39 protein-coding genes (1 of these 39 only partly in view) are annotated in these 57,671 nt (G+C 70.0%); 22 read left to right on the top strand and 17 right to left on the bottom strand.

Translation table 11 applies throughout. The annotated features are described in order from the left end of the window. Positions 1–414: 414 nt before the first annotated feature. The gene (locus LR394_RS18630; RefSeq protein WP_231443639.1) at positions 415–1,878 is read left to right on the top strand and encodes a hypothetical protein; all 1,464 of its coding nucleotides are present in this window, start codon (positions 415–417) and stop codon (positions 1,876–1,878) included. On the opposite strand, the gene LR394_RS18635 is transcribed toward LR394_RS18630, so the two are convergent. Further along, positions 1,854–2,912, bottom strand: a complete 1,059-nt coding sequence (locus LR394_RS18635; RefSeq protein WP_231443641.1) for an ArsR/SmtB family transcription factor — start codon at positions 2,910–2,912, stop codon at positions 1,854–1,856. The genes LR394_RS18630 and LR394_RS18635 overlap by 25 nt on opposite strands. Here LR394_RS18635 and LR394_RS18640 point away from each other — a divergent pair. After that, on the top strand, positions 2,911–4,122 hold the full coding sequence (locus LR394_RS18640; protein ID WP_231443644.1) for an MFS transporter: 1,212 nt from the start codon (positions 2,911–2,913) through the stop codon (positions 4,120–4,122). The two genes, LR394_RS18635 and LR394_RS18640, sit on opposite strands and share 2 nt — an antisense overlap. A gap of 4 nt (positions 4,123–4,126) precedes the next feature. Here LR394_RS18640 and LR394_RS18645 read toward each other — a convergent pair whose 3' ends face one another. Further along, positions 4,127–5,416, bottom strand: coding sequence for an MFS transporter (locus tag LR394_RS18645; protein WP_231443646.1), 1,290 nt, complete (start codon positions 5,414–5,416; stop codon positions 4,127–4,129). A gap of 51 nt (positions 5,417–5,467) precedes the next feature. Between LR394_RS18645 and LR394_RS18650 the strand changes: the two genes are divergently transcribed. Beyond that, entirely contained in the window at positions 5,468–6,604 is a 1,137-nt protein-coding gene (locus tag LR394_RS18650) for an ROK family transcriptional regulator (RefSeq protein WP_231443647.1), read from the top strand. Positions 6,605–6,607: 3 nt separating this feature from the next. Here LR394_RS18650 and LR394_RS18655 read toward each other — a convergent pair whose 3' ends face one another. After that, a complete protein-coding gene (locus tag LR394_RS18655) occupies positions 6,608–6,988 on the bottom strand; it encodes a VOC family protein (RefSeq protein ID WP_231443649.1) in 381 nt (126 codons plus the stop codon). Positions 6,989–7,011: 23 nt separating this feature from the next. Between LR394_RS18655 and LR394_RS18660 the strand changes: the two genes are divergently transcribed. Next, positions 7,012–7,986 (top strand): threo-3-hydroxy-L-aspartate ammonia-lyase, encoded by a 975-nt coding sequence (locus LR394_RS18660; RefSeq protein ID WP_231443651.1) that lies wholly within the window; start codon positions 7,012–7,014, stop codon positions 7,984–7,986. A 5-nt stretch (positions 7,987–7,991) separates the two neighbouring features. Here LR394_RS18660 and LR394_RS18665 read toward each other — a convergent pair whose 3' ends face one another. Then, positions 7,992–10,052 carry a putative bifunctional diguanylate cyclase/phosphodiesterase gene (locus tag LR394_RS18665; protein ID WP_231443653.1) on the bottom strand — a complete coding sequence of 687 codons (2,061 nt, stop codon included), beginning with the start codon at positions 10,050–10,052 and terminating at the stop codon, positions 7,992–7,994. Between the two features lie 410 nt (positions 10,053–10,462). Here LR394_RS18665 and LR394_RS18670 point away from each other — a divergent pair, with 410 nt between their 5' ends. The 3 genes from LR394_RS18670 to LR394_RS18680 all read left to right on the top strand — a co-directional run bounded on the left by LR394_RS18670 (position 10,463) and on the right by LR394_RS18680 (position 16,301). After that, positions 10,463–10,735: a hypothetical protein gene (locus LR394_RS18670; protein ID WP_231443655.1), complete on the top strand. Its 273-nt coding sequence runs from the start codon at positions 10,463–10,465 to the stop codon at positions 10,733–10,735. Further along, positions 10,732–14,955, top strand: a complete 4,224-nt coding sequence (locus tag LR394_RS18675; RefSeq protein WP_231443657.1) for a hypothetical protein — start codon at positions 10,732–10,734, stop codon at positions 14,953–14,955. The genes LR394_RS18670 and LR394_RS18675 overlap by 4 nt, the downstream gene beginning before the upstream one ends. Before the next feature lie 464 nt (positions 14,956–15,419). Beyond that, a complete protein-coding gene (locus LR394_RS18680; RefSeq protein ID WP_231443659.1) occupies positions 15,420–16,301 on the top strand; it encodes a hypothetical protein in 882 nt (293 codons plus the stop codon). Here the strand turns inward: LR394_RS18680 and LR394_RS18685 are convergent. Continuing rightward, positions 16,295–17,740 carry a sugar transferase gene (locus LR394_RS18685; RefSeq protein ID WP_231443661.1) on the bottom strand — a complete coding sequence of 482 codons (1,446 nt, stop codon included), beginning with the start codon at positions 17,738–17,740 and terminating at the stop codon, positions 16,295–16,297. The genes LR394_RS18680 and LR394_RS18685 overlap by 7 nt on opposite strands. A 549-nt stretch (positions 17,741–18,289) precedes the next feature. On the opposite strand from LR394_RS18685, the gene LR394_RS18690 reads away from it, so the two are divergent. From LR394_RS18690 to LR394_RS18710, 5 genes are all read left to right on the top strand, one after another. Continuing rightward, a complete protein-coding gene (locus LR394_RS18690; RefSeq protein ID WP_231443663.1) occupies positions 18,290–19,876 on the top strand; it encodes a hypothetical protein in 1,587 nt (528 codons plus the stop codon). Between the two features lie 84 nt (positions 19,877–19,960). Next, the gene (locus LR394_RS18695) at positions 19,961–21,874 is read left to right on the top strand and encodes an ArnT family glycosyltransferase (RefSeq protein WP_231443665.1); all 1,914 of its coding nucleotides are present in this window, start codon (positions 19,961–19,963) and stop codon (positions 21,872–21,874) included. A gap of 99 nt (positions 21,875–21,973) precedes the next feature. Next, entirely contained in the window at positions 21,974–22,600 is a 627-nt protein-coding gene (locus tag LR394_RS18700) for a hypothetical protein (RefSeq protein ID WP_231443667.1), read from the top strand. 70 nt (positions 22,601–22,670) lie between these two features. Beyond that, the gene (locus LR394_RS18705) at positions 22,671–23,627 is read left to right on the top strand and encodes a methylenetetrahydrofolate reductase (RefSeq protein WP_407937077.1); all 957 of its coding nucleotides are present in this window, start codon (positions 22,671–22,673) and stop codon (positions 23,625–23,627) included. 116 nt (positions 23,628–23,743) lie between these two features. After that, the gene (locus tag LR394_RS18710) at positions 23,744–24,373 is read left to right on the top strand and encodes a class I SAM-dependent methyltransferase (protein WP_269329414.1); all 630 of its coding nucleotides are present in this window, start codon (positions 23,744–23,746) and stop codon (positions 24,371–24,373) included. Here LR394_RS18710 and LR394_RS18715 read toward each other — a convergent pair. After that, positions 24,370–25,353, bottom strand: coding sequence for an LLM class flavin-dependent oxidoreductase (locus LR394_RS18715; RefSeq protein ID WP_231443671.1), 984 nt, complete (start codon positions 25,351–25,353; stop codon positions 24,370–24,372). The two genes, LR394_RS18710 and LR394_RS18715, sit on opposite strands and share 4 nt — an antisense overlap. Before the next feature lie 103 nt (positions 25,354–25,456). After that, complete coding sequence (gene ctaD / locus LR394_RS18720) at positions 25,457–27,157, bottom strand: aa3-type cytochrome oxidase subunit I (RefSeq protein WP_231443674.1); 1,701 nt, start codon at positions 27,155–27,157, stop codon at positions 25,457–25,459. Positions 27,158–27,376: 219 nt separating this feature from the next. Between ctaD and LR394_RS18725 the strand changes: the two genes are divergently transcribed. Further along, the gene (locus tag LR394_RS18725) at positions 27,377–28,000 is read left to right on the top strand and encodes a class I SAM-dependent methyltransferase (RefSeq protein ID WP_231443676.1); all 624 of its coding nucleotides are present in this window, start codon (positions 27,377–27,379) and stop codon (positions 27,998–28,000) included. On the opposite strand, the gene LR394_RS18730 is transcribed toward LR394_RS18725, so the two are convergent. Next, complete coding sequence (locus LR394_RS18730; RefSeq protein ID WP_231443678.1) at positions 28,001–29,956, bottom strand: M48 family metallopeptidase; 1,956 nt, start codon at positions 29,954–29,956, stop codon at positions 28,001–28,003. It abuts the gene before it with no gap. A 125-nt stretch (positions 29,957–30,081) separates the two neighbouring features. Beyond that, the gene (locus LR394_RS18735) at positions 30,082–33,936 is read right to left on the bottom strand and encodes a PAS domain S-box protein (protein WP_231443680.1); all 3,855 of its coding nucleotides are present in this window, start codon (positions 33,934–33,936) and stop codon (positions 30,082–30,084) included. A 152-nt stretch (positions 33,937–34,088) separates the two neighbouring features. Here LR394_RS18735 and LR394_RS18740 point away from each other — a divergent pair, with 152 nt between their 5' ends. Both LR394_RS18740 and LR394_RS18745 read left to right on the top strand, forming a co-directional pair. Next, positions 34,089–34,586 carry a hypothetical protein gene (locus LR394_RS18740; protein ID WP_231443682.1) on the top strand — a complete coding sequence of 166 codons (498 nt, stop codon included), beginning with the start codon at positions 34,089–34,091 and terminating at the stop codon, positions 34,584–34,586. 169 nt (positions 34,587–34,755) lie between these two features. Next, positions 34,756–35,175: a hypothetical protein gene (locus LR394_RS18745; protein WP_231443684.1), complete on the top strand. Its 420-nt coding sequence runs from the start codon at positions 34,756–34,758 to the stop codon at positions 35,173–35,175. On the opposite strand, the gene LR394_RS18750 is transcribed toward LR394_RS18745, so the two are convergent. Together LR394_RS18750 and LR394_RS18755 are read right to left on the bottom strand one after the other, a co-directional pair. After that, positions 35,176–36,300 carry an acyltransferase family protein gene (locus LR394_RS18750; protein WP_231443686.1) on the bottom strand — a complete coding sequence of 375 codons (1,125 nt, stop codon included), beginning with the start codon at positions 36,298–36,300 and terminating at the stop codon, positions 35,176–35,178. A 114-nt stretch (positions 36,301–36,414) separates the two neighbouring features. Beyond that, positions 36,415–37,395, bottom strand: coding sequence for a helix-turn-helix transcriptional regulator (locus LR394_RS18755; protein WP_231443688.1), 981 nt, complete (start codon positions 37,393–37,395; stop codon positions 36,415–36,417). Positions 37,396–37,600: 205 nt separating this feature from the next. Here LR394_RS18755 and LR394_RS18760 point away from each other — a divergent pair, with 205 nt between their 5' ends. Then, the gene (locus LR394_RS18760) at positions 37,601–38,863 is read left to right on the top strand and encodes a GNAT family N-acetyltransferase (protein ID WP_231443690.1); all 1,263 of its coding nucleotides are present in this window, start codon (positions 37,601–37,603) and stop codon (positions 38,861–38,863) included. A gap of 60 nt (positions 38,864–38,923) precedes the next feature. Here LR394_RS18760 and hutH read toward each other — a convergent pair whose 3' ends face one another. Next, a complete protein-coding gene (hutH, locus tag LR394_RS18765) occupies positions 38,924–40,468 on the bottom strand; it encodes a histidine ammonia-lyase (protein WP_331283082.1) in 1,545 nt (514 codons plus the stop codon). 159 nt (positions 40,469–40,627) lie between these two features. On the opposite strand from hutH, the gene LR394_RS18770 reads away from it, so the two are divergent. Then, complete coding sequence (locus LR394_RS18770; RefSeq protein ID WP_231443694.1) at positions 40,628–41,350, top strand: copper resistance CopC family protein; 723 nt, start codon at positions 40,628–40,630, stop codon at positions 41,348–41,350. Here the strand turns inward: LR394_RS18770 and LR394_RS18775 are convergent. Beyond that, on the bottom strand, positions 41,338–42,369 hold the full coding sequence (locus tag LR394_RS18775; RefSeq protein WP_231443696.1) for a hypothetical protein: 1,032 nt from the start codon (positions 42,367–42,369) through the stop codon (positions 41,338–41,340). The two genes, LR394_RS18770 and LR394_RS18775, sit on opposite strands and share 13 nt — an antisense overlap. 1,295 nt (positions 42,370–43,664) lie before the next feature. Between LR394_RS18775 and LR394_RS18780 the strand changes: the two genes are divergently transcribed. The 3 genes from LR394_RS18780 to LR394_RS18790 all read left to right on the top strand — a co-directional run bounded on the left by LR394_RS18780 (position 43,665) and on the right by LR394_RS18790 (position 46,929). Then, positions 43,665–44,339, top strand: coding sequence for a hypothetical protein (locus LR394_RS18780; protein WP_231443698.1), 675 nt, complete (start codon positions 43,665–43,667; stop codon positions 44,337–44,339). 1,210 nt (positions 44,340–45,549) lie between these two features. Then, positions 45,550–46,296 (top strand): YcnI family copper-binding membrane protein, encoded by a 747-nt coding sequence (locus tag LR394_RS18785; protein ID WP_231443700.1) that lies wholly within the window; start codon positions 45,550–45,552, stop codon positions 46,294–46,296. A 12-nt stretch (positions 46,297–46,308) separates the two neighbouring features. Then, positions 46,309–46,929, top strand: coding sequence for a copper resistance CopC family protein (locus LR394_RS18790; RefSeq protein WP_231443702.1), 621 nt, complete (start codon positions 46,309–46,311; stop codon positions 46,927–46,929). A 39-nt stretch (positions 46,930–46,968) separates the two neighbouring features. Here LR394_RS18790 and LR394_RS41785 read toward each other — a convergent pair whose 3' ends face one another. From LR394_RS41785 to LR394_RS18810, 4 genes are all read right to left on the bottom strand, one after another. Then, on the bottom strand, positions 46,969–48,204 hold the full coding sequence (locus tag LR394_RS41785) for an OmpA family protein (RefSeq protein WP_269329419.1): 1,236 nt from the start codon (positions 48,202–48,204) through the stop codon (positions 46,969–46,971). 253 nt (positions 48,205–48,457) lie between these two features. After that, positions 48,458–49,981 carry a maltokinase N-terminal cap-like domain-containing protein gene (locus LR394_RS18800; RefSeq protein ID WP_231443704.1) on the bottom strand — a complete coding sequence of 508 codons (1,524 nt, stop codon included), beginning with the start codon at positions 49,979–49,981 and terminating at the stop codon, positions 48,458–48,460. Between the two features lie 16 nt (positions 49,982–49,997). Next, positions 49,998–51,791 carry a maltose alpha-D-glucosyltransferase gene (treS, locus tag LR394_RS18805; RefSeq protein WP_269329370.1) on the bottom strand — a complete coding sequence of 598 codons (1,794 nt, stop codon included), beginning with the start codon at positions 51,789–51,791 and terminating at the stop codon, positions 49,998–50,000. Beyond that, positions 51,775–53,901, bottom strand: a complete 2,127-nt coding sequence (locus LR394_RS18810; RefSeq protein ID WP_231443709.1) for an alpha-1,4-glucan--maltose-1-phosphate maltosyltransferase — start codon at positions 53,899–53,901, stop codon at positions 51,775–51,777. The genes treS and LR394_RS18810 overlap by 17 nt, the downstream gene beginning before the upstream one ends. Before the next feature lie 478 nt (positions 53,902–54,379). On the opposite strand from LR394_RS18810, the gene glgP reads away from it, so the two are divergent. Both glgP and LR394_RS18820 read left to right on the top strand, forming a co-directional pair. Beyond that, positions 54,380–56,971, top strand: a complete 2,592-nt coding sequence (gene glgP / locus LR394_RS18815) for an alpha-glucan family phosphorylase (RefSeq protein ID WP_231443711.1) — start codon at positions 54,380–54,382, stop codon at positions 56,969–56,971. Positions 56,972–57,236: 265 nt separating this feature from the next. Further along, positions 57,237–57,671, top strand: the 5' end (the start) of a protein-coding gene (locus LR394_RS18820) for a hypothetical protein (RefSeq protein WP_231443713.1). Its footprint extends 549 nt past the window's final position; only the first 435 of its 984 coding nucleotides appear in the window; it begins with the start codon at positions 57,237–57,239; the stop codon falls past the right edge of the window.

Genomic DNA, 57,671 nt, shown 5'->3' on the forward strand with positions numbered 1-57,671 from the left:
CCCGCACCGCCCGGCCGAGCCGAGAATTCGCCGATCGGCCGATGGTGCGGGAAATGGCCACCCGGGCCAATTCGGGCATTCGCCCCGGCTGACTCACCGGGCATCACCGAAAGGCAAAAGAAATGCAGAAGAAAGGCCTTCGGTGTGTGCCCGCCGACGACGGCCTCGTTGCCCTGCGCCCACGGGATCCGGCGATCTGCCGTCGCCGTCCCTGGCGTGGCTGGTTGCTCAGTGTTGCTCGATCACTTTCTGCGATCAGAACCGTACACCACGTGAAGCCGTCATGTGGCACTCGGGTATTGACGGGTTGCATTGGGTGATTGATGGTGATTTGACCGGCTGGTAGGGCGTGGGTGCGGCACACCCGCGCGCGGGCGGTGGAGCTTCTACCCTCAGATGCTCAGGGAGCGACGTGTGACTGTGAACGAGACCACCGGGAGAGCAGGATCGTCCGCGGCGGGCCGGCATCTGGCGGAGCCGAGCCCATCCTCCGCACCCCCCGACGACCTGGTCACCCGACTGCTGTGCGCGGCCTGTTACCTGCACGACGACATCGCCGACTTCGCCCACGCCTCACTGCTTTTCCCCAGCCGCCGGGCGTTCAGCCCGAACTGGCAGGTGGACGTGGTGGCGCTGGCCCGGCACGCGAGCCGGGCGAAAGAGCTGCGGACCGGCCGGGACCGCTGGCTGAACCGCGCCGTCTGGTACGTCGGGGCCGGCCTGATCGGCGCCTTCGTGCTGCTGGTGGCCGGTGTGCTGAACCTGTTCCAGCTGGTCCTGGCGGTGATGTTCCTGCTGTTCTGGGCCTACGTGATCGCGGTCGGGATCGTGTTCAACCAGCTGCGCACGGCCCGGCGGGCGGCGGTCGACGTGGTGCTCGACCCGGCTGCCGACCCGCCCCCGCCGCTGGCCAGCCGCTCGGCCGAGGAGGCCCTGCACGACCTGAACCGCTGCAACGCGGTGCTCTACCGGGGCGACGGCGCACCCTTCGTCGGTTCCGGGGTCAAGCTGGACTCCTGGCAGATCACCATCGACATCAGCAAGCGCACCGAACCGGAGTTCGAGCCGGTCACCGGGGCCGAGCTGCAGGCGGCGCTGCTGGAGCTGCTGCCCGGCAAGATCTCGCCCCGGCCGATCGGGGCGCATCGGCTGTACGTGCGCGGCGGGGCCAGCGCGTTGTCGGTGGATCTGTACCGGGTCGGGCCGCTGGAACGGGATCTGACCGAGCAGCTGAACTTCCGCCGCCCGGTCACCGTGGTGCCGACCGCACAGCTGCGGCCCTACTTCGACCGGCGGGACGAATCGGCCCGGGTCTACACCTGTTTCCAGCTGTCGTCCTGGGGCGGGCAGGTGATCGTCTCGCTGTTCGTGCGGGCCCACGTGGCCAACCAGACGCTGTTCATCGAGGGGCAGGTGTACGCGCTGCGCCCGCTGCACCCGGAGCTGTACGAGGCCCGTTCGCTGCCGGTGGGCACGGCCACGGAGCTGCAGACGCTGGGCCCGATCGCCCTCGCCACCGCCACTTCCCTGCTGGTGAACGCGCCCTCGACGATGCTGAAGAACATCCGGACGGCGCGGCTGGACGTGGCCAACGCGGCCGAGGCCGACTCCGAGATCGCCAGCCGGCGGGACGTGGACTTCGGCGCGGTGAAGAGCGTGCGCGAGGAGGTCACCAACTTCGATCTGGGCGAGCACTTCGCCGCGGCCGACGAGGAGCTGTACTACCAGGTCTTCGTGCGGCGGACGATGGAGTGCATCGACACGTTCCTGACCACGCGCGGGGTGGACACCACCGAGTTCTCCGGGCAGAGCGCCGAGATCATCTCCCAGACCACCACCAACGCCCGGACGATCTACGGGGCGGCGACCGACGGCTGAACGCCCGACGCCTGAGCGCCCGATGCGGCCAGCAACTGCTCGGCCAGGTCGGATCGCCGGTAGAGCACCGAGCGGCCGTGCCGGACTGCCACCAGCAGTCCGGCCGCCCGCAGGGCCCGCAGGTGCTGGTTGACCGCGGTGGGGGTGACGCCCAGACCGAGAGCCAGTTCGGTCGAGGACGCGGGGGCGGCCAGGCGCTGCAGCAGCGCGGCCCGGTGTGATCCGAGGACGCCGGCCAGGGCCTCGGAGGTGGGCAGCGGGGCCGATTCCCAGAGGGTTGCCCGGCCTCGGGGCAGGTAGATGATCGTGGGCGGTTCGTCGGGGGAGACCGGTACGCAGGCGGCACTGGTCCACAGGCTCGGTACCAGGGTGAGGCCCTGGTCCGCCGGCCGGATCCAGTCCGGCCCGGCGCCGGATTGCACTTCGACGGTGTCGCCGTCCATCCGTACACGGTCGGACAGGTCCGCGAACATGGTGGCCAGGCCGTGCTGGGCGATCTGGCGGCCTCGATAGGTGACGTCCGCCTCCAGTACCGCTCTCATGCGCGGCCAGTCCGGAGCGAAGCACAACTGCCAGTACTCCTCCAGTGCGCTGATCATCCGCCGGAGCGCGTTGCGACCCTGCAGCACCTCGGGCACTGGCTCGTCGCCGGGGTAGGTCGCCGCCACGTCCCGGCGGACCGTGGCGGCGGGGACCGACTCCAGCCGGGCCAGCTCCTCCTCGAACCGGGTCAGCGGTGAGGAGGGCTGCCGCGTAAGGAAATCCGGCACCCAGCGCCGGGACGAGACCAGTGCCTGCAGCATCTCGGTGTCCAGTTGCCCGTGCAGCGGCCGGGTCCGGCGGATCCACGGCAGGTGCAGCGGATACCGGCCCGGCTCACGCCAGCTGCGCAGCGACAGCACCAGCTCGTTGAGCGGCGAGATGCCGAACCGCACGTCGGCCAGTGCGGTGCCGGTCAATGCGTAGCGCACCACCATGAAGCAGAACGCTACATCGATCGCGGTCGGCGGCCGAGCGGGCTGCACTGTGCGCATGCCCACTGCACCGCACCGGCGAGATCCGGTTCTGCAAGCGCTGTACCTTTCTTCGGCCGCGACGGCCACGACGCTCGGCCTGCTCTTCAGTCTCAGCGCGCTGTACCTGACCCGGGTGGCCGGCCTCGGTGCGCGGACGGTCGGAGCCGGTCTGACCATCGCCGGGATCTTCGCCATCGCAACGACTTTTCTGGCCGGCCGGCTCTGCGACCGGTACGGCACCCGAACGGTCATGGCCGCGGCGGCGGTGATCCAAGCTGCCGCGCTGACCGGATACTGCCTGCTGCAGGGCAACGTCGCGCTCTTCGTCCTGCTGGCCTGCGCCCTGCTGGGAGCTCAGGGGGTTCAGGGCACGGCCAAGGTCACGCTCGTCGCCCTGGTCTTCGCCGGAAGCGGCCGGACCGCAGCCCGGGCCAAGATGCGAGTGATCACAAACATTTTCGTGGCGGTGGGCTCCGGACTGGGGGCTCTGACGCTCGCCATCGGCACGGCTTCGGCCTGTCGGAGCGCCCTGATCGCCGCTGCGGTCCTGATGCTGTGCTCGCCGCTGCCGCTGGCCCGGCTGACCTTACCCAGCGCCCCGCCGCCCACGCCCGGCGCTCCAGCACCGCTGCGCGACCGCCGATACCTGGCCCTGGCCGCCCTGAACGGGGTGATCTACGTCCAGTTCGAGGTGCTCACCCTGGGCCTGCCGTTGTGGGTGGCCACCCGGACCGAGGCCTCGGACGCCCTGATCGGGATCTTCATCGTGCTCAACACCGCCGTGGTGACGGCCTTGCAGGTTCCGGCCACCCGCCTGGTCAACGGGGTGCCGGCGGCCGGCCGTACGGTCTTCGGCGCCACCGGACTGCTGGCCCTGGCCTGTGTGCTCTATCCGGTCGCGGCCTGGTTCGATGCCCTGGTGGCCAGCATCGTCCTGGTGTTCGCCGTCCTGGTGCACTCCTGCGGCGAGGTGCTGTCCGAGGCGGGTGGCTGGGAACTGGCCTTCGAGCTGGCCGATCCCGCCCGTCCCGGCGCCTATCAGGGAGTCAGCCAGACCGGTGCTGCCGTAGGGGCGGCGCTGGCGCCGGTGGTGATCACCTCCAGCGCCCTCGCCTACGGTTTACCCGGCTGGTTGTTCCTGGGCGGGGCCTTCGTTGCGGCCGGTGCCGGCACCCGGATGCTGAGCGCCACCACTACGAAACCGGCGCCGGCAACCGTCCCTCAATGAGATCTCAGTGCATCGCGTCCACGTGGGCCACCGGACGGCTGGGGAAGGTCTCCTTGGCCCGCATCACCAGCAGCAGCGCCACCGCGGTGAGCACCGCGCCGATCACCGGCAGGAGCACCAGATGGCCGTTGTGGAAAAGCCGTTCGCCCAGCAGGGCGCCGCTGCCGATGCCGATCTGGAAGGCCACCACCTGCACCGAGGCGGCCGCGTCCTTGGTGGTCGGGGCCCGGCGGATCACCGCGGCCTGCAACGCCATCGACAACGGGGAGGAGGCGTAACCCCAGAGGATCACGATCACCGCGGTGATCACCAGGCCCGGGGTGGTGACCAGCACCGCCATCGACAGCGACATCAGGCCCAGGATGGTCATCGTCACCAGGTCGGGCCGACGGTCGATGAACCGCCCGGCGGTGAGGTTGCCGAGCACCCCGGCGATGCCGAAACCGAGCAGAAGCAGGGCCAGTGAGCTGCCGGTGATGCCCCCACCGCGCTCGGCCAGGGGCGCCACGTAGGTGTAGGCGGTGAACTGCCCGAGCACCGCGATCACCGTGATGGCGCAGCCGGGAACGGTTGCCTTGGAGACGATCTGGCGCCCTGCACTGGCGAACAGGCCGCCCAGGCTGGCTGCCGCGTCCTTCGGCAGGACCGGCAGGACGGGCACCACCAGCAGGATGCCGACCAGGCTGAGCGCACCCACCGCGGCCACGCTGACCACCGCGATCCGCCAGCTGCTGGCCTGACCGATCACGGTGGCCAGGGGAGCACCCATCACCATCGCCAGGGCCGAGCCGGTGAACACCAGGCCCATCGCCTTGCCCGCCATCTGCGGCGGGGCCAGCCGGGAGGCGATCGGCGCGACGATCGCCCAGAACACGCCGTGGGCCGCGGCCGAGAACACCCGGGCCAGGGTGAGAACCAGGAACGAGGGGGCGAACGCGGCCATCAGCTGCGCCACCACGAACACCAGCAGCGTGGCCGCGAGCAGCCGGTGCCGGGGGAAACGCATGGTCAGGGCGGTCATCGGGATGGTGGTGACCGCGGCCACGGCGGCGTACGAGGTCAGCAGCAGACCGACCTGCGCCTGGGTGACGTCCAGGCCGGCGCTGATCTCCGGCAGCAGGCCGACCGGCATCATCTCGGCGGTGACGAAGATGAACGAACATGTCGCCAGGACGATCAAGGCGGCATAGTTGGGCCTGTCCGGCAGGCGGAACGCACTTGCCGGGGGCTGCTTGACCGGGGCCACCGGGTCAGGGAGAAGGGCATGGGTCTGGCTCAGGTCGGGGCTGGACACACGCTCGATATTAAACTCTGTTGTCGAGCAAAAACAGGGAGTGCTTCGGTCGTGATCGGGACGAGGGCGTCCGAATTGCTCCGGGTGGTACACGAAAACCCCGACGTGACCCGCGCCGATGCGGCCCGTCTGGTCGGGATCGGCACCGGTGCGGCCACCGAGCTGGTGGCGCGGCTCACAGCCGCCGAGCTGATCAGCGAGCGTCCCGCCGAGCCCTCCGGCCGCGGCCGGCCGACCACCGTTCTGCAGCCGCACCCCAAGGGGCCGCTGGTGCTGGCGGTGGCCTTCACGCACGAGTCCTGGCGGGCCGAGGTGGTTCAGCTGGGCGGTGCGGTGGTGGCCTGCGACGGCGACGAGGAGATGGCGCACGCCTACGGCGAGGGCGACCGGATCCTGGTCGAGGTGAAGGACCGGCTGACCCGCCTGCGGCGGCGGTTCCGGGGACGGATCCGGGGCATGGGCGTCTCGGTGCCCGGCCTGGTGGCGATGGACCGGCTGGTGGAGGCGAGCACGCTGGGCTGGTCGGGGGTGAACCTGGCCACGCTGTGGCCGAATGCGCCGGTGACGGCGGTCGGGAACGACGCCACCTTCGCCGGGGCGGCCGAATCCCGGCGGGGCGCGGCGGTCGGGGCGGCCGTGGCCCTGCACATCCGGGTGGACGCGGGGCTGGGCGGGGCGCTGGTCGAGAACGGGCGGGTGCTGACCGGGGCGGTGGGGCTGGGCGGGGAGTTCGGGCACATCCCGTTCGGCGCAGACGACGTGGAGTGCCCGTGCGGGGCGCGGGGCTGCTGGGGGCCGAGTCTGGACGGGCACGCCCTGGCCCGGCTGCTGGACCATCCCGACCCCAAAGACCCGGTGGCCTATGCCCGGCGGGTGCTGGCGGCGGCCGCGACCGAGGCGGGGGAGCGGGAACGTCAGGCGGTCGAGGTGGTCGCCGCCCGCCTGGGCCGGGGCATTGCCGGGCTGGTCAATGCGATCGATCCGGACCTGGTGTCGGTCGGCGGGCTGGGGGTGGACTACCTGGCGGCTGCCTCGCGCTCGCTGGACGATGCCTATCTGGCCGGGCTCATGGCTTTTCGCCGGTCGGACCCGCCACCGGTGGTGGCGGCGGAGCTTCTCGAGGGCGGTCCGGTGGCGGGTGCGGCCGAGGAGGCCTGGGCCCGGCTCTGGCCCCTGCTGCCTACCTGATCTTCAGGCCCCGGGCAGGTACAGGCAGAACGGGTGGCCGGACGGGTCCTGCAGCACCCGCACGTCGTCCTGCGGCTGGAAGGTGGCCAGGGTGGCGCCGCACTCCAGTGCCCAGGCCACGGCCGGTTCCAGTTCCTGCACCAGGATGTCGAGATGGACCTGCATCCGGACCTGCCCGTCAGCGGCCGGCCAGGCCGGGCGCACGTGCTCCTGCTCCAGTTGGAACGACAGCCCGGCACCGGTCGGGGCCTTGATCTTGCGCCAGTCGGGCAGCTCGTCCTGGTCCAGTTCCCAGCCCAGAAGCCTGAGGTAGAACTCCGAGAGCCCCTTCACGTCGTCGGTGTCGAGCACTGTGCTGGTCAGCGTCAGCGATGGTCTCGTCATGGGCCCAGTTTAGAATGCGGGGCATGTCGGACGCTCCCGCAGTCACTTACGCAGATGTCGAGGCCGCCGCCGCCCGGATCCAAGGGTTCGTGCACCGCACCCCGATCGTCACCAGCCGCCGGATCGACGCCGCCGCCGGGGCCCAGATCTTCTTCAAGTGTGAGAACCTGCAGCGGATCGGGGCTTTCAAGATCCGCGGCGCGTACAACGCGATCGCCCGGCTGAGTCCTGAGCAGCAACGGAAGGGTGTGGTCGCGTTCTCGTCCGGCAACCACGCGCAGGCCGTCGCCCTGGCCGCGCGGGCGCTCGGCGTTTCCGCCACGATCGTGATGCCGCACGACAGCCCGGCTTCAAAGCTGGCCGCCACCAAGGAGTACGGCGCCCAGGTCGTCGGCTACGACCGTTACACCGAAGACCGGCTGGCCATCGCGGCGAAGCTGGCCGAGGAGAAGGGCCTGAGTCTGGTGCCGCCGTTCGATCACCCGGATGTGATCGCCGGAGCGGGCACAGCGGCCAAAGAGCTGATTGAGGACGTCTCTGGGCTCGATGCGCTCTTCGTTCCGTTGGGCGGTGGTGGGCTTCTGTCCGGAACCGCGCTCAGTGCAAGGGCTCTGGCGCCGGGGATCGAGCTGTACGGGGTGGAGCCGGAGGCCGGGGACGACGGGGTGCAGTCGTTGCGGGCGGGCCGGATCGTCACCATCCCCACCCCGCAGACCATTGCCGACGGCGCCCAGACCACCTCGCTGGGACAGCACACCTTCCCGATCATCCGCGACCTGGTCGACGACGTGTTCACCGCTTCGGACGCCGAACTGGCCTCAGCCATGCGGCTTCTCGCGGTCAACGCCAAGCTCGTGGTGGAGCCCACCGGAGTGCTCGGCCTGGCCGCCGCGCTGCGCCGGGCCCCGGGTGACCTGGCGGGCGCGCGCATCGGCGTGGTGCTGACCGGCGGCAACGTCGACCTGGACCGCTACGCCCAGCTGCTCACCAGCGTCTGAGATCGCTACGGGCGCCGCAGGTATTCGTTGCAGTCGGCCACCGGCATCGGCACGCTGTAGAACGAGCCCTGCGCGTGGTCGGCGCCCAGCGACGTGACCAGCTCCTGATCCGCCGCCGTCTCCACCCCTTCCACCGTGACCTGCATGCCCAGCCGGTGGGCGAGGGCGATGGTGGAGGCCAGCACGTCCCGCCGGCCCGAACCCGGGGCCGGCGGCTGCTGGCGCCCCGACCCGAACAACCGGCTGGCCCGGCGGACGGGTGCGGCGTCGGCCGGGCTCGGCAGCGGACGCTCGGCGGCCAGGAAGTCACCGGCCAGCTTCAGCGTGCGCACCCCCAGCCCGGGCAGCTCGGCCAGCCGGGCCAGGTGCGCCCGCCCGGTGCCGAAGTCGTCCAGGGCCAGGCTCACTCCGACGTGCGCCAGATCGCGGATCACCGCCTGGGCCGACGGATCGCCCAGCGCCGCGTGCTCGGTGATCTCCAGCTGCAGCTGGTGCGGCGGTAGACCGGTGCTCTCCAGCACGGTGACCACGTGCCGCACCGTGGCCTGCTCGGTGAGCTGCTGCGGATCCAGGTTGACCGAAACCGCCGGGCCCCGCCCCAGCGACCGGTCCCAGGCCCGGGCCTGCCGGCAGGCCCGCTCCAGCACGCTGCGCCCGAGCTCCTCGATCAGCCCGGCCCGCTGGGCCAGCGGGATGAACGAGTCCGGCTCGAGCAGGCCCAGCCGCTCGTGTTCCCACCGGGCCAGCGCCTCGACCATCTCCACCCGGCCCGAGCGCAACCCGACGATCGGCTGGTAGTGCGCCAGCAGCCGTCCGGACGTGATCGCCCGGGGCAGCTCGGCGGCCAGCGTCAGCCCGGCGACCTGCTTGGCCGCCCGCTCGACCTCGAACAACGCGATCGAGCCGGTACCGCGCTCGCGGGCCCAGGCACCGGCCAGGCCCACGTCGCGCAGCACGGTCTCCGGATCGGCCGAGGCGGTCGGCCGGGACACCACGCCCACCGAGGGGGAGAGCACCATCGCCTGCTCGCCCAGGGCGATCGGGGCGCGGACCGCGTTCTGCGCCCCGGCCACCCGCTCGGCGACGCCCTCAGCGCTCGTGGTGTCGCCCGTCCGTTGCTGGTTGTGTCCCATCGACTGCACGCCGATCGCCGCGACGATGAACTCGTCGCGCCCGACCCGGCCGATCAGCTCCTGCTGGCCGGGGAACCGGGTCTGCAGACGCTCGGCCACGGTCCGCAGCAGCTGGTCGCCGACCGCCGGGCCGAACCCGCGGTCGAGCGGCTCGAACCCGCCCAGGGTGAGCAGGCAGACCCCGAGCACACCCGGCGGAGAGGTGGCCAGCAGCTCGGTCAGCGCGGCGGTGAAGCCCTTGCGGTTGAGCAGGCCGGTCAGCGGGTCGCGCAGCTCGGCCCGGCGCTGGTCGTCCCGCACCCGCTCCAGCGCCAGCAGCGCCGAGCTGCGGATCGCGTCCTGCTCCTCGAGCGTCTTGTCGCGCACCGCCCGCACGAAGCCGGCGCTGATCGCGGAGATCACCTCGGCGACCCGCTGCTGCAGCTCCTCGTCGTCGCCGCCGAGGAAGCGGCGGATGATCAGCGCGGTGGTGCGGCCCAGGGCGTCGGGGGCGCCGAAGCCCATCTGCACCAGCGCCTGGCCCAGTTCGGAAGCCGGGCCGGGGTCGAACTCCACGGCCCGCAGCGTCTCGATCAGCCGGATCGTCCAGCGGCGCAGGTCGGCCACCACCACCGTGCGGTCGGCCGCCACGAAGCCGGTGCCGGCCATCAGCCGGGCCCACTCCCAGGCGAACAGGGCGGTGTTGACCGAGGTGCCGTCCAGGGCGAGGACGTCCCGCTCGGCCGGGACCGGCGCCGCGGACGTGCCGTTGCCGGACCCGTTGCTCTTGCCGTTCCCGTTGCCGCCGTCGGCCCCGACGGTCGGTGTGCTCTGGCTCATGCTGGCTCCGCCGTCCCTGATCGAGCGCGTGCCGTTCGCCCGGGATCTGATCCGCACCAGGTGTTGGGGTGTGCTCTGCGGGAACGCTCCGGCCTTCTCGGGCGTGGTGTTCACCGGATTCCCTCCACAACTGCGGACCGCGGCCGGTGGTCGGTGGGATGGTGCGTGGATGACGGACCACCCGGCAGCGGTCTCGGCCGTCACCCGAGCCTAATGGGTTGTTTTGCACATAAGTAGCTGAACCGGGCATCTGCCGGTGAGGTGCCGCTGACCTGCTTCGATGGCGCGGAAAAGGGATGAGCGGAGAGGCCCGGCCGGGACTTGACCGACGATGTCGGTGCAGCAGGAGTGCCATAACTCGGTTCGGACACGCTGAAGCTTTAACTCACAGTTGATGTCCACTACAGTGAGCGACGCCAGCTCGGATGGCAGGTGGAAACCCGGACGCGCCGCAGGGATCGCGACGCCGAGCTTCGGACCTGGGACCGGCGGGGTCCCCAGAACTGGTTGAGAGGGGCTTCTGCGTGCCGGGGGACCTTTCGCAGATCGATCTGTCGGGTGCTGCCCTGGGCGGCGCCGGAGTCCTTCTCGTCGTGCTCGGGTGTGTCGTGGTGCTTCTGGCCGCCCGCTACCGCCGGGAGAACGCCCAGCTGAGAGCGAGAAACACCGAGTTGTCGATGGAGAACGACCGCTGGCACGAGGATTTCGCCGCGGCGACCGGTGAGCTGACCGCCCTGCGTGAGGGCCTGCACGAGAACTGCGCCTACCGCCCGGCGCCACGAGCGGAGGCATCATGAGTGACTGGTCGGCGCGGGCCGGGGATTTCGCCGGCCGGATGTGGTCCGAGGCGGCCGATTCCGCCGGGCGGACCCGTGAGCAGATGGAGCAGCACCCGGAACTGACCGTGGCGGCCCTCGTCGTGTCGGGGTTCCTGCTGGTGCTGATCGGGCTGGTGGTCCGGGCGGGGCGGCGCAGTTCCCGCCGGCACCAGGCCGCGCAGCTGCGGGACGACCTGGTCGATGCCGTGCGGATGGGCGAGATCGACGTCGAGGACTTCCGGGTCTTCGCCATGATCGACTTCTGCGACCGGGCCGCCAAGGACGGCCGCGCACCCGAGTCCGGCCGGCACGCCAGCACCCGCCCGGTGCTGGACAGCGCCCTGGCCGGCAGCCTGATCAGTGCGGTGGGCCCGGGCAGTCTGCTGCCGCCGGGCGGGCCGTTCTGGCCCTACGCCTCGCCCGAGCCGGGTGAGGTCGAGGTCAGCGACGTCTGGGTGCGCGCCGTGAGTTTCCAGCGCCAGCTGATGGGTCGGCGCCGCAGCCGTACCGACGAGGCGATCGAGCCCGTCCCCACACCCGGATCAGGGCCGAGGCCACGGCGTTTGGTCTCGGTGCCCACCGGCGAGCTGCCGCTCGTGGGTGCTGGGGAGGCGGCCGGCGGACCTCTGTCGGCCGAGTCCGCCGCCGACTTCGCCCTGCTTGAGCAGGACGAGGCCGCCCGGGCCGAGCTCGAGGCGGTGCGGGCGCTCGAGGTCGTGCCCGAGCTGGAGAACTGGGAGGACACCGGCCCGACGCCGGTTGTTGACGAGACAGCAGAGGACGCGGGGGAGCCGGACCTGCACACGACGAACGTTCTCGGGGTGGACGGGTTCGAACGGCCCGGCTCCGAGACGTTCGAGCGGGTTTCTGAGCAGGCTGCGCAGCGCGCGGCCGAGGAGGTTTCCGAGTGGGCACGGCCCGCTGAAGAACTTGCTCCCACTGAGGAGCCTGCTCCTGCGCCGGTTGCGGAGATCCCTTCGGAATGGGTTCCGCCGGCTGAGGCGGCCGTGGCTGTGCTCAACTCGGCCTGGGCCTCGAGCCGCTCGGGCCGCTCTGACAGCTCGGGCCGCGAGGATCTGGATGGTCCGGTCGATGCGCCGATTGCGGATGATGCACCGGTCGATGGGCAGGCGTCCGAACGTTTCTGGATGAGCGACCCGGTGGTGTTCTCCGCGGCTGATGCGGATGAGGAAAGTGACGCTGGGCAAGAGGTCTTGGCGGTCTTGGGTGAGGTTCGGTTCAGCGCTGAGGCCGCCGCGTCCGAGGCCACTCCGATCGCCGACTCCATCGTTGCGGGGGAGCGGGAGGACGAGGCGCCGGCAGAGAACCCGGCCGAGAATCTGGTCGAGGTTGGTCGCTCGGATGCCGGCGAACCTGCTGGCGCTGTGAACCTGGTCGAAGCTGACCCGACGGTGGCCGGGGAGTCCGGAGGCGTCGCGGGTCCGATCGAGGAACTGGTCCGCAAGGCTGTGGCGACCGGCTTCGGTGCCTCCGAGATCGACATTCGCGGGGCCGAGGTTCACGAGGCTGATGTCTACGAGGCCGGTATGCACGAGGCCGGTTCTCGCGAGGTTGATGTCCGCCGGGCCGATGCCGTTGCGGGCGATGCCGGTGCAGTCGATGTTCATGCAGTCGAGGTTCGGGCGGCCGACGTTCGTGCGGGCCAGACTCGTGCGGACCAGACTCGTGCCGACCAGACTCGGGAAGAGCAGACGCGGGAGGGCGAGGCGCGGGAGGATCATGTCCGCGGGGTTGAGCGTCGCCCGGCTGACACAGCGGATGCCGCCGCCCAGGGCGTTGAGACTTCGACGGCGAACGCCCGCGAGATCGACCTTCGCGAAGTTGACGTTCGCCGGGCCGAGGCCGACAGCGACGAAGCGGATGCTCGCCCCGCCGACGTCCCCTCGATCGAGTCTCCCGTTCCGGCCGGCGTTCGCCCTGAGGCACTGCCCACGGGCCGACCTTCGTCTGACGCGCAGTCATCGGCAGATCTGCAGTCGAGACCCAACCGGACGCCGAACTCGCATTCCGGCGCTCGGCAGTCGGCGAAGTTGTCGCCGGGGAGCCAGGCCCGCAAGGACCAAACGCCGACGAGCCCACGCGGTGCCATGTCCGGTCATCATTCCGGTGGACCGGCCCAGCGCGGCTTCGATCCTCTGGTCGACCCGCTGAACATCCCGGTCTTCGCTTCTGGGGACGCCCCTTCCGAGGAACTGGAGCCCGTCTTCCTGGCCGCGGCCGCCGCTCAGAAGGCCGCGGACAAGGCGAACCAGGAGAAGGCCCAGCAGGAAAAACTGATGCAGGAACGGGTGGCCCGGCGCTGGGCGGCCCTCACCCAGGTGGCCAAGGAACGAGCTGCCGAGCAGGCCGCGGTCACCGCACTGCAGGACAAGACGTTCCGCCAGAACAAGCAGACCCCCGAACCCGTTTCAGCGGATGCCGGGGCCGGGCTCGTCGAGGCTGCCGCCGAAGTCAGGGCCGGAGCCGTCGCCGGAACCGACGTGGCCGAGACGCGTTCCATCGACCTGCGCCCGCTCGAAGCGCCGCAGCAGATCGACCTCACCGCGATCGAGCGACGGGCCGACCAGGGCGCTACCCGCAAGATCGGGCGGACTGCCGGGCCGGTGCTGCAGCAGTCGATGATGGCTCCGGTGGCGCCGTCGCCCGCTGGTTCGGGGACGGCTCACCGTTCGGTGACCGAGCGGGTCACCGGACCGATCCCGATCGCCCCGCTCGCGTACGCGGCCAACGCCGAGCCCACCGATCGCTCCGGCCCCGGCAGCCAGGTTGGCCACGGCAGCGGGGTTGGTCATGGCACCGGGGTTGGTGGCGATGACCAGGTTGGTCATGGCAACGGGGTTGGTCACGGCAGCCGGGTTGGTGACGACGACCACCCAGGCCACGACGACCACCCAGGCCACGACGACCACCCAGGCGACGGCGACCGGGCTGGCTCCGACGACCGGGCTGGCGACGCCGATCGGAGCACCTTCGCCGAGGATGGCCGGGCAGTTCAGAACGACCCTGGCAACGACGCCGCTGAGGTAGTTCACCCTGATCCGGCCGTTCACGCTGAGCAGGCACCACCCGAGATCCCACTCGGCCACGACGGCCGGTCGGGCCGCACCGAACGGTCAGGGCGCACCGGACTGTCGGGCCACACCGGCCACCTGGACTTGCCCGGCCATGACGAGCGGGCCGGTCAGGTTGAGGAGGCCGGCTTCGAATGCGACGCGGATCGGCTTGGTCACGTCGCGGCGCTGGAGCTGGACGCCGAAACCACCTCGGGTCTTGGGCCGGACGTCGATGCCCTTGGGCCGCGAGACGTCAGTCCCTACGCACCGGCAGCGCACCCCGGGATGGACGACTTGCGGCCGCAGGACGTCTACATCCAGCCCTTGCCTGCCCCGGACTCGTACCCGCAGGGCACCGACGTTCTGGCGCCGACGCCGCGTGAGCACCCGAGTCCCACTCCTGCCCAGCCCGAGGACCAGGGCCTGGCCGCGCGGGTCAAGAGCGTGGTCTCGGGGCCGATCGATCTGCCGATCCTGCTGCCGGTGAACATGCCGGCCCAGGCACCACTGACCCGGCGCGAGCTGCGTCGTCCACGGACGAGTGCCGCCCGGGCTGAGATCGACAGGGCTGAGATCGACAGGGCTGAGATCGACGGGGCTGGAGAGACCCCGGGGACCGGGACCGAAGCGTCTGTCGGTGGAGAAGGTGGGGGGAGCGCGAGCGAGCCCACTTCGGTGACTGGGCCGGACGCGTCCGTTGGTAATGAGCCGGCCCCGCCGACCAACCCGATCCCGATCCCCCTCCCGACCGCTCAAGAGGCTGACGAAGAGGACGGGGTAGAGGCCTTCGAGGAAGAGGAGGCCGAAAGGCCTCGCCCTCGCTGGATGAGCCCAGGGACGGTTTCTTCCGGACGGGTGGGCGGAGTGATCGAGCCGGTTGGCGTAGGTAAGCGGATGCAGGACGAGGACGGGGTAGAGGGTGACCCGGTACCCCGCTCCGGTTTCTGGAATCGCCGCGGGCCGCGTCGCGGGCGTGGTCCGGTGGTGGAGGTAACCGGGCACGGCAAACCGCCGGGTGCTCTGGTCCCCTTCACCGATCAGGTGCCCCTGCAGGCGAGTGCTCCCGAGGCGGAGAGCACCGACGTCCAGGAGAGCGAGAAAGTGGGGGACGAAGCCGTCCGTTGATCCGGCTCGTCACCCTTGGCAATCGAGCGTGTTCAGGTTCGCCTGACGCGCTCGATTGCTTTTGGTTCGGGAATGCTTACCGAATCGATTGATGTACCCCTGCACTACCCGGAAATTGCATCACAAGATGTCCTGAATTGACCCGGCGGCGGACCGGTTGCCGAGGGGTGCCGGCGTCCATCGTTGCCCGATGAGGCGGTATCCACCCGCACAGGGGTCGGGTGGATACCCGTCCCTGACGCTTGTCGCCCAGTGGTGCAGCCCGCCCCAGATGCCTCGCGTAGCAGTACCTTTGCAGCCCGGCGGCGACTTGGATGCCATGGCGCTGCACCGGCCGGGGGTGGCAGGATCGTTCAGATCACACGCGGATACCACTTTCTTTCCGTCGTCAATGGGCTGTTCGTGCCGTACCTTGCGGTGACCGGTGACAGATCCGGGCGAATGAGCGAAAGTGGAGGTCTTGTGTGCGGGGCGCGGACATCCCGGAAGGGACTGCGCGGATGGGGCAGATGGGCATGACCCAGCAGGTGCCGAGTGGCGCGATGAGCCAGCCACCGTTCGGTGATGTACAGCCGCCGGCCGCGGTGCTCTTCTCGGTCGCGGAAGGGAACACGCGGCGTGCGGTCCCGCCTGGCCAGGAGGTCACGGTCGGCCGCAGCCGCACGTGCGACCTGCGCATCGCCCACGAACCGGAGGACGACTACGTCTCCCGGCACACCGCCACGCTCCGGGTCCTGGCCGACTGCGTCCTGATCCGCAACGTCTCCTCTTCGAAACTGCTCACGCTGCGCCCGCATACGGGTGCGGCGCGTACGGTCGAGCCCGGCGCCGCCACCACCTCGCTGCCCTGGCGCCAGTTCGACGTGGTGGTCACCGGGCGCTTCGGCCGCGACTACGTGGTCCAGGTGGACGCCCGAGGCCTTCCGCCCTCGCACAACGAGCGGGAGGACGAGACGGACTCCTCGCCCACCGTGGTGGTGCCCCCGATCATGCTCACCCCGGCCCAGCGCCGGCTGCTCACCGCGTTGTGCGAGCCCCTACTCACCCGCTCCGGCCCGGAGGCCAGCGCCGCCACCTACCGGCAGGTGGCCGAGCGGGTCGGCCGGCGGCCGGGTTACGTGCGCAACGTGTTCAAGCAGGTGCGCGAGAAGCTGGACAGCCACGGCGTGCCCGGCCTGGTCTCCCGGGAGCGGCCCGACGCGGCCGAGGACTTCCGGATGCCGCTGGCCATGTGGGCGATCCGCAGCGGCACGATCACCCGGGCCGACCTGGCCCAGGCCCAGACCTGGTTCGCGGTGGCCGCCGCCAACCCGCAGGAGCCGCACGAGGACGACGAGACTCAGTAGGCGCCCTCGCCCCGGACCACGGCGCGCACCGTGCGCCAGAGGATGCTCAGGTCCAGGGTCATCGACCAGTTGTCCACGTAGCGCAGGTCCAGCAGCAGCGACTGCTCCCAGCTGAGGTCGGAGCGGCCGGAGACCTGCCAGAGCCCGGTCATGCCCGGGCGCACCCGCAGCCGGCGCACCGCGTCGCTGGAGTAGCCGGCCACCTCACGGGGCAGCGGCGGGCGCGGGCCGACCAGCGACATGTCACCCTTGGCCACGTTGATCAGCTGCGGCAGCTCGTCCAGCGAGTAGCGGCGCAGGAAGGCCCCGATCGGGGTGATCCGGGGGTCGGCCCGCATCTTGAACAGCACCCCGTTGCCCTCGTCCTGCTCGGACAGCTCGCGCAGCCGGGCCTCGGCGTCGGTGACCATCGAGCGGAACTTGTAGATCGAGAACTCCCGGCCGCCGACCCCGACCCGGGTCTGCCGGAACAGCGCCGGGCCCGGGCTGGTGGTCCGCACGGCGACGGCGATGACGATCAGCAGGGGCGAGAGCACGAGCAGGACGGCGGTGCCGAGCAGCCGGTCGAAGGCGGCCTTCAGCAACAGGTCCCCGCCGGTGGCCGTGGGCTGTTCCAGGTGCAGCAGGGAGAGCCCGGCCAGCGGGCGGATCGAGAGCCGGGGCCCGGCGACCTCGACGATGCCGGGGGAGACCACGAGCTCCACGTCCATGTCCTCCAGCGCCCAGGCCAGCTCCCGCAGCGGGTGGCCCCATAGATCGGGGTGCGAGACCACGGCCACTACATGCGCACCGGTGGCCTCTACGGCGGCCAGGACGTCTTCCGGTCCGCCCATCACCGGCACGCCGTCCACGTCGCTGGGGGTGACCGGGCTGGCGGCCAGGCAGATGCCGACCGGAACCATGCCCCGGTACGAGGTGCTGCGCAGCAGATGCACCAGTTCCACGGCGCCCTCGGCGTCGCCCAGGACGATGGTCCGCTCCAGGCCGATGCCGGCCGCCCGGGCGTGGTGCAGCCGCACCCGCAGGACCTTGCGCGCGGCCAGGGCCCCGAGGACGGTGACCGGCACGGCGAAGATCACCACCGAACGCGAGACGTTGGTGTGGGAGAAGTAGCTGGTCATCGCGATGGCCGCGAACAGCACCACGCCCGAGCGCAGCACCCGCTGAAACTCCTCGGTGCCGGCCCCCAGGAAGCGCCGCTCGTAGACCCGGTCCAGGCCGGCGATGCCGATCCAGATCACCGGCAGGACCACCGGGATCCAAGTCCAGAAGCCGTGTGCCTCACCGTCGAAGCGGAGCATGATCGCCAGCACGGCGGCCGCGCTCGCGCTCAGCGCATCGGCGAGCAGGACGTTGCGGCGGTACTGGTTCAGCGCGGCCCGGGCGTCGATGTCGGCGTGCCGGGGCAGGCCCCGCGGGCCCGTCGACGACGCTGGCACTGCACCCGCACTGCCCGCCACCCCCGGTGCATCCGCAGGGCCCGGATCAATGGTTCCGGTGGGACCGGCGGGGCCATTGATCCGGTTGTGCGGGCCGGGTTCGCCGGTTTGCTTCTTACCCCGCGGGCCTACTCGCCGGGACATCGGGACAAACCCCCACAATGCGCCAGTCTGGTCATCTACCTGAGCCCGGGCGGAAGGCGGTCAGGCCGCCGTACCGGTTCTGGGCGGTCTCACCCTAGGGCCATTCATCACTGCCTGAGGTCGCTTATTCACAACTGGTGACATTGACATCGTTGCTGGTCAGGGTCGCGTCCTTAATGTGGGGAATTGACACGGAATTGAGGACGATGTTGGGTTCGGCTCTGGTATCGCTGAGCCGACCGGAAGCACCGCGGGGCGGGAAAGATGAGGGGACTCGCCCCGTCCTGTCGCTCTTGCGGTATTGCTCGGTGCATCATCTAGGTCGGGATAAGCACCGTGGCTGCACCGGACGGGTGAACTACTCTCGTCCGTGACCCCACGAAGTGATCGACGCAGGGAGTCTGAATGCCGCCCTCGAAGACTTCGCGACACCGCGGAGCAGGCCGGACCACTGTCGAGTCCGGATCGCGGCTGGTTCCCCGCCCGTCCCCGGAAGAGCGGGTCCGGCGGGCCCTGCAGTTCCCGCTGGGGGCGGTCCGGCGCGAAGCGGCGCCGCCCGGCGGCGAGGGCGGCGGCCGGAGCTGGAACGGCAGCCCCCGGCCGGCGTTCACCCCGGCCGGTGACGGCATCACCCGGCAGCTGTGCTCGGCCATCCATCTGAACGCCTCGTTCGGCGGCGAGGTCCTCAACGACCTGGTCTACCCGGACTGGAAGGCGATGGCGCCGAACTGGCACATCGACGGGGTCGCCCTGGCCCGGCACGCGGCCCAGGCCAAGGAGCGCCGGGAGCGGCGTGACCTGTGGCTGCTGGTGGTCACCGCCGCGGTGGCGATCATCGCCGAGGTGGCGCTGGTCTCGATCTTCACCGGCGGCCTGGGCCCGGGCGGCCTGCTGGCGCTGATGTTCTTCGCCGTCGTCGGCGCCTACCTGGCCGGGTTCGCCATCGTCTGGGTGCACTACCGAGCGGTGCACGACTCGGCCCTGTCCTCGATCGGGATCCGCGGGCTGAACGCGGTCGAGCCGCCGCCGCTGCCGGACGACGTGGAGCAGGCGATCCGCAGCTCGATGCGGGCCAACGTGATCGTCTTCGCCGGCAAGACCCCGTTCAACGGCTCCGGTGAGCAGATCGACCGCTGGAGCTTCACCGTCGACACCCGGGTCGGCACGCTGGACGCCGCGCTCGGCAAGCGCACCGAGCCGCGCGAGTTCGAGGCGGTCGACCTGCACCGCTACCTGATCGAGCAGATCCCGCTGACCCTGGAGAACAAGCCCAAGGTCGGCCAGCGGCTGTACGTGATCGGGGGGCACGCCCGGGCCGTGGGCGGGCTGTTCCGGCACGGCCCGGTGCTCGACGACCCGGACTACGAGCTGCGTTTCCGCCGCCCGGTCAGCGAGGTCAAGCGGGAGCGGATCGAGCAGTCGCTGCGTAACCAGCACCGCTCGGCCCGGCCCTACACCTTCTTCGAGGTCACCGGCTGGGACGGCCAGGTCGTGGTCACCCTGTTCGTCCGGGTGGAGAAGCGCGGGCCGATGCTCGAGGTGGAGCTGGCGGTCTGCGCGCTGCGCCCGCTCAAGCCGGACTACGGCGACGTGGTGAAGATCCCGCTGGGCCCGGGGGCGCACCGGCTGCCGCTGCTGCGCACCGTGTTCCCGATGGTCTGGCCGCTGCTGTGGGGCAGCCCCTCGCGGGCGATCCGCAAGATCCGGATGGACCGGCAGGAGGCCGCCGACCGGGTCGACCTGGACCAGCAGCTGGAGGAGCGCAACGACCTGAGCTGGGCGGCGGCGCCCGGCCTGCGCGACCGGACGGCGGCCGCGGCCAACGGCAACCACTTCGGCGCGGCGGACGAGAAGATCTACCACAACGCCTTCAAGCGCCGTTCGATCGACGTGCTGCGGGCCTTCCTGGTGGAGCAGGACGTGGACGTGAAGGAGTTCGACCTGGCCGCCTCGTTCATGGTGCCGGGAGTGGCCCCGAACAACGCCGGCTGAGCCGGACCGGAGAGATCGCGGTTCACAGCTGAGCCACAAGTAGCGGTCGGCGATCGGTCAGGCGCCGGGTGAAGAGTCGTCACCATGACGACGACCTCGCCCGGCCTCGACGCCGTCCCCCGGGTAGCCACGACCGACGACGGCGTGAAAGGTGGGCAAGGCGACCCGCGGTGGGCCCGCCCGGCCCTGATCGTGCTGCTCCTGGCCACCGCGGTGCTGTACATCCAGAATGTGGCGGTCTCCGGCAACGGCAACGACTTCTACGCCGCCGCCGTGCAGGCCGCCTCGAAGAGCTGGAAGGCCTGGTTCTTCGGCTCCTTCGACGCGGCCAACTTCATCACCGTGGACAAGCCCCCGGCCTCGACCTGGGTGATGGGCCTGTCGGCGCGGATCTTCGGCTACAGCAGCTGGAGCATGCTGGTGCCGCAGGCGCTGGAGGCAGTGGCCGCGGTGGCCCTGCTGTACGCGGCGGTGAAGCGCTGGTTCGGCCCGGCCGCCGGTCTGTTCGCCGGGGCGGTACTGGCCCTGACCCCGGCCGCGGCGCTGATCTTCCGCTTCAACAACCCGGACGCGCTGCTGGTGCTGCTGATGACGGCGGCCGCGTACTGCATGGTCCGGGCCCTGGAGAACGCCTCGACCAAGTGGATGCTGCTGGTCGGCACCGCCCTGGGCTTCGCCTTCCTGACCAAGATGCTGCAGGGCTGGCTGATCGTGCCCGCCCTCGGCCTGGCCTATCTGGTGTGCGCGCCGACCTCGGTGCCGCGCCGGATCCTGCAGCTGCTGGCCGGCCTGGGCGCGATGATCGTCTCCTGCGGCTGGTGGATCGCCATCGTCTCGCTCTGGCCGGCCGACTCCCGCCCGTACGCCGGTGGCTCGGAGAACAACTCGGTGCTGGAACTGGTCTTCGGCTACAACGGCCTGGGCCGGATCTTCGGCGGCTCCGGCAACGGCGGGGGCGGCGGAATGGGCGGCGGTGGTGGCATGCAGGGCGGCGTGGCCGGTTCGTCGTTCGGCGGCCCGACCGGCCTGAACCGGCTGTTCGGCTCGGAGATGGGCAACCAGATCTCCTGGCTGCTGCCGGCCGCGCTGATCGCCCTGGTGGCCGCGCTGATCATCACCTGGCGCCGGCCGCGCACCGACCGCACCCGGGCCGCGCTGATCATCTGGGGCGGCTGGTTGCTCACCATCTGGCTGATCTTCAGCTACATGAAGGGCACCATCCACCCTTACTACACGGTGGCGATGGCCCCGGCCGTGGCCGCGGTGATCGCGGTGGCCGGCAAGACCTTCTGGGACGCCCGCGACCTCTGGCGGGCCCGTCTCGCCCTGGCCGCGATGATCCTGGCCAGCGGCTGGTGGTCGTACACCCTGCTGGCCCGCAACGCCGACTGGCACCCGGAACTGCGCTACCTCGTCCTCGTGGTGACCGTGATCGCCGGGATCGGCCTGATCATCCCGCTGCGCCTGGCCACCCGGGCCCTGGCCGCGCTGGTCCTGGCCGGTCTGCTCGGCGGGGTGGCGGGTAGCGCGGCCTACGCCGTGGCCACCACCGCCAACTCGCACACCGGATCCATTCCCTCGGTCGGCCCGTCCACCTCCAGCGAGTTCGGCGGAGGCATGGGTGGCGGAGGCATGGGAGGTGGCGGCATGGGCGGTGGGTCCAGCGTGAGCCAGGACCTGGTCGAGTTGCTGCAGAATGCCGGCACCAAGTGGGCGGCCGCCACGGTCAGCTCGAACTCGGCCGCACCGCTGCAGTTGGCCAGCGACCAGCCGGTGATGGCCATCGGCGGTTTCTCGGGTAGCGATCCGGCTCCCACGCTGGAAGAGTTCCAGGACTACGTCTCCGCCGGTGAGGTGCGGTACTTCATCTCCGGCGGGATGGGCGGCGGCCGTGGCGGTGGGCCCGGCGGCAACAGCGAGATCGCCGAATGGGTTGCGGCGAACTACACCGCGACTACCGTAGGAGAGCAGACGGTCTACGACCTCCAGGCGTCGTAGACAGCCCAGGAACTGGTGCGGCGGTGCTGCGGACCCCCTCCCGTAGTGCTGCCGCACCCTCTGCCGTCGCAGCAAGGGTGCTGAGCGGGGGTGGGACCGGTGGAGACGCTCGATCTGGAGCCGGGCAACGACGGGTCGTTCGAGGACCCGCCTTCCTCACCGCTGCGCCTGCTGCTCTATACCGTCGGCGCCGTCCTGGTTCTGCTGCTCGGCATGCTGGTGGTCGGGACCACCCCGGAGCGCCGGACCGGCCTGGAACCGGAGCCCCGGCCGGTGATCACCACCGTGATCGCCCCCTACCCGATCTCCCCGTTCGGCCTGCTCGACACCTGCGACGTGCGCACCGATCACCGCAACTACCTGATCGTGTCGTTCTGGCTGAACAACCTCACCACGCAGCCGGTTCTGCTGGCCGAGGTGACGGGCCCACCGCAGATCGGGGGCGGCGTGCGTGCGCAGGGCCCGGTGTACTCGGGCGGCACCTGCCGGCGGCCGGCCAAGGGAACCGGCCAGGTGGTCCTCGACTCGGCCAGATCCCGGCTCTACACGGTGCGGTGGCTGCTGCCCGACACCTGCCCCGAGTCGTCCCCGCTGGAGGTCTCGGTGCTCTACCAGCTGCCCGGGGAGACGAAACTACGATCCGATCTGGTCACCGTTGCGGTGGATCTGGGTGGAATCGGCTTCCGGCAGTGCCCCAAGATCGTCGCCACCGAGTTCCCCAAGTGAAAATGCGGTCAAGGCAACCCGGTTGGAGACTCTTCGGGTGGCCCTCCTGGAGCAGCAGTGCCCGAAACGCATGGTCTACGGCCCGTGTGGGGGAGTACGGCCGGATCTGAGCTGTGAAATGGCCAGCCGGCCGTGTCCGTTCGCGACGTCCGGTGAGGCGGTCTCGTGGCTGGGGCCGCCGGCCGAGAAGCGTCCGTTGCTCGGTTCCTCGAAACCCCTGGTGCTCACCGACTTCACGGTTCGCCCGTTCGACCTGTCATCGGTGGACGCGGTGGCCACCGCCCTGCACGGATCGTGCGACGGGGTGCTGGTCGGGGAGCATCACAACCGGCCGGATTTTCCGCCGACCTTGATGACCAGCCTGCTCGCGGCGGCTGGATTACCCGCCTGGATCACGCTGACCTGCAGAGATCGCAATCGGGTGGTGCTGGAACAGGAACTGGCAGGGCTGCTGGCAGCGGGCGCGGCGGGCGTGCTGTGCGTAACTGGAGACGGCCGTGGGCACGATGTCCGGCCCGATGTGACACAGGTTTTCGACATTGACAGCACTCGCCTGGCGGCGCTGGCGGCGAGCCTGGGGCTGATGGTTGCGGTTGCTGAGGCGCCGGATGCTCCGCCGATTGATCTGCGGCCCAAGCGGCTTCGGGAGAAGCAGCGGGCCGGTGCCCAGGTCTGTCTGCTGAACCATGTTGCCTCGCCGGCCCGGGTGGCCGAATTCATCGGTCAGGCGCAGGCGAACGGGGCGAGTCTGCCGATCATCGCCGGGGTTGCGGTGTTCACCGACGAGCGGTCGGCCCGGGCCTTGAGTCTGCCGGGTCTGGGTCTGGATCCGGTTGTGGTGGAACGGGTTCTGTCCGCGAAGGATCCGGTGGCGGCGGGGATCGAGGCGGCGGTCACCGAGGCCCAAGAGCTACTGGCAACGGACGGCGTGGTCGGGGTGAACCTGTCGGGTCTGGCTTCCGGGCGGGGAGAGGTCTTCGCGGCCGGGATCAAGGCCGAAGTAGGGCGGGAGGTGCTCGGGCGGTGAGCGATGCCATGGAATCCGAATTCGGAGCGGTCGCCGCGTGGACTGCCGACGCAGTACGAATTCTCGGCCCGGAGTACGCCGTTCCGGCGGCTTGTCAGGGCAGCGCCGATCCGCTCATGCTCGAATGGCTCGCCCGGGAATGCCGTTTAGCCCAAAGAACAGTGCTTTTGGACGTCGGCGGAGGGATGGGTGGGCCGGCCACCTTTGCGGCGCGGGAGTACGGGGCTCGTCCGGTTGTGCTCGAGCCCATGATTGCGGCCTGCCGGGCGGCTGCGGATCTGTTCGGCTTGAAAGCTCTGGCGTGCGAAGGATCGCGCCTGCCGGTGGCCGACGAAAGTGCCGATGCGGTGTGGTGTCTGGGTGTTCTCTGCACCACGCCGGACAAGACCGAGCTGCTCGAGGAGATCGCCCGGGTGATGAAACCGGCTGCGCGCCTGGGCCTGTTGGCGTTCGTCAGTGATCAGCCTCGGCCGCCGGGAGCTCCAGAGGGCAACGACTTCCCGTCCGAGACAGAACTGCCCGGGCTGCTGGAGAAGACCGGGCTGGAAGTGACAGCGCTGGTCGATCCGCCGGAGAGCGCCGACCACGCCTGGCAGCGCCGGGCGGACGAGGCCACTGCGCTCATTGGGCAACTGCACGCTGGGGACCCGCGCCTGGACGAGGCGCGGGACCAGCAGCAGCGGATCAAAAAGCTGATCGGGGACGGGGTCGTGCGGGCGAAACTGCTCAGCGCCCGACGGTTCTAGGCCTGGCCGGTGACCTCGGCCGTGAGCTGGAGCGAGCGCAGCCGGCCCTCGGTCTCGGTGTGCGCGAACGCCACGATCAGCTCGTCCGCGTCGGCGAGCTTCTTGAAGTCGTCCAGGTAGTCCTTGACCTCGCCGGGCGTGCCCGCCGCGGTGTACTTGGTCATCTCCTCCAGCTGCACGGCCTCGCCGGAGTCGACGATCTGCGCGGCCTCGGCCTCGGTGATCGTGCGGCCCCGGCCGTAGAGCAGGCCCACTCGCTGGATCTTCACCCGGCGCAGTTCGGCCTGGGCCTGCTCGGTGGTGTCGGTGGCGATCACGTTCAGCGCGGCCAGCACGTGCGGGCGCTCCAGCTGGGCCGAGGGCTTGAAGTCCCGGCGGTAGATGGCCACCGCGTCGTGCAGGGCGGACGGGGCGAAGTGCGAGGCGAAGGCGTAGGGCAGGCCGAGCGCGGCGGCCAGCTGGGCCCCGAACAGCGACGAGCCGAGGATGTACAGCGGCACGTTGGTGCCCTTGCCGGGGATCGCCTGCACACCCCGGACCTTGGACTCACCGGCCAGGAAGCCCTGCAGTTCGACCACGTCCTGCGGGAAGTGCTCGGCGGTGGCCGGGTCGCGGCGCAGCGCGTAGGTGGTGGCCTGGTCGGAGCCGGGAGCCCGGCCCAGACCCAGCTCGATCCGGCCCGGGTGCACCTCGGCCAGCGTGCCGAACTGCTCGGCGATCACCAGCGGGGAGTGGTTCGGCAGCATCACGCCACCGGCGCCGAGCTTGATCGTCCGGGTGTTCGCGGCCACGTGGGCGATCAGCACGCTGGTGGCCGAGGAGGCGATCGCGGCCATGTTGTGGTGCTCGGCGTACCAGACCCGCTCGTACCCGGTCTGCTCGGCGGTCTGGGCCAGGGCCACGCTCGCGGCGATCGCCTCGCCGGCGGTCTGGCCCTTCGCCACGGGAGCGAGGTCGAGGATCGACAGGGGTGTGGCCACGGGTTGCTGCCCTTCGTTGCGGGAATCGGTCCTACCAACGGGTGCCAACCACGGACGTCCGTGGTCTAGTCCCGATTCCCGCCACCTGTTTGATCGGGATCGATCAGTTCTGCTCGAGGTCCGGGGTGTCGGCCAGCTTGGCCTGGACCGGCGTGTGGTCCAGGGCCGCCACCTCGGGGTGGTTCAGGTCGAAGGCCGGGCGCTCGGAGCGGATCCGCGGCAGCCGGTTGAAGTTGTGCCGCGGCGGCGGGCTGGAGGTGGCCCATTCCAGCGAAGCGGCGTGACCCCACGGGTCGTCCGGCAGCTGCACGAAGGGCTTGCGGGCCGTCAGGTAGACGTTCAGCAGGAACGGCAGCACCGACACGGCCAGCAGCACCGAGCCCACCGTGGAGATCTGGTTGTACAGCTGGAAGCCGTCTTCCGGCAGGTAGTCGGCGTAGCGGCGGGGCATGCCCTCCACCCCGAGCCAGTGCTGGATCAGGAAGGTGAGCTGGAAACCCACGAAGGTGAGCCAGAAGTGCACCTGGCCGAGCCGCTCGTTCAGCATCCGGCCGGTGAGTTTCGGCCACCAGAAGTGGAATCCGGCGAACATCCCGAACACCACCGTGCCGAACACCACGTAGTGGAAGTGCGCCACCACGAAATACGTGTCGGAAAGGTGGAAGTCCAGCGGCGGGGTGCTCAGGATCACCCCGGTCAGGCCACCGAACAGGAAGGTCACCAGGAACCCGATCGACCAGACCATCGGCATCTCGAAGGTGATCGAGCCACCCCACATGGTGCCGACCCAGTTGAAGAACTTCACCCCGGTGGGCACCGCGATCAGCATCGTCATGAACGCGAAGAACGGCAGCGCGACCTGGCCCGTGGTGTACATGTGGTGGGCCCAGACCGAGACCGACAGGGCGGCGATCGCGATCGTGGCGAAGACCAGGGTCTTGTAACCGAAGATCGGCTTGCGGCTGAAGACCGGCAGGATCTCGCTGATGATGCCGAAGAACGGCAGCGCCAGGATGTAGACCTCGGGGTGGCCGAAGAACCAGAACAGGTGCTGCCACAGCAGCGCGCCGCCGTTCTCCGGGTCGAAGATCGTTGCCCCGAAACGCCGGTCGGCGCCCAGCGCCAGCAGTGCGGCGGCCAGCGGCGGGAAGGCCATGATCACCAGGATCGAGGTGATCAGGATGTTCCAGGTGAAGATCGGCATCCGGAACATGGTCATGCCGGGGGCGCGCATGCAGATGATCGTGGTGATGAAGTTGACCGCACCGAGGATGGTGCCCAGACCGCCCAGGGCCAGGCCGAACACCCACAGATCACCGCCGACGCCGGGGGAGTAGACCGCGTTCGACAGCGGCGCGTAGGCGAACCAGCCGAACGAGGCCGCGCCCTGCGGGGTGAGGAAACCGGCCGCGGCGACCAGCCCACCGAAGAGGTACAGCCAGTACGACAGCATGTTCAGCCGCGGAAAGGCCACGTCGGGCGCGCCGATCTGCAGCGGCATGATCGCGTTGGCGAAGCCGGCGAACAGCGGGGTGGCGAACAGCAGCAGCATCACCGTGCCGTGCATGGTGAAGATCTGGTTGTACGACTCCTTGCTGCCGACCACCTGCAGGCCCGGGCTCCACAGCTCCAGCCGGATCACCATCGCCATCAGGCCGGCCAGCAGGAAGAAGAAGAAAGAGGTGACCAGGTAGAGGTTTCCGATCACCTTGTGGTCGGTGCTGGTCAGCCAGCGGACGATCGAGGACCCCTTTTTGCGGGGCACCGGGCGGGCGATCGCCGCCGGTTCGGTCTGGAGCGTCATCGAAGAAAGGCCTCACCCGTCGTGTGGATCCCGGGTTTGGTCTGATGCCTCTGCGCCGGGTGCAAGTGCTGTTGCGCACTCCAGTTTGTCCACCAATGACTGATTCACCAGGGACCTAAGCCCTGCCACCCTCGGGACCCTGGACAACGGGTGTCTCGCAGTCCGGGAGACGGTAACGTTCTGTTGGCCATCTGTGGACGATCGGGTGAACGAGGTCGCATGAGCATCGCCTTCGCCAGAGACGCGGGTACCGCTGCGTACTACGACAAGCGGGCGCGCGAGTACGACGACTGGTACACCGGTGAGGGCCGCTTCGCCTCGCGCGAGCGTCCGGGCTGGCGCGAGGAGGTGATCCGGCTGGTCGAGTTCGTGGCCGCGCTGCCGGCCGCCCGCACCCTCGACATCGCCTGCGGCAGCGGATTTCTCACCCGGCACCTGGCCGGCCTGGTGGTCGCCCTGGACCAGAGCCCGGCGATGGTCGCGCTGACCCAGTCGCGGCTGCCCGAGGGAGTGGCGATGACCGGTGACGCGCTGAACCTGCCGTTCCCCGGCGGGGCGTTCAACCGGGTGATCACCGGGGACTTCTACGGGCACCTGCCCGAGGACGAGCGCGAGCACTTCCTGGCCGAGGCCCGCCGGGTGGCCCCCGAGCTGATCGTGATCGACTCGGCGCTGCGGCCCGGGCTGCCCGCCTCGCGCACCGAGGAACGGGTGCTGAACGACGGCTCCCGGCACCACGTGTACAAGCGGTTCCTCTCGCCCACCCAGCTGGCGGCCGAGATCGGCGGCGAGGTGCTGTTCACCGGGACCTGGTTCGTGGTGGCCCGGTCGGTACAGGTCTGATCAGCTGATCGCCCGGGCGATCACCCGGTCCGGGTCGTTCAGCCAGAGCCCGGCGTTGGCCGTCTCGATCTTCACCTCGGAGCCGTCCCGCAGCTGGAGTTTCAGCACCTGACCACCGCTGGTGGCCCAGGAGGTACGGTGCTGGGCGTCGGCGATCTCGCGGAAACTCAGCCAGAGCGCGTCGTTCGCCTCGGCCCAGGCCTGTGGCTCCTCGCCCACCTCGGCGGTGAGGTCGGCCAGCCGCTGAGCCACCTGGTCCTGGTAGTGGCTGCGCGGGGTGAACACGAACTTCATTGCCCGGGCCGGGTTCATCCGGCCCTCGGGCGGGGTGCGGGCGGCCAGGATGCCCTCGTCGAACACCAGCACGTCCTGCCCGCCGCGGGGTTTCAGGCGGTGCCGGGCCGGGCCCTTCACGACCACCCGGGCCCAGCCGATCGCCGCCACCGCGATCGCCTCGGCCAGCTGCTGCGGCGCCGCCACCGGCAGGTGCAGGTCGACCTCGGCCGCGATCAGCGCGTCGGCCAGATCCCGCACCCGGTAAGAGTCTTCCACCGCATCCTGGATCAGCTCGTCGAAGGGCCAGTCGTACCAGCGATCGTCCGGTGCCAGGAAGCCGATCTGCACCGGCCCCGCAGGGGTGTAGTCCGGCTCGAAGCTGAGCCGCTCGTCCCGCCCCAGCACCGTGGTGACCGCCGCCAGCAGCGACTCGCCCAGCAGCCGGCGGGCCAGCTGATCACGCTGCTGGCGCGGGATGTCACCGCGCAGCAGGGGCTGTACCACCTGCTCGCCCTCACCGGCCGCCATCACCCGCAGCACCGAGTCCAGGGTCGGCGGCAGGTCCCGGTCGAACTGCCGCAGCGCGCTCATGAACTGCGCGGCCGTGGTCTCGAACCGGCGCAGACCGGCGAAGGTGAGCACGGTGGCCCAGTCGGTGGCCTGGCCCGCGGGCCCGGGCGCGATCTGGGTGGCCTCCACCTCGGCCATCCGCCGGCCCGGCTCGAGCAGCCACGACCAGGCCGGGTCGTCGGGGTACTCCAGGTACGGCACGTCGCGGGGATCCGGCTCGGGCAGGCGGCGCAGCAGCGCGATCCGCTCGGGCACCGGCGGGTGCGAGTCGTACGGTGAGCTGGGGCGAGGGTTGCGGCGCACCGCTTCCCGGAGGTCCTCGTCGGACTCTTCCAGCACCTCGGTCAGCGCCTGGGCCAGGCTGCCGCGCGGGCCGTCGCGCAGCATCGAGTCCCCGTAGAAGCCGAGCACCCGCTGCCAGGCCACCCGGGTGTACTGCAGCTGGGCCAGCGCGCTGATCAGGGCGTGCGGTCCGGCCAGGCGGGCCGACCACAGATCGGCCTGACGCTCGTGCTCGCGCCGGACCGAGGACGAGACCCGGTCGTACAGGTTCAGGTATGCCCGCAGCAGGCGGTGCACCAGGCCCTCGTCCAGGTTGTCCACGGTGGCCCGCAGGAAGTAGCGCGAGCGGTGCACGAAGCCGCTGCCCCGGGTGTGGCCGTGTGCGAAATGGCCGATCTCGTGCGCGATCACGGCCCGCAGCTCGGCCCGGTTCATCCCGACCAGCAACGGCAGGCCGATGATCAGCTCACGGTCCCCACTGGCCTCGGTCACCGCGGCGGTGACCTCGCCGACCAGCACCACGCGATCCGGCGGGTCCTCGCCCATCGCCTCGGACAGCGCATCGATCTCGTCCCAGAGCTCGGGCTCCTGCTCGGGAGTCACCTCCAGGCCCGGGGCCGGCGGCACCGCCCGCAGCCGCAGCAACTCCCGGCCGGTCGCCAGAACCGCCGCGACCAGCGGGAACGCCAGCACCAGGACCTGTCCGCCGAGATGGCCGGCCAGTTCGACCCCGACCAGGAACAACGCCGCGATCACGCACAGCAGACCCAGCACCACAGCCGGAAACGCCACCAGCAGCGCCACACTCGCCCAGACGCGAAGCCGCATCCTCCAAGCCACCACACTTCGATCCGCATCCGCATCCTTGCGAGCGGACCATCGAAGGGGACCCTATGGGTTTTCCCTCAGGAAGGTGACCTTTTTCAGCCTAGGCGCACACAACGTCTCAAATTTCAGGTCTGTCGAAGTGGTACTCCACCCAGCGCATCGGTCAGGTCCTCGGCCCGCACCGGCTTGGACAGGTAGCCGTCCATCCCGGCGTCCGCGCAGGCGTCCCGGTCCTCCTTGGTCACGCTCGCGGTCATCGCGATGATGTGCGGCTGCCGGTCGGGCGGGATCTGGGCCCGGATCGCCCGGGTCGCCTCCAGCCCGTCCATCACCGGCATGTGCATGTCCATCAGCACCACGTCGTAGTCGATCCGCTGCACCGCCTCGACCGCCTCGGCGCCGTTGTTGGCCAGCTCGACGGTGTGCCCGAGCTTGCCCAGCATCAGCCGCCCGACCTTCTGGTTGATCTCGTTGTCCTCCACCAGCAGGATCCGCAGCTTGCCGGCGTTCAGCAGATCGCGTTCCCGGGGAGCGGGCCGATGAGAGACGGGTCGGTTGTCGATAGGTGCGGACGGTTGCGGAATCGTCGGGGCCGGTTGCGCAGGAGGCATGACCTCCGGGGCGAGAACCTGACCCAGTGCCTCGGCCAGCGCCGCACTTCGGATGGGTTTGGTCAGCACCGCCTCGAAAACCTTCTCCTGGCTGCGATCACGCCGACCGATGCTGGACAACAGCACCAGGGGGAGATCCTTGCCGCCGGGCAGCTGCCGCAGCGCCAGGGCCAGCTGCACCCCGTCCATCACCGGCATCGCGTAGTCCAGGATCGCCAGGTCGAACTGCACCCCGCTGCCGATCAGCGCCAGCGCGGCCAGCGGGGAGGCGCTGTCCTGACAGGTCATCCCGTAGCTCTCCAGCTGCAGGCGCAGGATCCGGCGGTTGGTGTCGTTGTCGTCCACGACCAGCACGTGCCGCCCGGCCACGATCGCCGGGGGCCGCTTGCGCAGGGCCTGCGGGCCGTTGAACCGGCCCAGCGAGACCCCGAAGGTGAACTGCGAACCCACCCCGACCTCGCTGGTCACGGTGAGCCGGCCGGCCATCGCCTCGACGATCGCCTTGCTGATCGCCAGGCCCAGGCCGGTGCCGCCGTACAGCCGGGTGGTGGAGGCGTCGACCTGGCTGAACGACTTGAACAGCCGGCCCATGTTCTCCTTCGAGATGCCGATCCCGGTGTCGGCCACGGTGAACCGCAGGCGCAGCCGGTCCGTCGGGGACTCCGCGTCCCAGCTGGCCGGGGCGCTCGGGTCGGGCAGGTCGTCGGGATGCTCCAGCTCCACCTTCAGCAGCACGTCGCCCTCGGCGGTGAACTTGATCGCGTTGCTGACCAGGTTGGTCATCACCTGCCGGAGCCGGGTGACGTCGCCGACCACCACCGCCGGGCAGTCGTCGGACACGTGCGAGACCAGGTCGATGTTCTTCACCGACCCGGCGAACTGGGCGATCGCCCCCTCCACGCACTCGCGCAGCTCGAACGGGTGCTCCTCCAGGTCCAGGTCGCCGGCCTCGATCTTGGAGAAGTCGAGGATGTCGTTGATGATCGCCAGCAGCTGGTCGCCGCTGCTGCGCACGGTGTGCAGCAGCTCGCGCTGCTCGTCGTTCAGCGGGGTCTCCAGGAGCAGCCCGGTCATCCCGATCACCGCGTTCATCGGGGTGCGGATCTCGTGGCTCATCGTGGCCAGGAACGCCGACTTGGCCTTGGTCGCCGCCACCGCCACGTCCCGGGCCTTGGTCATCGCCTCCATCGCGGCGGCCTTCTCGGCCTCGGCCCGGCGCTTCTCGGTCACGTCCAGCGCCACCGTGCAGATCGCGTAGGTCTCCCCGGCCTCGTCCTGCAGCGGGATCCGCACCGTGTCGTACCAGTGCCGGCCGTCCGGCAGGTCGGCGATCTCCACCACCGGCACCGCCCGGTCGATGCCGCGCCGGTCGTTGGCCCGCCAGCGGTCGGCCATCCGGGGATCGATCGCCTCGTCGGTCCTGCCGACGATGTCCGCCTCCGCGATCCCGAAGGCGTCCACGAAGGCCTGGTTGACCATCAGGTAGCGACCCCGCAGGTCCTTCACCGTGATGATCGACTGGTTGTTCTGGATCACCGCCCGCAGCATGTGACTCTGCGCGTCCCGGTCCTTCTCGGCCTGCACCCGGGCGGTGACGTCGGTGACCACTCCGATGTAGCCGGTCACCTCGTCCTCGTCGCCGTCGTGCATCGGGCGCATGGTGACCGAGACGGTGCGCCGGGTGCCGTCCTTGGCGATGTAGGTGCGCGGCCGGGCCAGCGCCGGGTGCCCGGCGTGCTCGACGAACATCGAAAGCCCGAACGGGGTGTTCAGTTCCGCCGCGATCTGCTCCATCTCGAACGGGTCGTGCCAGGTCAGGCCCTTGGTGGTGCCCAGCACCTCGGCCGCGCTCCAGCCCAGCATCCGCTCCGCCCCGCGGTTGAACAGGGTGATCCGGCCCTCGGTGTCGATCGCGATGAAGGCGTGCTCGGTGGAGTCCAGCACCTGCACGAAAAGGTCTCGGGCGCGGCGTAGTTCGCGTTCGGTCTGGCGCAGCTCGGTGATGTCCTGGATGGTGCCGACGATCCGGGCGCCGTCGTGGTCGTTCTCGCGCCGGCCCCGGGCCTGCACGATCCGCACCTCGCCGTCGGCCCGCAGGATCCGGTACTCGATCTCCTCGGCCGGGCCGCCGTCGCGGATCCGCTCGGTGGCCTTGCGGACCCGGTCGCGGTCCTGCGGGTGGTTGAACGCCCGGGCCTGCTCCACCGAGGGGGTCACGCTGCCCGGTTCCACCCCGAAGATCCGGTACAGCTGCGGCGACCACCACGACTGACCGGTGCCCAGATCCACCGTCCAGCTACCCAGTTCGGCGATCTCCTGAGCCTCTTCGAGCTGATTGCCGCGCCGGATCGCCTCGGCGGTGGCGGAGCCGAGCGCGTGCTGCACCATCATCCGGTCGGTGACGTCGCGACCGACCAGCATCAGCTCGGTGACGATGCCGTCCTCGCCCTGGATCGGCAGCAGGGTCACCTCGATCTGCCGGTAGCTGCCGTCGTCGGCCCGCCGGATCCGGGTGGTGAAGTCCCGCCGCTGCCCGGCGTTCACCTCGGTCAGGGCCTGCTGGGCATGGGCCAGGTCGTCGGGGTGGACGATCTGCTCGATGATGTCCTCGGTGGCCATGGCGGTCTCCGGGGTCAGCCCGAGGACGCTGGTGAGGGCGTGGGAGGCGTAGCGCACCCGGCCCTCGGGGGAGAGCCGGGCGATGATGTCCGGCGAGCTCTCCACCAGGGTCCGGTACCGGCTCTCGGACTCGGCCACCCGGGCGATCAGCCGTTGCCGCTCGGCCAGCTCCTGCTCCCGCTCGAACAGCGTGCGGCGCAGCGTGAGCTGGGCCATCACCTGGTCGGAGAGCACGTTCAGCAGTTCCAGCTGGTCCGCGGTGAGCTCGCGCGGCTCGTAGTCGATCACGCAGAGTGTGCCGAGCACCTCGCCGGAGGGCGTCTCGAGCGGGAAACCGGCGTAGAAGCGGATCTTGGGGTCGGCGACGACCAGGGGGTTGTCCGCGAACCGGGGGTCGGTGCGGGCGTCGGCGACGATCACCGGGGCCCGGTCGGCCACCACCCGGTCGCAGAAAGCGGTCTTGCGGTCGCCCTCGCGGTTGGCCATCCCGACGGCGGCCTTGAACCACTGTCGGTGCTCGTCGATCATCGTGATCGTCGAGCTCGGGGTGCGGGCGATCGAGGACGCGACCTTCACCAGGGCGTCGAAGCCCGGCTCGGGGTCGGTGTCGAGCACCCGGTACTCGCTCAGTTCGGCCAGCCGCCGGGCCTCGGCCAGATCCGACTCGGTCAGATCCGCCGCGACCTGGTCCGCCTCGTTCGTCGTGCCCGCTTCGCTCACCGTGCCCGCGCCTTCGCTCTCCTCGGTCACCTCGTGACTATCGGCGCGGGCAGGCCGGTGCTGGACCCCCGGGCGGGCCACATTAGAAGACGATGAGGATCCGGCCCTCGGTGGAACCGGCCCCTGGTGGGCCCCGTTGAATCAGGGACGTCCCGATCGAGTTTCTCTGGAGGCACCAAGTCATGCGCAGTGTGGGTACCAAACGCCCTCTGGCGGTCCGCTCGTTGGTGGCGCTGCCGCTCGCTGCGCTGCTCCTGGCCGGTTGCGGGGAGAGCGGCGACTCGGCCGCCGACCGGATCAACCAGCTCAACGACACCGCCAACGAGCTGAACGAGAGCGCCCAGGACCTGGAGTCCGCGGCCGACAACCTGCCCAACCTGGACGATGCCGAGCAGGCCCTGGAAGAGGCGGCGGCCTCGGTCGGCGAGCGCGGCCAGGCCGAGCTGGCCTGCACCGCGGTGGAGACGGTGGTGAACACCAGCGAGGGCGGCGACACCGAGGCGGCGGCCACCCAGCTGGCCACCACGGTGGCCACGATCTTCAACACCGTCGGGCAGGACGAGGAGGAGGCGGGCAGCTTCGACCTGGACGCGGTGCTGCAGGAGGAGTGCCCGCAGGTGCACGAGGACGCCCTGAGGGTCTCCGAGAAGGACAGCCTGAACCAGCTTTACCGCAACTGACGTACCGAACGGCCCGGGTCTCCTCGCAGGGGATCCGGGCCGTTCCGTTTTGTGCACCTGGTGTGACACCTGTGAATGGCGAGGTAGCCTGCCATTGGCGGCCAACGGGGCTCTGGCCAGGTCAAAGGTGACTTTCAACCGCCTGGGCGATTTACTCGGAGATCACACCGTGTCACATGTTTTTGGTAAGGCTGTCCGCATTCTGGTGGCGGTCCCGCTGGCCGGGCTGATGCTGGCGGGCTGCGGCGCGGGAAGTGACTCGGCCGCCGAGCCGCCGACCAGCGTGGAGGACATCATCGGCGGGCAGGCGAGCGAGTCCCCGGGGGCCTCGGACATCAATTCCCTGCTGGTGTGCGACGCCGTGGAGAGCGCGCTGGCCGATGCCGGTGAGCAGGCCTCGGCCCAGGAGGTGCGCACCCAGCTGCGTAAGACCCTGAACGCCGCGTTCAAGGGCTCGACCACGCCGGACGTGACGATCGCGGACTCGGACGTGGACCGGCTGATGAACAAGGGCTGCCCGGGCGAGCGGGCCAAGGCGCTGACCGCGGCCGACATGGAGGAGCTGGCCAGCCTCTCCGCCCGCCGCTGATCAGGCCGGTACGAGTTCCCGGGCCGGGGGTGCGGGCGTCTTGCGCCGCGGCAGCCAGGCCTGCTCGATGTAGCGGTGGCCCACCTCGGCCGCCAGCAGCGCCCCGCCGACCCCGGTGAGAACGACGAAACCGGCCACCCGGGGCGCGTCCAGGTTCAGCCCGGCCAGGTCGAGCACCAGCTTGACGCTCATCAGCACCGGGCCGTGCAGCGCGTAGATGGCGAACGAGCGGCTGCCCAGCCACTGCACCACCGGCAGGTTGAGCAGTCGCTGGGCCGGGCCGCCGGTCGGCGCCGCCAGGCTCAGCACCAGGGCCATCGACAGCAGCAGCATCGGCAGGAAGCGCAGGTCCCGCACGATCTCGCGCTCCCAGCAGGCCCACACCAGCAGCCCGAGCGAGAGCACGCCGACCGGCATCGCCCCGCGCAGCCGGCCGCGCTCACTCAGGTGGACGTACAGCGCGTAGGTGACCATGCCGGCCCCGAGCCCGCCCAGGCCGCGGCCGAAAGCCACCCAGCCCAGGGTGTTCTCGGCGTCGGCGGGGGTCAGGGTGAGGATCACCGCGCCGGCCACGAACGCGGCCGGGCCGACCAGGGCGCGCAACCGGAACGAGCACACCGCGATCAGGGCGACGATCAGGATGTTGGTCCACAGCTCGATCGACAGCGACCAGGCCGCGGCGTAGCCGGCGAACAGCGGGCCGGTGAAACCCTGGACCAGGAAGAAGCTGCGGATCCAGGCCGGGCCGGTGGCGTCCTCGGCGGTGAAGGCCCCGGCCTCCGGGGTGTGGAACAGGTTGAGGGCCTGGCACAGCGCCACGAAGGCCACTCCGAGCAGGGCGATCGTCCAGGCGGTGAGGTGCAGCGGCATGAACCGGCGCACCCGTAGCTGGGCGAACCGCCACGCCCCCTTCAGGCCGTCGGTACGCAGCATGGTCCGGGCCAGCACGAAGCCGCTGAGCACGAAGAACAGGTCCACCATCAGGTAGCCGCCGGTGATCAGCCGGTCCAGGCTGTCCGGGGCGCCGAGGTCGCGCAGTTCGCGGCGCAGGTGGAAGAAGACCACCGCCAGCGCCGCCAGGCCGCGCAGGCCGTCCAGAGCGGTGAACCGGTTCGCGCCGGACATGTAGTGCCTTTCGCCTCTACTTTCAACGACGACGGAAGGCTAGGTGAACACTGTGAAAATCGCGCGTCGAGATGTGCGGTTTGCCCGACAGTTGGAGTTTATTTTTCATTTCCCTTACAGAGATTTGGGTCTCGCGGCTCTGTGTAGTCGCTCGGCCACCCGGCTCACCGCCGCCGCCAGTTCCGGCGGTTCCAGTACCTCGAACTCCGCCCCGATCAGGCCGAGCCAAGGCGCCATCGACTCCGGGTCCGAGCCCCCGAGGGTGACCACGCACTGGTCGTCTCCTTCGGCCTCGACCAGTTCGGCGGTCGTCCCCAGTCGTTCGGTTACGCTCGGCGCCGCCTCGAACACCCGCACCCGGGCGCTGACCGCCCACTGCACCGACTGGCTGCCTCGCTTCACGAACGCCGCCGCGTCACCGCCGGGCACCTCCCGTTCGGTGAACCGGGCGCCCACGCCCAGCGGATCGCTGATCCGGTCCACCCGGAACGTGCGCCAGTCCTTGCGGTCCAGGTCCCACGCCACCAGGTACCAACGCCGGCCCCAACTGACCAGGCGATGCGGCTCGACCGCCCGCTTGGAGGCATTGCCGGTGTGGTCGGCGTAGGCGAAGCGCACCCGCTCACGATCCCGGCAGGCCGAGGCCAACAACGAAAGCGTGGACGGGTCGACGACCGGGATCTGGGTGGCGCCGGCGCCCGGACCCACCCGCACCGTGTAGGCGCTCAACGCATCCACCCGGCGCCCGAGCCGGGACGGCAGGACCCGCTGGAGCTTGGTCAGGGCCCGCAGCGCACTCTCCTCAAGGCCGGACACTGCACCACCGGCCGCGGTTCTGAGGCTGAGGGCGATGGCCACGGCCTCGTCGTCTTCCAGCAGCAGGGGCGGGAGATCGGCGCCCGCGCCCAGGCGGTAGCCACCGACCGAACCGCGGGTGGCGTCCACTGGGTAGCCCAGCGAGCGAAGTCGTTCTATGTCGTGGCGGATCGTGCGGGTGCTCACGCTCAGCCGCTGGGCCAGTTCCGGGCCGGACCATTCGCGCGGGGTCTGGAGCAGGGACAGCAGTTGCAGCAGGCGCTTGGAGGTCTCGGCCATGCTGACGAGGGTGTCATGGCATCAGGACGAGAACGTTCCTGATGCTGCGGGTGCAGTTCCGGGAGGGACAGTGTTCTCAACCGTTGCGGGGTTCCGGCGCATCCCTTGGGTGGGAGGGGCGGGCACAGGCTGAACTCTGACCAGCCCGGCCGGGCCTCCGACCGGGTGGGCCACCGGGAGTAACCGCGGTCACAGGAATAGCGTCGTGTCTGTGGATCACGAGATCAGAGTGCTGAACGATGCCCAGGAGGTGGGCCGCTCCCTGGAGGTCTTCCTGACCGCCATGGTCGGCCTGCAGCGCATCGACCCGGACAAGATGCCCACCTTCATGGAGCCCGGGCGGACCGTCGGGGCCTACGTGCCCACCGCCAGTCCCAGCGCTGATGTCGCACCGGCCCACACCCAGACCCCGGAACGGCTGGTCGGCACGGCCAGCTCGTTCACCAGCTGGATGGTGGTGCCCGGCGGCAAGAAGGTGCCGCAGGCCGCGGTGACCGACGTGGGGGTGCTGCCCACGCACACCCGGCGCGGGCTGGCCGGCGCACTGATGCGGCACCAGCTGGAGCAGTGCCTGGCCCGCAACGAGGTGATCGCCAGCCTGCGGGCCAGCGAGGCGACGATCTACGAACGCTGGGGCTTCGGCATCGCCAGCAGCGTGGCCTCGGTCGAGATCGCGGTGGGCCAGGCCCGTTTCCGCGACGGGGTGCCCCGGGGCGGCGACGTGCGGCTGGTCGATCTGCGCGAGCGGGCCGATCAGGACCTGCTGGCCCGGATCTACACCGGGGCCAACTGGGTCGGAGCGATCGACCGGCCGAGCTACTGGTGGCGCTCCCGGGCGCACATGCGGCAGCTCAGCAAGGACTTCCACTACGCGGTGGTGCACGGGATCCCCGGGCACGAGGACGGTTTCGCGATCTACACCCCGCAGGACTCGACCGCCTGGTTCCGCTCCAAGGACCGGGCCATCGTGGTCGGCGACTTCGTGGCCAACACCTCGCGCGCCCACTACGGCCTGCTGCGCTACCTGCTCTCGATCGACCTGCTGCAGCGGGTGGTGCTGGACCCGATGCCGCTGGACCACTCGATCGAGAAGCTGCTGGTGGACGAGCGGGCGGTGACCACGCACAGCGCCCGGGACGAGACCTGGCTGCGGCTGGTGGACGTGCAGGCGGCGCTCGCGGCCCGCAGCTACCGTTCGCCGGGGCAGGTGATCATCGAGGTACGCGACCAGCTGCTGCGGGAGAACAACGGCCGCTACATCATCTCCGCCTCGGGGGTGGCCCGGACCGAGCAGCCGCCCGAGATCACCATGGACGTCTCGCAGCTGGCCTGCGTGTACCTGGGCGGGACCAAGTTCTGGCAGCTCGCCCAGGCCGGCCGGATCGCGGTGCACAAGGACGACGGTCTGGCCATGGCCGACTACCTGTTCGGGCTTCGCCGGGCTCCGTTCAGCGGGACCATGTTCTGAGTTCTTGAATTAGGGACGGCTGGAAGTGCACCTTCCAGCCGTCCCCCAGTTCAAACGTCCTCAATCAAGCCCTGGCACCGCGTTCCGCGCCGCCTCCAGCACCGCCCCCGAACGCACAGCCGCGCTTACCCAGCCGATCTCGGGCGCAAGGAAACGATCCGGGCCCGGCCCGGCCACCCCTGTCCGCAAGAAATCCCGTACGGCCGCTGTTCCTGCCGCGGGCTGCAAAGGAGCCCGTAGGTCCAGTGAACGCGCGGCCGTCATCAGTTCGATCGCCAGGACGTCGCGCAGCCCGTCCACCGCGCGGCGCAGCTTACGGGCGGCGTGCCAGCCCATCGAGACGTGGTCCTCCTGCATTGCCGACGACGGGATCGAGTCCACCGACGCGGGCGCGGCCAGCCGCTTCAGCTCCGCCATCAGCCCGGCCGCGGTGTACTGCGCGATCATCAACCCTGAATCCACGCCGGGGGTTTCGGCCAGGAACGGGGGTAGCCCGTCACTGCGCTTGGCGTCCAGATGCCGATCCGTACGGCGCTCGCTGATGCTGGCCAGGTCGGCCACCGCGATCGCCAGGAAGTCCAGGGCGTACGCCACCGGCGCGCCGTGGAAGTTGCCGTTCGACTCCACCCGGCCGTCGTGCGTGACCACGGGATTGTCGATGGCCGCGGTGAGTTCGCGCAGCGCCACCAGCCGGGCGTGCTCCAGGGTGTCGCGGACCGCGCCGTGCACCTGCGGGGCGCAGCGCAGCGAATAGGCATCCTGCACCCGGGTGCAGGCCGGGCCCTGGTGGCTGTCGATGATCGGCGAGTTCTCCAGCAGAATGCGCAGGTTCGCCGCGGACTGCTGCTGTCCGGGATGCGGGCGCAGCCGGGCCAGGTCGGCCGCGAACACCGCGTCGGTCCCCATCAGGGCCTCCACGCTCATCGCGGCGGCCAGGTCGGCCACGGTGACCAGTTCGGTCAGATCGTGCAGGGCGAGCACCAGCATCCCGAGCATGCCGTCGGTGCCGTTGATCAGTGCCAGACCCTCCTTCTCGACCAGCTGCAGCGGCTCGATCCCGGCGGCCGCCAGGGCCTCGGCGGCGGTGGTGAGAGCGCCGGAGGCATCGGTGACCGGGCCTTCGCCGAGCAGGGCCAGGGCGCAGTGGGCCAGCGGGGCCAGGTCTCCGGAACAGCCCAGCGATCCGTATTCGTGCACGACCGGGGTGATTTGGGCATTCAGCAGGGCGGCGTAACTCTGCGCGGTGATCGGCCGGACACCGGTCCGCCCGGTGGCCATGGTGGACAGGCGTTGCAGCATCAGGGCCCGCACCACCTCGGTCTCCACGGCCGGGCCGGCCCCCGCGGCGTGCGAGCGGATCAGCCCGGCCTGCAACTGGGCCCGGGCCGGGAGCGGGATGAACGTGGTGGCCAGAGCGCCGAAACCGGTCGAGATGCCATAGTGCGGTTCGACGTCCTCGGCCAGGTCGGCGATCACCGCGCGGGAGTGGGCGATCGCCTCCAGCGCGGCCTGGTTCAGCTCCACCCGGGCGCCGTGCCGGGCCACCGCCACCACGTCCTCGGTGCTCAGCGGCCCGATGCCCAGCTCTACTGTCGTAAGGGAAATCGTCACGGCGTGATTCGATCGCGTCGGCCGCGTCCGGACAAGAGGTGATGCGGATGAGGAGGCTGGGGATTATCCACCGTTCGGGGTGGAGGCCTCCGGCGATTCGGCCGGGAAAGGATCAGCAGGGAGTGACATTCTTGACCGATGGTGTGGCTGAGAGTGAGCGAAACATGTGCCGTCCTCCGCGCCGCGACGACGCTGACCGTCGCCGGGGCGAGTCTCGGATTCTCTCTGATCGGTTCGCCCGGAACGGCTTTCGCTGATTCCGGGGCGCGGGAGATCGGGCGCAGTCCGGGTCGCGAGGTCGTTCAGTTCGCGCCGAACGCCGTCTCGGTCACGTTCAGTACGGAACTGCGTGAGTCCGGGGCCTCGCTGAGCATCAGCACCAAGAACGGTGAGGTCGGCCGGGGCAAGGTCTCGACCGCCGACGGTGCGCTGCGCCGCGATCTGGTCAAGGGCGCGCCCAACGGCGAGTACCTGATCGAGTGGAAGGCCGTGGCGAAGAACGGCGAGAAGATGTCCGGCACGTTCAGTTTCACCGCCGGTCATCCGAACGACGATCCGCTGATCACCGGCGAACCTACCCCCGATCAGGAGACCGGCGAGACTGCCCAGCCACCTACGTCCTCTGATCTGGACCCCACGGCGACGCCTTCCCCGAAGGCCACCGACCCCACTAAGGCCAATCGCGGCGACATGTACGTGATCCCGCCTGCCCGGAGCCAGGAACCCCCCTCTGGCGGATCCTACGGTTCCCCTCTGCTTGCGCTGGCGGTCGGCGCCCTGCTGGTGATCGCTTCCGGGCTGGTCAGCCGCCGGCACGGACCGGTTGTGGCCGAGCGGCTGACCATCCGCACCCGGCGCGGCGTCTACTCGGTCTGAGATCCGGTTGCGACCTGCTCCTCCTGGCCCGTGATCTGGGGCAGGGGGAGCAGTCGCAGTTCCAGGGGGATCTGGTCGAGATCGATGACCCGGCCGCTGGCCGCCACGTAGGTTTTGGTCGAATTGAGGACGTTGTTGCTGGGTGACGCCGGTGCGTTGCCGGAGTCGGTGGCCGGGTCGTCCTCGTTCTCGATGGAGCCGGGCTCGGGCAACGTGATCCGGCGCCGGACCGGGCCGGGCTGAGCGCTCGGGGTTTTGGAGTCGGGCCTGTCTGGCCGGGGACTCGGGGCAGCGGGCATCCGGCTGCGGCGGTTCATCCGGAGCACTGTGCGGCCGACGCGGTTGAGCATCAGGGTGAGCGGGGAGTGCGGCGCCCGGATCAGCGTGACCACCAGCCAGGCCGAGACCAGGTACAGCGGCAGGAAATACATCGTGGCCAGCAGATCGGCGTACCAGCCGCAGGCCACGAACGCGGCGAGAGCCAGGATCGGTGCGCTCCGCGAGGTGCGGATGTGCTGACGGAGCGTCGGACGGTGGGCCGGTACCCGGATCGAACCGGTGTTCATCCGCAGCCAGTACACGGTCAGGGTTCCGGTTCCGAGTGCCGCCAGGGCCCTTCCCAGCCAACTCAGGCCGACTGAGGCGGTGCTGGCCGGGTCGAGGCTGATCAGGAGTGCGGCCCCGCCGATGGCGGCACCCCCGGCCAGCAACGGACCGATGCCGAACCTCCAAAGCCCACGGCGGTCCGCGGGAGTTCGCCAGGCCAGACGTACCCCGGCCAGCATGAGGAAGAGGTCGAGGCCCAGGGCGTAGCTGTTCTGGTTTTTGAAGGGCTGCTCGAGCAGGGGGGCGAGAACACCGACGAGGCCTATCGGGAGGGCCAGGGTGGCCAGGCCGACGAGGGCCGGGAGCAGGGGTTGCGGCCTGGCGGTGGCGATGAGGGGGAGTTTGGTGGTTACGGGCTCGGCAGGGGGTATTTCTGTTTCTGGGTGGCTGACAGTTGCGTCGGCTTCGCCCACCTGAACTGACCGGCTCGCCGGGGTTGCCTGGCTGACCCGGGGTGTCTTGCCTACGGGGTGTGCCTGACCCGCCTGGGGCGCTCCGCTTACCTGTCGTGTTTCGTCTGTCTGAGGTGTCGTGTCGGGCTGGGGTGTCTCTCTCGCCTGGACTGTTTCGCTCGCCGGAACTGCTTCGCCCATCTGGAGTGTCTCACCCAGCTGGGGCGCTACCCGGATCTGCCCTGTCGCGACGGCCTGGTGTGGTGCGCCGACCTGGACAGCTTCGCCCGCCTGAGATGCTTCTCCAGCCTGGCGTGTCGCGCTGACTTGGACTGTTTCGCCCGCCGGAACTGTTTCGCCCATCTGGAGTGTCTCACCCAGCTGGGGCGTTACCCGGATCTGCCCTGTCGCGACGGCCTGGTGTGGTGCGCCGACCTGGACAGCTTCGCCCGCCTGAAATGCTTCTCCAGCCTGGCGTGTCGCGCTGACTTGGACTCTTTCGCCCGCCGGAACTGTTTCGCCCATCTCGCGTGTCTTGCCCGCCGGGTGCGCCTCTCCCGCCTGACCTGCGTTGGCTGCCTTGGCGACGTGAGTTGTCGGCCCGGCCCGCCCCACCTCGGCTGGCGGAGTTGCCTCGGTCCGGGGTGCTGCGGCGTTCTGGGGCGATTCGGACGTGGCAGTCTTTCGGCGAAGTGCTGCTTTGCCGGAGGTTTCGCCCTCGCTCTGAGCCGGCTTCTGGCCCGGCCCGTTCTGCGTCTTCGGGGCTCGCGCCGTCTTGGCGTTCCTGATCTTCTTGGTCGGTGTGCGCTTGGTCCTTGGCGCCTTGCTGGTCTGGGCGGTCTGCCCGTTCCTGGTTTCCGTGACCACCGCGGCGCCGCTGGTCGACTCCGCGGCCGGGCCGACGTCCTCTGGTTGCTCCTGGTCCGGCCCGGGACGGGTGGCGGCGTTCATCAAAAACGGGACCCTTTCGGCCGGAGCGGACACCTGTGCCTGGCGAGGGGTGCCGCCTCGCCGGGCCCGCTGACGACTGCCCACTGCTGGAGCCCGGGCGTCCCCTCACAGGCCGCGAGCGCAGCCTATGGATCAACCCGGCGTAATCGAACCTCACACTGGGTGCGACGTGCGGGTAGGTCCGGATATCCGCTGTTCGACCCAGCCGCCCACCGCCCGCCTTGCCCCTGGTGCGGTGCACTGATCCCTGTTCGGCTGTCCTCCGCATGGGGTTCGTCCGGCCGGGCGGTCGCTGCCCTTCGGCTCTGTCCGACTTGACCCAGGGCTGATCCCAAGTTGTCGGTGGAGACGGTTATGGTCTGTCCATGATTCCGACGCGTGGAGCGATCCGGCTGACCCGGGCGGCGATGTTCTCGCTGTCCGCGGCCGGCCTGGCGATCGCCGCCCACGCCGCCGGAGGAGAAGCGGTCAGCCTGCCGGTGGCCCTGGCCTGTGTCCCGGCCGTCATGCTCGTGGTCAACCTGCTCGCCGCCCGGCGGCGCGGGCCGGTGTCCCTGGTCCTGGCCATGGCCGGCACCCAGTTCCTGCTGCACGCCGCCCTCATGGCCGCCGATCTGGCCGCCGGCTGCCGGATGTCCGCCCAGCACCTGAGCAGCCTGGCCGCAGCCGGCCCGGGCTCCGCCTCGGCTGCCACAGCTTCCGGGCACACCGCCGTCACCACCGCCACCTGCGACGCAACGGCCATGGCCGGGCACCAGGCCTCAGACATGTTCACGATGTCGCCGCGCATGTTCGCCGCCCACGCCCTCTCCGCCACCCTGCTCGCCCTGCTCCTGGCCAAGGGCGAGGCCGCCATCTGGGCCCTCACCAGCAGCCTGAGCTTCCGGCTCACCCTGCCGCGGATCCCCGAGCTGCCCCCGGCCCGCCGAGCCCTGCCCGTCCTCGTTCGCGAGGCCTTGCTGCCCCAGGCCGACGTGCCCCGCCAAAGCGTCCGACGGCGTGGCCCACCCGCCCTCGTCCCGCGCCTTTACCCCTGCTGAGTTCAGTTCTGCACCGATCTTCGGCCTGCGTCGGGCTTCGGCCTGCACCGATCTGCTTCGGCCTGCTGAGCCCAGTTCTGCACCGGGTCTCGGCCTTCACCAGGCTTCGGCTTGCGTCGGGCTTGGGCTTGCGTCGGGCTTCGGCCTGCGCGGAGATTCGATCTGCGTCGGGCTTCAGCCGCTGCCTGCTTTGCTGGTGGTCTGATTCAGCTGTGGCCCGCGTTGATCCTGATCTGCGGCGGGTCGTGGCCTGAGGTGGGTCTTGGCCGGCGCTGAGCCGTGGTCTGGGTCGGTCTCGGCTCTGGTCAGGCCGGACTGGTTTCGCGCCTGGTCTGTGCCGGTCTCGGTCGGCGCTGATCTGGAGTGGCGTTGGTCTGGAGTGGCGTTGGTCTGGAGTGACGCTGATCTGGAGCGGTGCTGGGGGCCATGGTCTGCGTTGACCTTGGCCGGGGCTGATCCGGGCCGGTGTTCAGCTGTAGCCCGCATCGATCCGGATCCTGCTGTGGCCTGTGTCGGCCTTCGACCAGCGTTGTGTCGTGGTCTGGGTCGGTCTCGGCCCTGGTTTGGCCCCGATTGGCGTCGAGCCTGGTCTGTGCTGGTCTCGGCCAGCGCTGACCTGGAGTGGTGCTGATCTGGAGCGGTGCTGGTCCGGAGTGGTGTTGGTCTGGAGCGGTGCTGGGGGCCATGGTCTGCGTTGACCTTGGCCCGGGCTGATCCGGACCGGTGTTGGTTCGTCGCTGGTATTGATCCGGATCCTGCGGTGGGCCACGCACGGCCGGTGTCGGGTCTAGGCCAGTGCTGTGCCGTGGTCTGGGTTGGTCTCGGCCTGTTGGCCTTGGTCTGTGACCTGGACCGGGACTGACCTGGACCGGGACTGACCTGGACCGGGACTGACCTGGACCGGCGCTGAACCCATGGTCCTGAACTGAACTCAAGCTGTGCTGAGCATCGAGTTGAGCCGTGACCTGCACCGAGCCTCGAATGACGCCGGACGTGGCCCGAGCCCGGGCTACGACTCGTGCTGTTTCCCGGCCGGGCTCAGTGCCGTTCAGCCAACCGCAGCTCGGCCTTGGCACCCATGACCTCCAAGCTCGGATCGGGAAGACAAAGCAACGTCACAGCGTCTTTTGTCTTCCCGGTGTTCTGGAAACCACCTAAGGCGGCCGGTGAGCCGTCCATCATTGACCTGCTTACAGAGAGATTGAGAACGATGTCGCACAATCGCGTTTCCCTGGCCGCCCGCGCCGGGGCCACCCTCTTCGCCGCCGCCGCGATCAGCCTGGCCGGTGCGGCCGTGGCCGAGGCCCATGTACGGGTCACGCCGGACAGCACCGCCGAGGGCGGCTACTCGCGCCTCACTTTCCGGGTGCCCAACGAGTCCGACACCGCCGGCACCACGTCCGTCGCGGTCAGCCTGCCCACCGACACCCCGTTCAGCTCGGTGATGACCAAGCCGGTTCCGGGGTGGAAGGCCGAGGTCGTCGAGGCAGAGCTGCCCGAGCCGATCGAGGTGGACGGGGCGACGGTCACCAAGGCTCCGGCCACGGTCACCTGGACCGCCGAGGGGGACACCCAGATCAACCCGGGGGAGTACCAGGAGTTCTCCATCTCGGTCGGCCCGCTGCCGAAGATGGGTACCACGATCGAGCTGCCGACCAAGCAGACGTACTCCGACGGCGAGGTCGCGGACTGGAACCAGCCCACGGTCGAGGGTGAGGAAGAGCCCGAGAGCCCGGCGCCGGCGTTCGAGGTCACGGCGGTTGAGGCGGGCGGTCACCACGCAGCAGCGGCCACCGACGCTGACGCCGAGGAAGCGGACGAGGAGACGGCGGACGCGAGCAGCTCCGACTCGGCGGCCCGCTGGCTGGGTGCGGGCGGTCTGGCCGTAGGTGTTGCCGGTCTGGCGTTCGGTGCGCTGGCCTGGCGCCGGGCCTCGGCTGTCCAGAACAACAAGTAAGGGGAACCGGTGATGAACAGCGGTAAGAAGCGACTGGGCGCCAAGTTCGCCGCCGTACTGGCCCTGGTGCTGTCCGGCCTGGTGCTCGGGGCCGGCCCGGCCTTGGCGCACGACGCGCTGACCGAGTCGAACCCGGAAGACGGCTCCACCGTGAAGACCCTGCCGGACGAGATCGAGCTGATCTTCAACAACAACCCGCTCGCGCTCGGTTCGGTGGTGCGGATCGAGGGCCCGGACGGTGACGTCACCGAGGGCAAGCCGAAGATCGTGGACGAGACGGTCAGCCAGGCGATCGCGCCCGGTGCGGCGGCCGGTGAGTACCAGGTCCAGTGGCGGGTGACCTCGTCGGACGGCCACCCGATCTCCGGCGAATTCTCGTTCACCGCCGAGGCCGGTAACGAGGCACCGGCCACGGTCGAACCCACGGCCGAGGCCACCGAGACCACGGTGGCCGAGACCACCGCCCCGGCCGAGACGGCTACCGAAGTTGCTACCGAGAGCACCAGCGCAGAAGCAGATTCCGGCGGCACCTCGCCGGTCCTGATCATCACCCTGGCGGTGCTCGCCGTGGTGATTCTCGGTGCCGTGGTGTACGTGTTCGTGCTGGCCCCCAAGCGCTCCAGCGAGAACTGACCAAGCGGACCGGCCCGCTCGTCCAACCGGGCGGGCCGGTCAGCGCGGTTCCGGCAGAACCACCGTCACCCGACGGTTCTCGCGGCGCCCGGCGTCGGTGACGTTCGGCCGGCGCGGGCTTCGCTCGCCGAAACCCTGCACTTCCAGACGCACATCCACCTGGTCCAAGCGGTCGCTCAGAGCCTGGGCCACGGCCATCGCCCGTCGCTTGGACAGCTTCAGGTTCTCCGCCCGGCTGCCCACACTGTCGGTGTACCCGTTCACCTGAATGCTTCCCTGCACACCGATTTCGCGGATGTGCCCGGCCAGCGCGTCGAGTCGGTTGCCGGACTTCGGCGACACCTCGAACGAGCCGGACCGGAAGAGCAGGTCGGACAAGAACGTGTATTCGCGCCCAGGCTGCACGGTCGGCACGACGTGGGGCTTCTGCTTGGAGACGATGAGCGCGCCGGAGCTGGACCCGTCACCGCCCGCTCGGGGAGCGTCGGTGACAGACGGAAGGCTTGCCCCCAGCTGATCCGCAACCGAAGAGCCGGCGGAGGAACCCGTCACCGCAGAAGACGTTTGCTGCACCGGAACAATCACATTCACCACCACCCAAGCCAGCAGAGCCAGCGCGGCCAATGCCATCAGCACGCCCGCCAGCGCAGCCCGATGCCGCCCCCACCAGACCGCACGCCAGCTCAAAGGCGGTGGCCGATCTACCTCAGCCGCTGGCGCTACAGGGGGATCCGGAGCTGAAGCCTGAAGCACCTGCACCCCGCGCTCTTCCCGCGAACGCGCCACCGCAATCAGCGCACTCGCCACCCCGCCAGCCGAATTCACTCCCTCCGGATCGTGCAGCGCCGCCCAGTCCAGCCACAAGGTGAGCTTGCGAACCAGTCCGTCGGCACCGAACTCGGCCACCGCCCGCAACGGCATCCGAACCCTTGCAGCCGACTCTGAAGTAGTTCGTCGCGGCACTAGCCTCGCCTCGACCACGGCCTCCTCGGAGACTTCACCGGTCGAGATCAGCCGCCGCGAAGGTGCCCAGGCGAGTTCCCGAACCAGCGCCGACAGTTCCTGACCCGCGCGCCGGAGTTCATCGTGCCCTCGAAACACAAGATCACCTTCGCGCCGGGGCACCCGCAGGCAGGCGTCATGGCTAAAGCAAAGGACGAGCGCGTCCAGATCGCATTCGATCAGCGAGTCGCGTAGTTGCTTGAGTGGATCGCGATGGGGCGAGGCATCAGCATCGAGACCGTCGCCTGGCGAGGAGCCAGGATTCACGTCCATCACGTGCGTCCCACGGGTGCTCGTCCTGCCGGGCAAAGGGACAGTTCTGCCGGAGCGCGCACGGAGAAAGACTGAGTGCTACCGGTATCGCTGCGCAAGCAGACGGGCCATCCCACCGGTACTTCGCTGCCCAGGCAGGGAGTTCTGATGCAGGGGTACGGGCCGCAGCCTCCTCAAGAGACAAAACGCGCCCACCCCGTCCCAAATTGGAGACGGGGTGGGCGCGTAGGTGAGGAACCGAACCGAAGGTGCCCTACCGCACGGAGCTCTTGGCCAGCAGTCGGCCCACCGCGTGCAGCGGCACCTCGACCCAGCCGGGCCGGTGCCGCGTCTCGTAAACCACCTCGTACAGCGCCTTGTCGAGCTCCAGCGCCCGCAACAACGCAGCATCCTGACGCGGGTCACGCCCGGCCTCGGCGGCATACCCCGTGAGGTAGGCCTCCCGGCACTCCCCGGCCCAGGTGGAGGCCGCGAGCGCCCGCGGGTCGTCGTCGGCCAGCCCGAGAACCGAGTGACGAGCGGCGTAGTCGAACGAGCGCAGCATGCCGGCCACGTCGCGCAGCGCCAGGTCGGGATCGCCGCGCTCGGCCAGGGGCCGCAGCGGCTCACCTTCGAAGTCGAGCAGCACCCAGCCCCGGGCCTCGGAGTACAAGGCCTGACCCAGGTGCAGGTCGCCGTGGACGATCTGCAGGTCCGGCGCCTCGCTCAGATGCCGGACCTGGTCGACCACCTCGCCTGCCGCGTCGGCGTACTCGCTCAGCGCCGGAGCTGCCTCCAGCGCCCAGTTCAGCCGCTGCCGCAGGTGATCGGCCAGCGCGGCCAGGGTGAGCGAGGTGCTGGGACGGGTGGGCAGGACTTCGGCGAGCGCAGCGTGCACGGCCGCGGTGGCGGCACCCAGCTGGGCCGACAACTGCGCGAAAGTCTCTCCGTTGGTTACCGCACCGGTAGCCACTCGCCAGCCGTCGGCGCTGCCGGCGACGAACTCGGCCGCGGCGGACAGGTGCCCCCAGGCGGGCTGACCGCCCGGCTGCACCCACTCGCCCTCGACCCAGCCGACCAGCCGGGGCACCCGCTCGTTGCCGGCCCGGGCCAGAGCACCCGGCACGACCACGTCGGGGTTACGGCCGGACTGCAGCACCCGGAACAGCTTGATCATCACCGGATCGGCGCCGTCCGCACCGACGATGATCGAGGTGTTGGACTGCTCGCCGGAGAGCACCTTGGCCGGGCGGTGCGGATCGGGCGGGGCTTCACCCGCCCGGCGCACTCCCCGCACCCGGCTGCGCGGGGTACCGGCCTCGGACATCGCCTCGCTGGAGGAGGCGATCAGCTCGGTCCAGGCCGCCACGAAGTCCGGGTCGTGCGGGGCGTCGTAGACGTACCGCACGCCGTCGGGGGTACGCAGCTCGCCCAGCAGGGCGTGAGCGAGCTCGGCCACCGGCTCGCTGCGGTAGGTGAGCGGCACCTGGTAGGTGGCCGCTCCCGCGTCCGAGGCCGGCTGCCCGGCCGGCAGCGCACTGATCAGGTGCACCACGATGCCGACCCGCCGCCGGATCGCCGCCTCCGGGGCGACTACCGGCCGCCCTTCGGTGGGCAGCGGGATCTCCCCGGTGGCCGGCTCGACCACCGACGGCGCCGGGACCGGCGGGACCAGAGTGATCTGGCCTGCCGGCGCCAGCGAGACCCCGCCGTGCCCGGCCGAGAACCAGCGCTGCCGGGGTAACCAGCTGGCCAGCAACCCGGCGATGTCGACGGCACCGGTGACCGGTTCGTTCATCGGGCGGCTCCTGAAGTCATCGGGCGGCCCCGGCGTTCACGCTGGCGGCCACCGAGTTGCCGATGGAGCGTGCGGTCGGGTCGATCGGCGGCGTGATCGAGAGCCAGTAGAAGTCCCGCGAGCCCATCGTCAGGGTGAGCTCGGCACTCTGCGGCACCGGCTTGAACCCGGTCCCGCCGAAGATGTCGCTGATCTCGTGATCGGCGGTCCAGTGCGGCAGGTGCAGGGTGGTGGCCTGCGCGGTCCGGCTGAGGTTGTTGACGCACAGCAGGATCTCCGGCTCCTCGCCGGTCTCCGGATCGCCCTGGAACACCCGCAGGAAGGCCAGCACCGCCGGGTTGTCGGCCTCGACCGCCTGGTAGGTGCCCATCCCGAAAGCCGGATGATCGCGCCGGATCTGCAGCATCGAGCGCACCCAGTTCAGCAGCGAGCTGGAGGTGGCCATCTGCGCCTCCACGTTCACCGCCGCGTAGTGGTACTGCAGCGACTGCACGGCCGGCAGGTAGAGCTTGCCCGGGTCGGCGGTGGAGAAGCCGGCGTTACGGTCGGGCGTCCACTGCATCGGGGTGCGCACCGCGTCCCGGTCGGGCAGCCAGATGTTGTCGCCCATCCCGATCTCGTCGCCGTAGTACAGCGTCGGGCTGCCGGGCATCGACAGCACCAGCGCGTGCGCCAGCTCGATCTCGGCCCGCGAGCCGTCCAGCAGGGTCGCGAGTCTGCGCCGGATGCCGATGTTGGCCCGCATCCGCGGGTCCGGGGCGTACCAGCCGTACATCGCGGCGCGCTCTTCGGTGGTGACCATCTCGAGCGTCAGCTCGTCGTGGTTACGCAGGAAGGTGCCCCACTGGCCGTGCGCCGGGATGTCCGGGGTCTCGGCCAGGATGTCGACGATCGGCTTGGCCTTCTCGTCCCGCAGCGCGTAGTAGATCCGCGGCATCACCGGGAAGTGGAAGCACATGTGGCACTCGGGCTCGTCCTCGGTACCGAAGTACTCGACCACGTCCTTCGGCCACTGGTTGGCCTCGGCCAGCATGATCCGGCCCGGGTACTCCTCGTCGATGGTGGAGCGCAGCTTGCGCAGGAACCCGTGGGTCTGCGGCAGGTTCTCGCAGTTGGTGCCGTCCTCCTCGAACAGGTACGGCACCGCGTCCAGCCGGAACCCGTCGATCCCCATGTCCATCCAGAACCGGACGACGTCGAGGATCGCCTCCTGCACCGCCGGGTTCTCGAAGTTCAGGTCCGGCTGGTGACCGAAGAACCGGTGCCAGAAGTACTGCCGGCGCACCGGGTCGAACGTCCAGTTGCTGGACTCGGTGTCGACGAAGATGATCCGGGCGTCCTGGTACAGCTCGTCCGAGTCGCTCCAGACGTAGAAGTCGCCGTACGGCCCCTCCGGGTCGTTGCGGCTGGACTGGAACCACGGGTGCGCGTCCGAGGTGTGGTTGATCACCAGGTCGGTGATCACCCGCAGCCCCCGGGCGTGCGCCTGGGCGACGAACTCCTGGAAGTCCGGCATGGTGCCGAACTCCGGCAGCACGGCGCAGTAGTCGGCGATGTCGTACCCGCCGTCGCGCAGCGGCGAGGCGTAGAACGGCGGCAGCCACAGGCAGTCCACGCCGAGCGACTGGATGTAGTCCAGCTTGCCGATCAGACCGGTGAAGTCACCCGAGCCGGAGCCGTTGGAGTCGGCGAAGGCCCGGACCAGCACCTCGTAGAAGACGGCCTTGCGGTACCAGTTGGGGTCGTTGTCGAGACCCTGATGGATACCCACACCACTGATGTTCCTGGGCAACCTAGACCCTCCTGACATGGAGGACGTGGGCGGGCTGGAAGTAGGGGTCGAGACGCACGTAGTTGCGTTCCTGCCACGGGTAGGTCGTGCCCGTGATCAGGTCCTCCACGATGAAGCCGTCGAACCAGTCCAGGCCCAGGGCGGGCATGTCCAGGTGCACGGTGGTCTCGCGCGTGGTGTGCGGATCGAGGTTGACGACGACGATGAGCACGTCCTCGGGGCCACCGGCCGTCTCGCTCGACTCCACCCGCCGCGAGTAGCAGATCACCTGCTCGTCGTCGACGGTGTGGAACACGGTGTTGCGCAGGCGCTGCAGAGCCTTGTGGTTACGCCTGATGTCGTTCAGCCGCGTGATGTACGGCGCGATCGAGCGGCCGTGGTTGGCGCCGCCCGGCTCGTAGCTGCGCCAGTCCCGCGGGCGGTACTGGAACTTCTCGCTGTCCAGGTACTCCTCACGACCGGGCAGCGGCGCCCCCTCGCAGAGCTCGTAACCGGAGTACATGCCCCAGTTCGACGAGAGGGTGGCGGCCAGCACGGCCCGCAGCTTGAAGGCCGAGGGACTCGCGTCCTGCAGGAACTCGTGCAGGATGTCCGGCGTGTTAGGCCAGAAGTTCGGCCGCATGTAGTCGGCACTTGAGCCGGTCAGCTCGGTGACGTACTCGGTCAGCTCTTCTTTGGTGTTGCGCCAGGTGAAGTACGTGTACGACTGGTGGAAACCGACCTTGCCGAGGGTGTGCATCATCGCCGGGCGGGTGAACGCCTCGGCCAGGAACAGCACCTCCGGGTTCGTGGCGTTGACCGAGCGGATCAGCCACTCCCAGAACGAGACCGGCTTGGTGTGCGGGTTGTCCACCCGGAACACCTTGATCCCCCGGTCGATCCAGTACCGCACCACCCGCAGGATCTCGGCGGCCAGGCCGGCCGGGTCGTTGTCGAAGTTCAGCGGGTAGATGTCCTGGTACTTCTTCGGCGGGTTCTCGGCATAGGCGATGCTGCCGTCGGCCCGGGTGGTGAACCACTCCGGGTTGGACTTGGCCCACGGGTGGTCCGGCGCGCACTGCAGGGCCAGGTCCAGCGCGATCTCCAGGCCCAGGGCCTTGGCGGTGGAGACGAAGTGGTCGAAGTCCTCCACCGTGCCCAGGTCCGGGTGGATCGCGTCGTGCCCACCCTCGTCCGAGCCGATCGCCCAGGTCGAGCCCGGGTCGCTCGGGCCCGGGGTGAGGGTGTTGTTCGGGCCCTTGCGGTTGACCCGGCCGATCGGGTGGATCGGCGGCAGGTAGACGATGTCGAAACCCATCGCCGCGGCCGCCGCCAGCCGGGGCTCGGCCTGCCGGAACGTGCCGGAGATCCAGCGCCCGTTCTCGTCCAGCCGGGCGCCCTCGGAGCGCGGGAACAGCTCGTACCAGGCCGAGAACAGCGCCCGCTCGCGCTGCACCTCGAGCTTCAGGGCCGGCGAGGGGGAGACCATGTCACGCAGCGGGCTCTCGTTCAGCGCGCCCTTGACCTGCAGCGACAGCCCGGCCGCGAGCCGCTCGGAGATCGAGCGGTTGCTGTTGCGCAGCACCGCCGCGGCCTCGGTCAGGTTGAGCATGGGCTTGCGCCGCTGCTTGGTCTCCTTGACCGCCCGCTCCATCAGCCGGGCGCCCTCCTCGAGCATCAGCTCGACGTCGACCCCGGAGCCGATCTTGATCACGGCATCGTGTTCCCAGGTGCCGTACGGATCGCTCCAGCCCTCGACCTGGTACGTCCACACCCCGATCCGGTCCGGCGTGAAAGTCGCGTGGTAGCGGTCGGTCCCGGGCGCGCCCGGGCTCATCCGGACCTCGGTGTGCCGTCTGCCCTCCGGATCGATCAGCACCGCGGTGGCGGCGACCGCGTCGTGCCCCTCCCGGAACACGGTGGCGCTCACCGTGACGGTCTCGCCGACGACGGCCTTGGCCGGCCAGCGGCCACCGTCGACGTTCGGCGTCACCCCGGTGACCGGGATGCGTCCGATGCCGGGACGTCCGTAGACGACCGACGCACTTTCACCCTTGCCCTGAGCGAGGTAGGGGGCAGGGGCGGCGCTCGCGGGGAGCGAGGCGTCCTTGCCGTTGTACTCAGGGGCCGAGCTGGTCTGTGTCTCCATACGTTTACCCGTTCCCGCGACGCCTGAGATGCGGTCGATCTGATCGAAGCCACTGTGGAGGCTCATGGACGCTTCCGACGACCTTCCCGGCAGGGCACTGCGGCCCCCGCCAATTCCGAACTGCACACGTGCCCAACATCCAGGTACCAGGGTCGGTCATGCTGGGGGGTCCCCGCATTTCCACCGCACCGTCACCGTCGAACCGCCATCGGAACGCACTCGTTGCGGTACCCGCTGTTCACCTGGTGACGCCAGGACCCGCCGGCCGCTGCGCCGAGGGTGCCGGTCGCCGACCATCAGGATTCATGGTCGCGCTCACGACACCCCAGGCCCAGATCCAACCAGACAGTAGTTTCAGGGCGATCACTGCGGTGCTTCAAAACCTATCGGCAGGGCGCGGGTGAAACTTCTTGCGAGTTCCGCAAGAGGTTCACCGTCTCGCCGCGAGATCGCCGGCCACCTGTCCTAGGGTGGCCGGGTGAGAGCGATCCGCCGATTCACCGTCCGGACCGTCCTGCCCGAGCCGCTCAAGCCGCTGGACGAGCTCGCCAGCAACCTCAGATGGTCGTGGCACCGGCCGACCCTGGAGTTGTTCGCCTCGCTCAGCCCGGCCCGCTGGGAGGCGGCCCGCCGCGACCCGGTGGCCATGCTGGGTTCCTTCTCGCCGGAAGAGCTGCAGAATCTGGCCGCTGACCGGGATTTCGTGGCCCGCCTCGAGCAGGCCGCCGCCGACCTGCACGGCTATCTGAGTGAACCGCGCTGGTACCAGAGCCTGGACGCCGAGCTCGCCGCCGAGTCCCGGGCCCCCGCGCCGCGCTCGATCGCGTACTTCTCCCCGGAGTTCGGGATCACCGCCGTCCTGCCGCAGTACTCCGGCGGCCTCGGCATCCTGGCCGGCGACCACCTGAAGTCGGCCAGCGACCTGGGCGTGCCGATCGTCGGGGTGGGCCTGCTGTACCAGCGCGGCTACTTCGAGCAGTCGCTCACCCGCGACGGCTGGCAGCACGAGGACTACCCGGTGCTGGACCCGCACGAGCTGCCGATCTCGCTGGTGCGCGAGGCCGACGGCACCCCGGCCGAGGTCAGCGTCACCCTGGCCGGCGGGCGGCCGCTGGTCGCGCACCTGTGGAAGGCCCAGGTCGGCCGGGTGCCGCTGTTGCTGCTGGACTCCGACCACGAGGCCAACGACGAGGCCTTCCGCGCGGTCACCGACCGGCTCTACGGCGGCACCCCGGAACACCGGCTGCACCAGGAGATGCTGCTCGGGATCGGCGGCGTGCGCGCGCTACGGCTGTGGAGTCGGCTCACCGGGGCGCCGGCGCCCGAGGTCTACCACACCAACGAGGGCCACGCCGGGTTCCTCGGTCTGGAGCGGATCAGCGAGCTGGTCGGCACCGGCCTGAGCTTCGACGAGGCCCTCGAAACGGTCCGGGCGGCCACCGTCTTCACCACCCACACCCCGGTCCCGGCCGGCATCGACCGGTTCGCCCGCGAGCTGATCATGAGCCACTTCGGCCCGGAGAGCGGGCTTGCGGGCCTGAGCGTGGAACGCGTGCTGGCGCTCGGCGCGGAGACCTACCCGGGCGGCGACGCCGCGGTGTTCAACATGGCGGTGATGGGCCTGCGCCTGGCCCAGCGGGCCAACGGGGTCTCGCAGCTGCACGGGGTGGTCAGCCGGGAGATGTTCGACGGGCTGTGGCCGGGTTTCGACCCGCCGGAGGTGCCGATCACCTCGATCACCAACGGGGTGCACGCGCCCACCTGGGTGGATCACCGGATGATCGAGCTGGCCGAACAGCACATCGGCCCGCAGATCCGTTCCGAGGCGCGGGCCTGGGAGGAGATCGGCAAGATCCCGGCCGACCAGCTGTGGGCCACCCGCCGGCAGATGCGCGCCGACCTGGTCACCGAGTCCCGGCAGCGGATGCGGGCCTCCTGGCTGCGGCGCGGGGCGAGCAACGCCGAACTGCACTGGATCGACGACATCCTCGATCCGGACGTGCTCACCATCGGGTTCGCCCGCCGGGTGCCCACCTACAAGCGGCTCACCCTGATGCTGCGCGACCCGGAGCGGCTCAAGCGTCTGCTGCTGCACCCGGAACGGCCGATCCAGCTGGTCATCGCCGGGAAGTCGCATCCGGCCGACGAGACCGGCAAGCGGCTGATCCAGCAGATGGTGCGCTTCGCCGACGACGCCGGGGTACGGCACCGGATCGTCTTCCTGCCGAACTACGACATCGCCATGGCGCAGTCGCTCTACCCCGGCTGCGACGTCTGGCTGAACAACCCGCTGCGGCCGTTCGAGGCCTGCGGCACCTCGGGGATGAAGTCCGCGCTGAACGGCGGGCTCAACCTCTCGGTGCTGGACGGCTGGTGGGACGAGTGGTTCGACGGCGAGAACGGCTGGGCGATCCCGACCGCCGACGGTGTGGAGGACCCGGACTACCGCGACGACCTGGAGGCCGCGGGCCTTTACGACCTGCTGGAGAACGAGGTCGCGCCGCGGTTCTACGAGCGTGATGCCGAGGGGCTGCCGCAGCGCTGGCTGTCGATGGTCCGCCACACGTTCGCCTCGCTCGGGCCGAAGGTCCTGGCCAGCCGGATGGTCGCCGACTACGTGCGCCAGCTCTACCTGCCCGCCGCCGACGCGGGCCGGGCGACCACCCCCGAGGTGGCGCGCGATCTGGCTGCGTTCAAGGCCCGGGTGCGCACTTCCTGGCCGGGGGTGCGGGTGGAGCACGTCGACTCCTCCGGCCTGTCCGACAGCCCGCAGGTCGGCGATCAGCTGAGCGTGCGGGCGGTGGCCTTCCTGGACGGGCTGGACCCGGACGACGTGCAGGTCCAGGTGGTGCACGGGCGGGTCTCGCCGGAAGACCTGATCACCGATTTCGTGGTGCAGGACCTGCAGTACGCCGGGCCTGCCGACAACGATCCGGCCGACGGAAAGCACGTGTTCGAGGGGCATCTGACCCTGCGCCGGACCGGGCCGTTCGGTTACACGGTGCGGGTGCTGCCCAGGCACGAGGGCCTGGCTGCTCCCGCGGAACTGGGGTTGGTCACCAACGCCTGATCGCCGACGTCGGTGCCCACGTACGTCTCCGATGTGCGGACGTTGTGGGCACCGAAGTCTGGTTGCGCACCTCGGTGCCCGCCCCGATCCCATCTGGCCGAGATGCGTGGTGAGGGCGTACAACTCGTGGCCACCCCCGCACTTGAGAGCCGCTCGCAGGAGAAGGTGAGCCGACCGGGTGGGGTGCGTGCCTCGTCCCACATCGGTGAACGACTTCAGCGAACGGTCCGTGTGCCCGATCACAGGGCAGACGGGAGGACCGGCGATGAAGACCTGGCACGTGAGGTTCCGCAGTTACAACGACGAGGCCGAGACGCCCTGGCGGCTGTTCGGGGTGGACGAGCTGACCGGCGAACCCGCCGAGTACGTGGGTGAGGCGGCCGACGCCCTGCGGCAGCTGGAGGACGATCTGCGGCCGGGGGTGGTCGGCGAGAGCCAGCTGATCCACGCCGCGGACCATCTGGTCCTGATCGACGAGGACGACTTCGGCGAGCGCTACTACTACGAGTACCACCTGATGGACCCGCACCGGCGTCGCTCGTCCTCGGGCGGCTCGGTGTCCGTCGGTCGGCTGCCGGTGGACGAGTCGGGGCTGATGCCGCACCGCTTCCTGGCCGAGTTCCAGGACGTCGCGGCTGAGGTCGGCATCGATCTGCAGCTCACCCTGGCCCATCTCGACCCGCGGGCCGGACGCCAGGTG

Source organism: Kineosporia babensis, assembly GCF_021129305.1.
Lineage (GTDB): Bacteria > Actinomycetota > Actinomycetes > Actinomycetales > Kineosporiaceae > Kineosporia > Kineosporia babensis.

Bases quoted from the DNA above. Each gene is read 5' to 3' on its own strand.
- LR394_RS18785 (WP_231443700.1), top strand. From the start codon at position 45,550: ATGTCGCACAATCGCGTTTCCCTGGCCGCCCGCGCCGGGGCCACCCTC.
- LR394_RS18640 (WP_231443644.1), top strand. From the start codon at position 2,911: ATGCCCACTGCACCGCACCGGCGAGATCCGGTTCTGCAAGCGCTGTAC.
- LR394_RS18755 (WP_231443688.1), bottom strand. From the start codon at position 37,395: ATGGCCGAGACCTCCAAGCGCCTGCTGCAACTGCTGTCCCTGCTCCAG.
- LR394_RS18635 (WP_231443641.1), bottom strand. From the start codon at position 2,912: ATGCGCACAGTGCAGCCCGCTCGGCCGCCGACCGCGATCGATGTAGCG.
- ctaD (WP_231443674.1), bottom strand. From the start codon at position 27,157: ATGACGCTCCAGACCGAACCGGCGGCGATCGCCCGCCCGGTGCCCCGC.
- LR394_RS41785 (WP_269329419.1), bottom strand. From the start codon at position 48,204: ATGGACGTGAATCCTGGCTCCTCGCCAGGCGACGGTCTCGATGCTGAT.
- LR394_RS18730 (WP_231443678.1), bottom strand. From the start codon at position 29,956: ATGCGGCTTCGCGTCTGGGCGAGTGTGGCGCTGCTGGTGGCGTTTCCG.
- LR394_RS18740 (WP_231443682.1), top strand. From the start codon at position 34,089: ATGCGCAGTGTGGGTACCAAACGCCCTCTGGCGGTCCGCTCGTTGGTG.
- LR394_RS18790 (WP_231443702.1), top strand. From the start codon at position 46,309: ATGAACAGCGGTAAGAAGCGACTGGGCGCCAAGTTCGCCGCCGTACTG.
- LR394_RS18710 (WP_269329414.1), top strand. From the start codon at position 23,744: ATGCTCGAATGGCTCGCCCGGGAATGCCGTTTAGCCCAAAGAACAGTG.
- LR394_RS18660 (WP_231443651.1), top strand. From the start codon at position 7,012: ATGTCGGACGCTCCCGCAGTCACTTACGCAGATGTCGAGGCCGCCGCC.
- LR394_RS18725 (WP_231443676.1), top strand. From the start codon at position 27,377: ATGAGCATCGCCTTCGCCAGAGACGCGGGTACCGCTGCGTACTACGAC.
- LR394_RS18675 (WP_231443657.1), top strand. From the start codon at position 10,732: ATGAGTGACTGGTCGGCGCGGGCCGGGGATTTCGCCGGCCGGATGTGG.
- LR394_RS18705 (WP_407937077.1), top strand. From the start codon at position 22,671: ATGGTCTACGGCCCGTGTGGGGGAGTACGGCCGGATCTGAGCTGTGAA.
- LR394_RS18750 (WP_231443686.1), bottom strand. From the start codon at position 36,300: ATGTCCGGCGCGAACCGGTTCACCGCTCTGGACGGCCTGCGCGGCCTG.
- LR394_RS18695 (WP_231443665.1), top strand. From the start codon at position 19,961: ATGACGACGACCTCGCCCGGCCTCGACGCCGTCCCCCGGGTAGCCACG.
- LR394_RS18690 (WP_231443663.1), top strand. From the start codon at position 18,290: ATGCCGCCCTCGAAGACTTCGCGACACCGCGGAGCAGGCCGGACCACT.
- LR394_RS18780 (WP_231443698.1), top strand. From the start codon at position 43,665: ATGATTCCGACGCGTGGAGCGATCCGGCTGACCCGGGCGGCGATGTTC.
- LR394_RS18800 (WP_231443704.1), bottom strand. From the start codon at position 49,981: ATGAACGAACCGGTCACCGGTGCCGTCGACATCGCCGGGTTGCTGGCC.
- LR394_RS18810 (WP_231443709.1), bottom strand. From the start codon at position 53,901: ATGGAGACACAGACCAGCTCGGCCCCTGAGTACAACGGCAAGGACGCC.
- LR394_RS18655 (WP_231443649.1), bottom strand. From the start codon at position 6,988: ATGACGAGACCATCGCTGACGCTGACCAGCACAGTGCTCGACACCGAC.
- treS (WP_269329370.1), bottom strand. From the start codon at position 51,791: ATGTCAGGAGGGTCTAGGTTGCCCAGGAACATCAGTGGTGTGGGTATC.